At 65.5% G+C, this 57,007-nt stretch carries 53 protein-coding genes and 4 pseudogenes (1 of these 57 cut by a window edge); 24 read left to right on the top strand and 33 right to left on the bottom strand.

Translation table 11 applies throughout. The features are described 5' to 3' along the window. The 9 genes in view from AC3EO7_RS26245 to AC3EO7_RS26205 are tightly spaced (each overlapping or abutting the next) and all read right to left on the bottom strand, a layout consistent with a single transcriptional unit that may run on beyond the window. On the bottom strand, positions 1–86 hold the 5' end (the start) of the coding sequence (locus AC3EO7_RS26245) for a FecCD family ABC transporter permease (RefSeq protein WP_435592649.1). It extends 970 nt beyond the left edge of the window; 86 of the gene's 1,056 nt are visible here — the first part of the coding sequence; it begins with the start codon at positions 84–86; its stop codon lies off the left edge, out of view. Continuing rightward, positions 83–871 (bottom strand): ABC transporter ATP-binding protein, encoded by a 789-nt coding sequence (locus tag AC3EO7_RS26240; protein WP_435592648.1) that lies wholly within the window; start codon positions 869–871, stop codon positions 83–85. Before AC3EO7_RS26240 ends, AC3EO7_RS26245 begins: the two co-directional genes overlap by 4 nt. Further along, the gene (locus AC3EO7_RS26235) at positions 868–1,791 is read right to left on the bottom strand and encodes a GHMP family kinase ATP-binding protein (protein ID WP_435592647.1); all 924 of its coding nucleotides are present in this window, start codon (positions 1,789–1,791) and stop codon (positions 868–870) included. Before AC3EO7_RS26235 ends, AC3EO7_RS26240 begins: the two co-directional genes overlap by 4 nt. After that, on the bottom strand, positions 1,788–2,621 hold the full coding sequence (locus tag AC3EO7_RS26230) for a class I SAM-dependent methyltransferase (protein ID WP_435592646.1): 834 nt from the start codon (positions 2,619–2,621) through the stop codon (positions 1,788–1,790). The genes AC3EO7_RS26235 and AC3EO7_RS26230 overlap by 4 nt, the downstream gene beginning before the upstream one ends. Continuing rightward, entirely contained in the window at positions 2,618–3,913 is a 1,296-nt protein-coding gene (locus tag AC3EO7_RS26225; RefSeq protein WP_435592645.1) for an MFS transporter, read from the bottom strand. Before AC3EO7_RS26225 ends, AC3EO7_RS26230 begins: the two co-directional genes overlap by 4 nt. After that, positions 3,910–4,950 carry a mandelate racemase/muconate lactonizing enzyme family protein gene (locus AC3EO7_RS26220; RefSeq protein ID WP_431966117.1) on the bottom strand — a complete coding sequence of 347 codons (1,041 nt, stop codon included), beginning with the start codon at positions 4,948–4,950 and terminating at the stop codon, positions 3,910–3,912. The genes AC3EO7_RS26225 and AC3EO7_RS26220 overlap by 4 nt, the downstream gene beginning before the upstream one ends. Beyond that, on the bottom strand, positions 4,947–5,987 hold the full coding sequence (locus AC3EO7_RS26215; protein ID WP_435592644.1) for a PLP-dependent cysteine synthase family protein: 1,041 nt from the start codon (positions 5,985–5,987) through the stop codon (positions 4,947–4,949). The genes AC3EO7_RS26220 and AC3EO7_RS26215 overlap by 4 nt, the downstream gene beginning before the upstream one ends. After that, positions 5,984–6,820, bottom strand: coding sequence for a hypothetical protein (locus AC3EO7_RS26210; protein WP_435592643.1), 837 nt, complete (start codon positions 6,818–6,820; stop codon positions 5,984–5,986). Before AC3EO7_RS26210 ends, AC3EO7_RS26215 begins: the two co-directional genes overlap by 4 nt. Continuing rightward, entirely contained in the window at positions 6,817–8,064 is a 1,248-nt protein-coding gene (locus AC3EO7_RS26205; RefSeq protein ID WP_435592642.1) for an ATP-grasp domain-containing protein, read from the bottom strand. Before AC3EO7_RS26205 ends, AC3EO7_RS26210 begins: the two co-directional genes overlap by 4 nt. 186 nt (positions 8,065–8,250) lie before the next feature. Between AC3EO7_RS26205 and AC3EO7_RS26200 the strand changes: the two genes are divergently transcribed. Further along, complete coding sequence (locus AC3EO7_RS26200; RefSeq protein WP_435592641.1) at positions 8,251–8,940, top strand: DUF8020 domain-containing protein; 690 nt, start codon at positions 8,251–8,253, stop codon at positions 8,938–8,940. Positions 8,941–9,129: 189 nt separating this feature from the next. On the opposite strand, the gene AC3EO7_RS26195 is transcribed toward AC3EO7_RS26200, so the two are convergent. Together AC3EO7_RS26195 and AC3EO7_RS26190 are read right to left on the bottom strand one after the other, a co-directional pair. Continuing rightward, positions 9,130–9,858, bottom strand: a complete 729-nt coding sequence (locus AC3EO7_RS26195; RefSeq protein ID WP_435592640.1) for a hypothetical protein — start codon at positions 9,856–9,858, stop codon at positions 9,130–9,132. Between the two features lie 515 nt (positions 9,859–10,373). Next, positions 10,374–10,721 carry a transglycosylase family protein gene (locus AC3EO7_RS26190; protein WP_431966129.1) on the bottom strand — a complete coding sequence of 116 codons (348 nt, stop codon included), beginning with the start codon at positions 10,719–10,721 and terminating at the stop codon, positions 10,374–10,376. Between the two features lie 491 nt (positions 10,722–11,212). On the opposite strand from AC3EO7_RS26190, the gene AC3EO7_RS26185 reads away from it, so the two are divergent. Together AC3EO7_RS26185 and AC3EO7_RS26180 are read left to right on the top strand one after the other, a co-directional pair. After that, positions 11,213–11,650: an STAS domain-containing protein gene (locus tag AC3EO7_RS26185; protein WP_435592639.1), complete on the top strand. Its 438-nt coding sequence runs from the start codon at positions 11,213–11,215 to the stop codon at positions 11,648–11,650. A gap of 295 nt (positions 11,651–11,945) precedes the next feature. Further along, the gene (locus AC3EO7_RS26180; protein ID WP_431966133.1) at positions 11,946–12,311 is read left to right on the top strand and encodes a cupin domain-containing protein; all 366 of its coding nucleotides are present in this window, start codon (positions 11,946–11,948) and stop codon (positions 12,309–12,311) included. Positions 12,312–12,556: 245 nt separating this feature from the next. Here the strand turns inward: AC3EO7_RS26180 and AC3EO7_RS26175 are convergent, their stop codons facing one another. Beyond that, entirely contained in the window at positions 12,557–13,735 is a 1,179-nt protein-coding gene (locus AC3EO7_RS26175; protein ID WP_435592638.1) for an MFS transporter, read from the bottom strand. Between the two features lie 101 nt (positions 13,736–13,836). Next, a complete protein-coding gene (locus AC3EO7_RS26170) occupies positions 13,837–15,330 on the bottom strand; it encodes a serine hydrolase domain-containing protein (RefSeq protein WP_435592637.1) in 1,494 nt (497 codons plus the stop codon). A 191-nt stretch (positions 15,331–15,521) separates the two neighbouring features. On the opposite strand from AC3EO7_RS26170, the gene AC3EO7_RS26165 reads away from it, so the two are divergent. Continuing rightward, positions 15,522–16,016 carry a hypothetical protein gene (locus tag AC3EO7_RS26165; RefSeq protein ID WP_435592636.1) on the top strand — a complete coding sequence of 165 codons (495 nt, stop codon included), beginning with the start codon at positions 15,522–15,524 and terminating at the stop codon, positions 16,014–16,016. A 231-nt stretch (positions 16,017–16,247) separates the two neighbouring features. Next, positions 16,248–16,562 (top strand): hypothetical protein, encoded by a 315-nt coding sequence (locus tag AC3EO7_RS26160; RefSeq protein WP_435592635.1) that lies wholly within the window; start codon positions 16,248–16,250, stop codon positions 16,560–16,562. A gap of 72 nt (positions 16,563–16,634) precedes the next feature. Here the strand turns inward: AC3EO7_RS26160 and sigJ are convergent, their stop codons facing one another. Continuing rightward, positions 16,635–17,525: an RNA polymerase sigma factor SigJ gene (gene sigJ, locus AC3EO7_RS26155; protein WP_431966143.1), complete on the bottom strand. Its 891-nt coding sequence runs from the start codon at positions 17,523–17,525 to the stop codon at positions 16,635–16,637. 181 nt (positions 17,526–17,706) lie between these two features. Between sigJ and AC3EO7_RS26150 the strand changes: the two genes are divergently transcribed. Both AC3EO7_RS26150 and AC3EO7_RS26145 read left to right on the top strand, forming a co-directional pair. Next, positions 17,707–18,291 carry an NADPH-dependent FMN reductase gene (locus AC3EO7_RS26150; protein WP_431966145.1) on the top strand — a complete coding sequence of 195 codons (585 nt, stop codon included), beginning with the start codon at positions 17,707–17,709 and terminating at the stop codon, positions 18,289–18,291. A gap of 10 nt (positions 18,292–18,301) precedes the next feature. Next, positions 18,302–18,769, top strand: a complete 468-nt coding sequence (locus AC3EO7_RS26145) for a YybH family protein (RefSeq protein ID WP_431966147.1) — start codon at positions 18,302–18,304, stop codon at positions 18,767–18,769. A gap of 752 nt (positions 18,770–19,521) precedes the next feature. Here AC3EO7_RS26145 and AC3EO7_RS26140 read toward each other — a convergent pair. Beyond that, positions 19,522–20,148 (bottom strand): hypothetical protein, encoded by a 627-nt coding sequence (locus tag AC3EO7_RS26140; protein WP_431966149.1) that lies wholly within the window; start codon positions 20,146–20,148, stop codon positions 19,522–19,524. A gap of 266 nt (positions 20,149–20,414) precedes the next feature. Next, positions 20,415–20,909, bottom strand: coding sequence for an ATP dependent DNA ligase (locus AC3EO7_RS26135; protein WP_435592634.1), 495 nt, complete (start codon positions 20,907–20,909; stop codon positions 20,415–20,417). Between the two features lie 33 nt (positions 20,910–20,942). Between AC3EO7_RS26135 and AC3EO7_RS26130 the strand changes: the two genes are divergently transcribed. Next, positions 20,943–21,503, top strand: coding sequence for a hypothetical protein (locus AC3EO7_RS26130; RefSeq protein ID WP_435592633.1), 561 nt, complete (start codon positions 20,943–20,945; stop codon positions 21,501–21,503). 254 nt (positions 21,504–21,757) lie between these two features. Next, positions 21,758–22,186, top strand: a complete 429-nt coding sequence (locus tag AC3EO7_RS26125; RefSeq protein WP_431966155.1) for a hypothetical protein — start codon at positions 21,758–21,760, stop codon at positions 22,184–22,186. 62 nt (positions 22,187–22,248) lie between these two features. Here the strand turns inward: AC3EO7_RS26125 and AC3EO7_RS26120 are convergent, their stop codons facing one another. From AC3EO7_RS26120 to AC3EO7_RS26100, 5 genes and pseudogenes are all read right to left on the bottom strand, one after another. Beyond that, a complete protein-coding gene (locus AC3EO7_RS26120) occupies positions 22,249–23,046 on the bottom strand; it encodes a class I SAM-dependent methyltransferase (protein WP_435592632.1) in 798 nt (265 codons plus the stop codon). A gap of 89 nt (positions 23,047–23,135) precedes the next feature. Further along, entirely contained in the window at positions 23,136–24,599 is a 1,464-nt protein-coding gene (locus AC3EO7_RS26115; protein ID WP_431972610.1) for a wax ester/triacylglycerol synthase family O-acyltransferase, read from the bottom strand. Positions 24,600–24,623: 24 nt separating this feature from the next. Beyond that, positions 24,624–24,998 (bottom strand): hypothetical protein, encoded by a 375-nt coding sequence (locus tag AC3EO7_RS26110; RefSeq protein WP_431958610.1) that lies wholly within the window; start codon positions 24,996–24,998, stop codon positions 24,624–24,626. 449 nt (positions 24,999–25,447) lie between these two features. Next, positions 25,448–27,116, bottom strand: a pseudogene (locus tag AC3EO7_RS26105) (long-chain-fatty-acid--CoA ligase). Between the two features lie 191 nt (positions 27,117–27,307). Then, positions 27,308–29,247 (bottom strand): annotated as a pseudogene (locus AC3EO7_RS26100) (fumarylacetoacetate hydrolase family protein). Between the two features lie 110 nt (positions 29,248–29,357). Here AC3EO7_RS26100 and AC3EO7_RS26095 point away from each other — a divergent pair. Continuing rightward, entirely contained in the window at positions 29,358–29,906 is a 549-nt protein-coding gene (locus AC3EO7_RS26095; RefSeq protein ID WP_435592631.1) for a helix-turn-helix domain-containing protein, read from the top strand. On the opposite strand, the gene AC3EO7_RS26090 is transcribed toward AC3EO7_RS26095, so the two are convergent. Next, positions 29,791–31,326 carry a class I adenylate-forming enzyme family protein gene (locus AC3EO7_RS26090; RefSeq protein WP_435592630.1) on the bottom strand — a complete coding sequence of 512 codons (1,536 nt, stop codon included), beginning with the start codon at positions 31,324–31,326 and terminating at the stop codon, positions 29,791–29,793. The genes AC3EO7_RS26095 and AC3EO7_RS26090 overlap by 116 nt on opposite strands. 217 nt (positions 31,327–31,543) lie before the next feature. On the opposite strand from AC3EO7_RS26090, the gene AC3EO7_RS26085 reads away from it, so the two are divergent. Further along, complete coding sequence (locus AC3EO7_RS26085) at positions 31,544–32,128, top strand: TetR/AcrR family transcriptional regulator (protein WP_431972612.1); 585 nt, start codon at positions 31,544–31,546, stop codon at positions 32,126–32,128. A gap of 230 nt (positions 32,129–32,358) precedes the next feature. Here AC3EO7_RS26085 and AC3EO7_RS26080 read toward each other — a convergent pair whose 3' ends face one another. From AC3EO7_RS26080 to AC3EO7_RS26070, 3 genes and pseudogenes are all read right to left on the bottom strand, one after another. Then, positions 32,359–33,372, bottom strand: a complete 1,014-nt coding sequence (locus AC3EO7_RS26080; RefSeq protein ID WP_435592629.1) for an MBL fold metallo-hydrolase — start codon at positions 33,370–33,372, stop codon at positions 32,359–32,361. An 85-nt stretch (positions 33,373–33,457) separates the two neighbouring features. Continuing rightward, entirely contained in the window at positions 33,458–34,414 is a 957-nt protein-coding gene (locus AC3EO7_RS26075; protein ID WP_431972605.1) for a fumarylacetoacetate hydrolase family protein, read from the bottom strand. A gap of 473 nt (positions 34,415–34,887) precedes the next feature. Continuing rightward, positions 34,888–35,375, bottom strand: a pseudogene (locus AC3EO7_RS26070) (SDR family NAD(P)-dependent oxidoreductase); the annotation flags it as partial. Between AC3EO7_RS26070 and AC3EO7_RS26065 the strand changes: the two are divergent. Further along, a complete protein-coding gene (locus AC3EO7_RS26065; protein ID WP_435592628.1) occupies positions 35,365–35,544 on the top strand; it encodes a helix-turn-helix domain-containing protein in 180 nt (59 codons plus the stop codon). The pseudogene AC3EO7_RS26070 and the gene AC3EO7_RS26065 overlap by 11 nt on opposite strands. A gap of 106 nt (positions 35,545–35,650) precedes the next feature. Here the strand turns inward: AC3EO7_RS26065 and AC3EO7_RS26060 are convergent, their stop codons facing one another. The 3 genes from AC3EO7_RS26060 to AC3EO7_RS26050 form a co-directional block, all read right to left on the bottom strand. Further along, complete coding sequence (locus AC3EO7_RS26060; protein ID WP_431972598.1) at positions 35,651–36,268, bottom strand: hypothetical protein; 618 nt, start codon at positions 36,266–36,268, stop codon at positions 35,651–35,653. A gap of 533 nt (positions 36,269–36,801) precedes the next feature. Beyond that, a complete protein-coding gene (locus AC3EO7_RS26055; RefSeq protein ID WP_488186287.1) occupies positions 36,802–37,077 on the bottom strand; it encodes a recombinase family protein in 276 nt (91 codons plus the stop codon). A 258-nt stretch (positions 37,078–37,335) separates the two neighbouring features. Continuing rightward, positions 37,336–38,175, bottom strand: coding sequence for a LysR family transcriptional regulator (locus AC3EO7_RS26050; protein ID WP_431972596.1), 840 nt, complete (start codon positions 38,173–38,175; stop codon positions 37,336–37,338). A gap of 105 nt (positions 38,176–38,280) precedes the next feature. Between AC3EO7_RS26050 and AC3EO7_RS26045 the strand changes: the two genes are divergently transcribed. The 3 genes from AC3EO7_RS26045 to AC3EO7_RS26035 all read left to right on the top strand — a co-directional run bounded on the left by AC3EO7_RS26045 (position 38,281) and on the right by AC3EO7_RS26035 (position 40,391). Beyond that, positions 38,281–39,006 (top strand): SDR family NAD(P)-dependent oxidoreductase, encoded by a 726-nt coding sequence (locus AC3EO7_RS26045; RefSeq protein WP_431972595.1) that lies wholly within the window; start codon positions 38,281–38,283, stop codon positions 39,004–39,006. A 73-nt stretch (positions 39,007–39,079) separates the two neighbouring features. Then, positions 39,080–40,003, top strand: a complete 924-nt coding sequence (locus AC3EO7_RS26040) for an NADP-dependent oxidoreductase (protein WP_435592627.1) — start codon at positions 39,080–39,082, stop codon at positions 40,001–40,003. 43 nt (positions 40,004–40,046) lie between these two features. Further along, the gene (locus AC3EO7_RS26035) at positions 40,047–40,391 is read left to right on the top strand and encodes a transposase (protein WP_435592626.1); all 345 of its coding nucleotides are present in this window, start codon (positions 40,047–40,049) and stop codon (positions 40,389–40,391) included. Between the two features lie 118 nt (positions 40,392–40,509). Here AC3EO7_RS26035 and AC3EO7_RS26030 read toward each other — a convergent pair whose 3' ends face one another. From AC3EO7_RS26030 to AC3EO7_RS26020, 3 genes and pseudogenes are all read right to left on the bottom strand, one after another. Beyond that, positions 40,510–43,857, bottom strand: a complete 3,348-nt coding sequence (locus tag AC3EO7_RS26030; RefSeq protein WP_435592625.1) for a DUF4185 domain-containing protein — start codon at positions 43,855–43,857, stop codon at positions 40,510–40,512. Positions 43,858–44,712: 855 nt separating this feature from the next. Further along, positions 44,713–44,833, bottom strand: a pseudogene (locus tag AC3EO7_RS26025) (transposase); the annotation flags it as partial. A 73-nt stretch (positions 44,834–44,906) separates the two neighbouring features. Beyond that, positions 44,907–46,211: an ATP-binding protein gene (locus AC3EO7_RS26020; protein ID WP_431972657.1), complete on the bottom strand. Its 1,305-nt coding sequence runs from the start codon at positions 46,209–46,211 to the stop codon at positions 44,907–44,909. Between the two features lie 281 nt (positions 46,212–46,492). Between AC3EO7_RS26020 and AC3EO7_RS26015 the strand changes: the two genes are divergently transcribed. From AC3EO7_RS26015 to AC3EO7_RS25990, 6 genes are all read left to right on the top strand, one after another. Next, positions 46,493–47,194, top strand: a complete 702-nt coding sequence (locus AC3EO7_RS26015) for an SDR family oxidoreductase (RefSeq protein ID WP_435592623.1) — start codon at positions 46,493–46,495, stop codon at positions 47,192–47,194. A gap of 28 nt (positions 47,195–47,222) precedes the next feature. Beyond that, the gene (locus AC3EO7_RS26010; RefSeq protein WP_431972638.1) at positions 47,223–47,645 is read left to right on the top strand and encodes a tautomerase family protein; all 423 of its coding nucleotides are present in this window, start codon (positions 47,223–47,225) and stop codon (positions 47,643–47,645) included. Positions 47,646–47,994: 349 nt separating this feature from the next. Next, positions 47,995–48,222 (top strand): hypothetical protein, encoded by a 228-nt coding sequence (locus AC3EO7_RS26005; RefSeq protein WP_435592622.1) that lies wholly within the window; start codon positions 47,995–47,997, stop codon positions 48,220–48,222. A gap of 286 nt (positions 48,223–48,508) precedes the next feature. Beyond that, on the top strand, positions 48,509–48,871 hold the full coding sequence (locus AC3EO7_RS26000; protein ID WP_435592621.1) for a recombinase family protein: 363 nt from the start codon (positions 48,509–48,511) through the stop codon (positions 48,869–48,871). A 789-nt stretch (positions 48,872–49,660) separates the two neighbouring features. Continuing rightward, positions 49,661–51,493, top strand: a complete 1,833-nt coding sequence (locus AC3EO7_RS25995; protein ID WP_435592620.1) for an ABC transporter permease family protein — start codon at positions 49,661–49,663, stop codon at positions 51,491–51,493. A 40-nt stretch (positions 51,494–51,533) separates the two neighbouring features. Continuing rightward, positions 51,534–51,929 carry a hypothetical protein gene (locus AC3EO7_RS25990; RefSeq protein ID WP_435592619.1) on the top strand — a complete coding sequence of 132 codons (396 nt, stop codon included), beginning with the start codon at positions 51,534–51,536 and terminating at the stop codon, positions 51,927–51,929. Positions 51,930–52,461: 532 nt separating this feature from the next. Here the strand turns inward: AC3EO7_RS25990 and AC3EO7_RS25985 are convergent. Continuing rightward, positions 52,462–52,743, bottom strand: a complete 282-nt coding sequence (locus AC3EO7_RS25985) for a hypothetical protein (RefSeq protein WP_435592618.1) — start codon at positions 52,741–52,743, stop codon at positions 52,462–52,464. 209 nt (positions 52,744–52,952) lie between these two features. On the opposite strand from AC3EO7_RS25985, the gene AC3EO7_RS25980 reads away from it, so the two are divergent. Continuing rightward, entirely contained in the window at positions 52,953–53,666 is a 714-nt protein-coding gene (locus tag AC3EO7_RS25980; RefSeq protein ID WP_431972645.1) for a cutinase family protein, read from the top strand. A 432-nt stretch (positions 53,667–54,098) separates the two neighbouring features. On the opposite strand, the gene AC3EO7_RS25975 is transcribed toward AC3EO7_RS25980, so the two are convergent. Then, positions 54,099–54,497, bottom strand: coding sequence for a DUF4870 domain-containing protein (locus tag AC3EO7_RS25975; protein ID WP_435592617.1), 399 nt, complete (start codon positions 54,495–54,497; stop codon positions 54,099–54,101). 463 nt (positions 54,498–54,960) lie between these two features. On the opposite strand from AC3EO7_RS25975, the gene AC3EO7_RS25970 reads away from it, so the two are divergent. Together AC3EO7_RS25970 and aat are read left to right on the top strand one after the other, a co-directional pair. Next, positions 54,961–55,137, top strand: coding sequence for a DUF3500 domain-containing protein (locus AC3EO7_RS25970; RefSeq protein WP_435592704.1), 177 nt, complete (start codon positions 54,961–54,963; stop codon positions 55,135–55,137). 939 nt (positions 55,138–56,076) lie between these two features. Next, positions 56,077–56,814 carry a leucyl/phenylalanyl-tRNA--protein transferase gene (aat, locus tag AC3EO7_RS25965; protein ID WP_435592616.1) on the top strand — a complete coding sequence of 246 codons (738 nt, stop codon included), beginning with the start codon at positions 56,077–56,079 and terminating at the stop codon, positions 56,812–56,814. Positions 56,815–57,007: the final 193 nt, after the last annotated feature.

Below are 57,007 nucleotides of genomic sequence, written 5' to 3'. Positions count from 1 at the left end.
ACGAGCAGCAGCAGAGCGGTGAGGCCGCCGACCCACAGCAGGATGTGCCTGCGGTGGCGGTCGTGGCCGAGATCATCGACGCTCATCGCGCCGCCACCTTCTCCTCGGTGCCTGCACGCGGACCGAACAGCAGTTGCGGCGCGCCGAACGCGTCGGCCCGCTGCACTGCGACGCCATAGACGGGTTCGAGGACCTCGGGGAGGAGTACCTCGTCCACCGTGCCCGCCGCGCGGACCCGTCCGTGGTGCAGCAGGATCAGGCGGTCGCAGTAGCGAGCGGCCAGGTTCAGATCGTGCAGCACCACAATCGTCGTGGTGCCTGGCAGATCCCGGACCAGGCCGAGAAGTTCGTGCTGGTAGCCGATGTCGAGGTGGTTGGTGGGTTCGTCGAGCAGCAGGTGATCGGCCTGCTGGGCCAGGGCGCGGGCGATCAGCACCCGCTGGCGTTCACCGCCGGACAGCTGCGCGAACGGCCGCGCGGCCAGGTGCCGGGCGCCGACGCGTTCCAGCGCGGCCGCCGCGGTGATCCGGTCGGCCCGCGAAATGCCCTGCACCGCACTGGCCCACGGCGCCCGACCGAGCAGGACCGATTCGGTGACGGTCATGGGCGTATCCGACGGGGACTCCTGGGTGACCACCGCGAGGCGTTCGGCCAGCGCCCGGCCGCGCAGTGCGGTGACGGAGGTGTCGCCGATAATGATCACCCCGGCGGTCGGCCGCAACGCGCGGTAGATCAACCGCAGCAACGTGGACTTGCCCGACCCGTTGGGGCCGATGAGCCCGACGGTGTCACCGGACTCGGCGAGGAGCCCGACGCCGTCGAGTACGACCGTCCCGCCGTAGGAGAAACCGATGTCGTGCAGGGTGATCACCGCGCCACCGCCGCGGACAGCGCCGGATCCGCGCCGTCGGGCGGGCCCGGCCGCCACGAGCGATGGACATCGACCGACACCGCAAACTGTGCACAAATCTGTTGTGCCGCAGTTATTTTCGCCGACATTTGCGGGTCGTGTTCGTCGAGCAGAATGCCGGTGGTGGTTCCGCTGTGGGCGACGACCACGCCGAGGGCGCCGATGCGTTCGGCGGCGGTGATGGTGGCTTCCAGGTGTGGGCGCTCACGCAGGGGTGTACTGAGGCGGGCGCTACGGGTGGCGACCGCGCCGATGGTGGCGGCGTCGCCGCGGCTGATGGCGTCGCTGAGTGTAGCCAGCAGGGAGCTGTATTCGCGTGCGACGGCTGTTGAAACGGTCGGCCGGTGCCGGTCGAAGACGACGGTGTCGATACAGCCGCCCTCGTCACCGGTGACGACGGTCAGCGGCGGCAGCGCGCCGAGTGCGGCCAGCAGGCGGACCTCGCGATGGTAGTAGGCCACCGCCCCCGGATACATGATGCCGTCGGAGGGTTCGATGCCGCGCAAGACGGCCTCGATCTCGGTAGCGGCCAGGGTCCTGTTCTCCGCGTCGGCGACGGCGCGTGCGGTCGCGACCAAGTCGGCGGTGGAGCTGGCCAGGCCCTTACCCTCGGGCAGGTCGCCGAGCACGGTGAGCACGCCGCCGCGCAGCGCCGCGGATCCGGCGAGCACGGCGGCCGCGACAGCACGCGACTTGGTCTTGTGGGCGGGCACGACGGTCACGTCGTCGCGGCTGGGGTCGGGTTCGAACACGGCCACCGAGCCGCGGGTGATCGGCAGGGTGACCAGGAAATCGCGCCCGTTCTCGGCGGTGACGCCCTGGAGGAGTTCACCACAGCTGCCGAAGGCGGCGCCGACGCCGACGCGGATCGGGACGCTCATCGCGCCTCCTCGCCGCGGGCCCGGCGAGCGACCACGTGCAATCGGTCGCCGTCGAGACGGTCGCCGAGTGCTCCGTCACCGGGCCACGCCGGTGTGGTCAGCGGTCCCGGCTGGTCGAACAGGGCCAGCACCTCGAATCCGGCACTGCCGAGCAGGTGACGCAGTTCCTGCGGGAAGAGCAGCCGCCAGGCGGTGTGCTGCGCGACAGGCTCCGCGCAGCCCGGCCAGGTCCACACTCGTTCTCGGCGCAGCAGCTGGGCGGGCAGGTCGACGGTGAGGCGGGTGCGCGAGGTGTATGTCAGACCCTCCCATTCGATGTGCCGCTGCGGCTGGTCGTCGAGAAGTTCGCGACGGCCTCGGTCGGTCAGCAGGAAGGCGCCGTTGCGCATCTCGAGGACGAGCAGGCCGCCAGGCCGCAGGCAGGCGGCGAAACGGTGCAGGGCGGTGAGCACGTCGGCGGTGTCGTGCAGGTGCAGCAGGGTGCTGCCCAGGCAGGTGAGCACGTCCACCGGGGCCGGGGTGTCGAGGGCGCGCAGGTCGCCGACCACGAATTCGACGGCGGGGCAACGGGTCCGGGCGTAGCGGACCATCTGTTCGGACAGGTCGACGCCGCGCACCCGATAGCCGAGTTCGGCCAGGCGGGCGGCGTCGCGGCCGGTGCCCGAGCCCGCGTCGAGCAGGCTGAGCCGCGGGCCGGTGCCGAAGCGGTCCACCAGGTCGGCGACGAATCGCGCGTTGTCCGCACCGGTGCCGGGGAAGGTGCGCTCGTAGATGGCGGGGTTGTCGGTGAGCAGGTTCTCGCTGAAGAGAACCGGGCCTGCGGGGGTCATCGGTTGCCTTTCGCGGGGCGCAGCGGCTGCGCCGGGGAAGTCGATACTTCGGGGCCGGGCAGGAGCCGCGCGCGGTGCAGGGCCAGCACCGCGGCGGCCGAGCCGAATCCGAGCGCGGCGCACACCAGAGCGGGCGGCCACCCCAGCGGCCCGCCGCCGTGGTCGACGACCGCGCCGACCAGAGCACCCACGACCAACGTGAGCAGACCCGAAGCCAAATAGAAAGCGCCGTAATAGGTTCCGGTGAGCGCGGTACCGGAGAAGCGTGGGATGGCCTCGTTCACGAACGGCTGCGCCACCGTCACCCCCAGTGCCAGCACCACAGCGCCGAGCAGGACGGGAGCGATGCGCACGGCGACATCGGTGACGCCGGTCCCGGTGGGAAGATCTCCTGCCGCCGCCAGAGGCACGGGCAGGAACGCCGCGCCGAGCAAGGCCATTCCGGCCGCGATCATCGGGCCGCGCTCGCCGCGGCGGCCCAGCACTCTGGTCACCGGAACCTGCAAGACCACCACCGCGACGGTCTCCACGACGAAGAGAGCGGCGACGGCGGCCGGACCCGCGGCGGCTCCGGCCAGGTCGCGTGCCTGCAGGGTGAACAGCAGGTACAGCTGGCTCTGCAGCGCGAACAATCCGGCCAGCGCCAGCGAGAACGCCCAGAACCGGCGGTCGGTGAACACGGTGGTGAAGTCCGCGCGCAAGGTTGTGCCGCTCGGCGGTACGGGCCGGTTCGGCAGGAGCAGTAGCTGCGCCACGGTCAATCCGGCGAACACCGCTGCCGCCGTCAGCGCGGTGATCCGGAAACCCACTCCCACCAGCACGGTCCCGATCACCGGACCGAGCGCGCATCCGGCATTGCCGAACACGTTGAACCACGCGAATGCCTGCGCCGCGCGGTCTTCGCTGTCGCGGGCGATGTAGGCACGCACGGCCGGGTTGAACAGGGCGCCTGCGAATCCGGTGAGCACCGACCCGGCCAGTACCACCGGCAGGGACCCACCGATCGCGAACAGCACGAAACCGATCGCGCGGATGCCAGCGCCCACGATGATCACCCCGCGCGCGCCGAGCCGGTCCGCGGCCGACCCACCGACCAGGAACAAGCCTTGCTGGCTGAGATTGCGTACGCCGAGGACGATGCCGACGACCGTCACCGACAGCGCCAAATCCGTGCGCAGGTAGTCGGCCAGAAACGGCACGAGCATGAAGAACCCGATATTGCCAAGGCACTGATTGGCCAGCAGCAACCGCACCGACCGCGGGAGACTCCGCAGCTCCATCAAGGCGCTCACCGCGCGGCCACCGCGGTGGTGACGCCAAGACCAGGCCCGGCCGGTGTGCTCAGGACGCCGTCGGCGGCTCCGAGACCGGTCCATGGGTCCTCGGCCAGCAGCAGGTGCCCGTCGAGGTCGACCCAGCGTGCGGCGCCGAGCAGATGCACCGCCGGGGCGATGCCGAGCGAGCTGGCGGCCTGACAGCCGAGCATCACGTCCAGGCCGCGGTCGCGGGCGTGGCCGATCATGGCGAGCGCGGCATCGAGCCCTCCGCATTCGGCGAGTTTGATGTTGATGCCGCCGATCCCGTCCGGTAGCCGGTCCAGGTCGGCCACAGTGCCTGCGTCCTCGTCGGCGATCACCGGCATCGGCGCACGGGCGGCGACCTCGGCCAGCCACGCGGGCCGAGCGGCGGGCACCGGCTGCTCGACGGCGGCGATATCGAGCTCGGCCAATGTCCGCAGCACGGTCACTGCGGTAGTGGCGTCCCAGGCGCCGTTGGGGTCGAGCAGCAAGGTCGCCGAGGGGGCGACGGCACGCACCGTGCGGACGCGGGCGATGTCGTCGGCAGGGTCGGGCGCGCCGAGTTTCATCTTCACGACGGAGAACCCGGCGGCGGTCAGTTCGGCGGCGCGGTCACCGGCCTCGGCGACGCTCGTCAGGCTGATCGTGCAGGCGGTCGGTACCCGAACACGATGAGGCAGGCCGAGATACGTCGCGACGGAGACGCTTGCGCGGCGGGCCAGCAGGTCGTGCACCGCGCTGTCGACGGCGCAGACCACCGGCAGCGGGAAGGCGGCGCGCAGGCCGGGCAGGTTCGCGCGAAGTTGTTCGGGCGCACCGCAGGCCTCGATCCGGGCGGCCAGTTCGGTGAGCGCGATGGTGATGCGCGCGGTGTCGAGTCCCAGCCGGGGGCTGGTGACCACTTCACCCCAGCCGTAGTCTTCCCCGTCGCTCAGGCGCACCCACACTGCGTCGCGTCCGGACATGCTCGCGCGGGAGATGCGAAGGGGGCGAGCAAGTTCCAAGCGGGTGCTCTGCCAGGTGATCCTCATGCGCCCACCTGCTCGCGACGGGGATCACGCACCACCGCGCACCGGGCCCAGCCGTGGACCTCGACGGCATCCGGGGCGGCGAGCTCGTCTGGTTCGGTGGCCGGTATCGCGGTGAGGCCGTGCCGGTGGCACCAGTCGTCGTCGTAGATCGAGCGCAGGTAGCGGTGCGGTCCGTCCGGAAACACCGTGAGGACGCGGGAATCGGGTTCGCGCCGTGCCAGCCAGTCCGCGACCAGGGCGGCCGCCCCGGTGCTCCAGCCACCGGCGACGCCGATCCGCGCGGCGAGCTCGTGGCAGGAGGCCACCGCTTCGGCCGCACCAACCCAGTGCACCTCGTCGAAGTCGTCGTAGGCCACATTGCGCGGCAGGATGCTGCTGCCGAGGCCGCGCATCAGGCGCGGCCGGTCGGGTTGGCCGAAGATCCGCGACCCGGCCGCGTCCACGCCGACGACCCGCAGATCCGGCCAGCGGGTGCGCAGCACCTTCGTCAGGCCCGCGCAGTGCCCACCCGACCCGATCGCGGCGACCAGGACATCGACTCGGTCGACCTGGTCCAGTATTTCCTGGCCCATGGCGGTGTATCCGGCCGCGTTGTCGGGGTTGTCGTACTGGTCGGGCCAGTAGGCGCCCGGTGTCGCGGCTACGAGGGCGGCGAGCCGGTCGAGGCGGGCCTGCTGCCAACCGCCGTCGGGGTGTGGTTCGGTGACGATGTCGAGTCCGACGCCGAAGGCGGTGAACAGGGAGCGCATCTCCGGTTCGAGACCGGCGTCGACCACGAGGGTCACCGGATGGCCGAGCGCTTTGCCCGCTAGGGCGAGGCCCAGTCCCAGCGTGCCGCTTGTGGATTCGATCACCGGCGCACCGGCCGCGAGCTCGCCGCGGGCGCGGGCGGCGGTCAGCATGGAGACCGCGGCGCGCGCTTTCATTCCCGCGATACTCGCCGCCTCCAGTTTGGCCAGATAGTGGGTGGCACCGGCAGGGACCGGGATCACGGGAGTACCGCCGACCAATGCCAGCAGATCCGGTTGGGGTTTCACGCGTCCACCCCGCTGCGGTAGTGGAACAGCGTGCTCGGTCCGCCGTCGAGAGAGAAGAACGGATACGGTTCGGCCGACACGGCGTACACACCGGCGTCGAGGAACCACGGCAGCACCGCACTGCCGCTCTGGGCGTAGGCGACGAGCGGGAGCGAGCGGTCTCGAGCCTCGGCCACCAAATCGTCGAAGGAACCGTTGCCCAGGGTCATCCCGGTCACCAGCATGGCGTCGTAGTCACGGGCGACTCCATCGAGGTCGCGGCGGACTGGTTCACCCCACTCGGTGGTGCCGCCAGCGAAATCGCAAGGGATATACGTTATTCCGCGTTCACGCAGCGCGGCGAGCAGCGATCCGACCACGCCGACGACCAGCACGCGGCGGGTGCGCTCGGGCAGCAGCGCCACCACCGCCCGCGCCCGCTGCCGCGATTTCGCCAGGCTGTCGCCGGGCTCGATCGTCACCGCACGAGCCATCGTGCCGACTGCCGCCGGATGCGGGCGCAGGTGCATCAGATAGGCGTCCAAGGCGGCGATGCGCACCGGGAGCAGCGAGTGCCGCAGGAGATCGGCCACACGGACGCCGACACAGTCGTCGAGCAGTTCGTCGTTGTCCGCAGTGGGCTCGATACTGCACGAGCCGACCGAGGCTCCGGTGCGCAGGCCGAGCACGGCATTGCGGTAGCCGCTGCGGCTGCCCCGGTGGCGGGTGTCGTATCGGGTGAGGAAGGCGTTGGAGATCGTTAGGGTCGCCGGGTCGGGGCCGAGGCGTCCGTCCGTGGCCCGGGCCAGGAGTTCGGCGACCGAATACGGGGCGGTGGTCTGCACGGGACTCATCGAGCGACCTCGACCGACAGTTTTTCGATCAGCGATCGAGCGAGATCTCCTGCGGCGTCAGAGGATTCGACGCCAACCATGACGTGGCCGAGATAGGTGTTGTTGTTCGTCGCGGCCTGCACGGTCGTGCCGGGTTCGGCGAGGGTGTGCTCGACGATCCGCGGGTCGAGCGGCCAGTCCTGCGCACCCGTCAGCGCGGTCAAGGTGCCTACCTCCTGTGGCACCACGAAAGCGATGGCGGCACTGCCGATTCCGGTGGGCCGCACCGTCAGATCGGGCGTCTGCCCCGCGGCGACCTGCGCGTGGACAGCGGCCAGATCGATGCCGGTGACCCGGCGGACGAGTTCGGTGATGCGGTTGCCCGCCGGGCGCGGGTTCACCTCGATCAAACGCGGACCTTCCGCGGTGAGCATGATCTCGATGTGGGCGACGGTGTCGTCGAGACCGAGCGCGGAGATCGCGGCGCGGGCCGTGCCGGTGAGGGCGTCGCGTTCGGCCGGGGAGAGCGCGGCGGGGAACATGTGGCCCGCCTCGATGAACGCCGGGGCGCCGGTGAGACGCTTGTCGGTGACGCCGACCACCGTGGTGATGCCGCGGGCGGTCACGGTCTCGACGCTGAATTCCGGTCCGTGCAGGAGCTTTTCGACGAGTACCTGAGGTGAGCGCTCCTGGCCGCGGGCATTGCGCGGGAATCCGCCGAGCCTGTCGAGCGCCTCGCGCAGTTGCGCGTCGTCGTCGGCGCGGGTGACGAACATGCCGCCGCACAAGTCGACCGGTTTGACCACCACCGGGTATCCGATGCCCCGCGCCGCCTCGACGGCCTCCTCGGCACCCGTCACCACCGCGAACGCCGGACCCGAAACGCCTGCGGCACCGCACAGTTCCCTAGTGCGGTGCTTCTGGCAGGCCGCGGCGACCGCGTCGCGGCCGGGGCCGGGCAGACCCAAGTCGGCGGCGATCGCCGCCACGGTGGGCAGGTAGTAGTCGCATGACGACAGCACCCCGTCGAAGCCGAGCACCTCGTGCAGGCGCCGCACGTACGGCAGCAGCGTGTCCTCGTCGTTGGTCTCGGCGGTGAGCACATTGGCCGCGCCGAGCAGCGGATGCGTACCCGGCTTCCCGCGCAGGTAGTGCCCCAGATCGCGAGTCAGGAAGCTGAACGTGTGCCCGCTGTCCCCAATTCCAGCAGGCAGCAGTGTGCTCATCGATCCGACCCAGCTCTCCACCATCAACAGGTGTCCCAACAGAAGCCTCCAAACGTCGCGCAGACGCTAATGATAACCATTATCTTTAATCGCGCGACAAGTCGGCGGTGCGACGACCTTGCGGCACAGCGTGTTTCGTTGGCCGATTTGCGCTAACGATAATCATTATCAATAGTAAGACAGCCGACGCACCGCTCGGCACTGTTCGACAACGAGGAAATCTCCATGCTGATGAGGACCCTGGCTCTGCCCGCGCTGGCTCTGGCCGCGCTGACCACCGCTACCGCTACCGCGCACGCCACACCGGAATCGCCGGTGTCCTTCACCGCGCAGGCCACCGACACCGCCTCGATCGTCGAGATCGATTCCGGTGCGCTGAGGGTCGAGGACGGAGCGCTGAAGGTGAAGTCGCCGAGCGGGACCGTGATCGCCGCGACGCCGCTGACCTTCAACATCGACGACTTCCAGTTCCCGATCCGCGCCGACATCAACGGCCGCACCGCCACCCTCACCCCGGAACTGTCCATGGACAAGGCCGTTTACAAGCCGGTCGCACTGCCCTTCGAGGACAAGGCGCCGTGGAAGACCGAATACGAACGGGAGCAGGCAGCCTGGTCCCGGATGACCAGCACCATCAGCATGGGCGCCACCATCGGCACCCTGGTCGGCGGACTCGGCGGCGGCGCCGTCGGCTGCGTGCTCGGCGGCATCGTCGGGGCTACGGTTGCCTCGGCCACCATCGTCGGCCTCTTCGGGCCCTTCATCCCCGCCGCCGCCGTCGGCTGCATCGGCGGCATTCTCGCAGTCGGCGCCCTCGGCACGCTCGCCGGCCAGATCCTGGTCACCGCCCCGGTCGCCGCAGGCGCGGCCATCCAGTACTTCACCACGATCAACTCGCCGTTCCCGGCGAAGTGAGTGTTTCCGGTTGGCCCGTCATACGACGGGCCAACCGGTCGGATGACCTTGTCAGTAAACGACATTCAGTCCGTCGCCAGACGGGGGCGACGAGGCCGAGCCGTTTCACCCTCACCGAAACCACTGCCACGTGCTCCAGTGAGATGTTTGCGGCGATGGGTCCGGCTTGCCCGAGGAACGGGATGTGAGTCAGCGGAGCACAGGCAGACCCTGGATGAGCGCTGTGCGTAGCCGGAACATGTCGAGTTCGCCACTCTCGCCGAAGTATTCGGGGCGTACGGTCTCGGACCGGTTTTCGATCGGGTGGTCGGCACCGAGGTAGGAATTGCCGGAAGCGCCGATCCGTCTGGGCACCTGGATGTCATCGAAGTAGATCGCGCCTCGGTCACAGTCGTCCAGCCACGCCTGAGCGAAGACCGTCTTCTTGACGACCAGATGGCCGGCGTCGGTCAACGCTGTCGCGAGTAGCTGGTCTATGTGCAGAGAGCCGCCGATGAACAGGCAACTGTCCCACAGGCAGATCAGATCACGCGCCTTCAGCGAACCGGTGACATAGAGCGAGGTGTAGATGTCCATGTTGAGGAAGCTGACCGGGCCGTTGACAGTCAGGTCGCCGTCGACGACGTAGACGGTGTCCTCATCTTCGCCGGGCCCGTTACCCAGCACGAGCGGGCCATCGGCCTCGAGGTCGCCGGTATGTACGTAGAAGTGCTGGGGTTCGTCGCCGAACAGGTCCTCCAGGTACACACTGTCGTCGCTCGCCTCGGCGATGTCGTAGCGTTGTGTCGCCTGTGCCAACGGCATCGGCTTCCAGTCGCCGGGCATCCCATCGAAAAACATTCTCAGGCCAATCCAGATCGGGCAGTCAGTAAAACCTTTGGCGCGCAATCTACTCCAGAGGCACGACTTGCCCTCCAACGCACTCGTCGCACCGTGTCAGGCGCCTCGTCGTCTGCAAGGCAGTCGCCATCTCAATACCCTCGGATCACCGCCTGCCCGGTAGGCGGCGTCCTGATCGGAACCAATCCGGTCGGCATGCAAGCCGACAGACCGCGATCGCCTCGATCGGATTGCGCGCCTGGAACAAGAGGTTCTGCGACCGAGAGACTTATCCCCGCGATCCTCACCCGGTTCGACATCTGGCAGTTCCGTCAGATGCACCGAATGCACCCTTGTGCCGCGAGCCGCGTGGTTCGAAACGGCCACGCGGCTCGGTGGAAGATCAACGCGCCGAGATCATCTGAGGCAGCTGACACTCGACCGAACATCCTGGAGTGCCGACTATCACTCGCAAGGGTTGGTGCTGTTCCCACTGACCGGCGTCGCTGCGGCTACCACCCCGCGAGATGTTCACCGCAGCGGGCGGCGTTCATGAGGACCGGGACGATGACAGGGTCATGGCTCGGTCGTACCCGCTGGACATCTCGGCCGTCTCAGCGGAAAGGGTCGAGCGCTGCCGAACAACCTGCCCAAGGACCCCAGCCCTCAGCGGCAAGTACCTGCTCGGCGACGGCGATCTGCTGCTCACGGGTGGCTTTGTCGGCAGTCCGCCCATACGCGGCACCGCCATATGCAGCCCATGTGCCCGGCGAGAACTGCAGGCCGCCGTGAAACCCGTTGCCGGTGTTGCTACTCCAATTACCACCCGACTCACACGCGGCGAGGCTGTCCCATTCCTGATCGGTAACGGCGGAAGCTTGGCCGACGTTTACCATGCCGGCGCCGCCGATGATCGCGCTGATGGCGACGATCTTCTTGAGTGGGGTGCCCAGAGCGCTCATGTCACAGTTCCTTTCGAGTCAGCAACCTGAACAGGTGTCCAAACATGAAAGGTGATCACTTGATCTTTGAGCCCGTTCGAGTGTGTGCTGGGCGCGGTGACCTCGAGCAATGGTCCTCGATATCGTGTCCACATCGAAATACAGACCCATATCGTGCGTGAACCGCGCTCGCGCGCGGCGATGCGCCGTTGAATAACGTCGTCGCGAGCCCCCTCATCCCGGTCGGCCGGGGGGCGGCACAAACGGTGTCTGCGCGCGCCGAACCGGTCCTTGGACGGGCGGCCGGTCGAGTGGCAATTCCGCGCATCGTGGCGGCCTCGGGCGTGCCGCTCAGGCAGGACGGGGCGGCCGCGGTTCGCATTCTGGCCGGTCGCGGTTCGTTTCCGGTACTAGACACCACCGCGGGCCTGCGGTCTGATGGACGAACCCCCCGCACCCTCGTCACACAAATGCGCGCGGGTGTCCGCCCTCGATCGCTGAGGTGACACCTCATGAACGACCAGCACGATATTTCGCCGAGCACCGATATCGCGGACGACTTCGTCACCCCGGGCTCGTATCTCTCAGTGGTGACGCGCCGATCCGGTGACCGGTGCGAAGTCGTCTGCCGCGGCGAAATCGACTATGGCACCGGTGGACAGTTCTACGACGCCGTCGGCACGGCGGTCACCGATCCCGCCGTCGACCACATCGAGATCGACCTGGCCGACGTGAGTTTCTTCAGCGCGGCGACGATCGATACGCTCTGGCTCCTCCGCACCGCGGCACGAGAACGAGGCACGACTCTCACCCTGCGCAAGCCCTCCCCACCCGTCCACCGGCTGCTCACCCTCACCGGCCTGAATCACCTGTGCGGCGAGAATTCCACCCATCCGCCCCGACCTGGGCGCCTCGACCGGCCCGACGAGACAATCGCCGCCACCGACTGAGCAGGGCCCGCCGTGCGGCCCGAATAGAAGCGGTACCACTTCGGTCTCTCTCGATCCGAAGGCCACGTGCCCACTTCAGCGGTCCTTGCCCGGGACCGGGGCTCTCCATGTTCGGTCGTGCTGGTGGCCGTGCGCCGCGTAGCTGTCGGCATGTGCGCGTGATGTTTGCCGTCGGCCGCGGATGCTATTCGGTAACTGCGATTTGCCGAGCATTACCGGAGCGGTCCGTCGCGCTGATCGATCGCGGGCCGCAACCTACCCACCATCGGGGGCTGGATGTCGAAGGAGAACCGCCATGTCCGGTCTGGTGCGCCAGAATTTCGAATCACCCGAAGAGACCCGGCCTTTCGAGCAGGACAAAGGCAGAGTCGATGTCGTCAACCTCGATCGAGGGCCGGTCGGCAGGGCGGTTTTCGAACCCGGCTGGCGGTGGTCGGAGCATGTCAAGCCGATTGCTCAGACCGACAGCTGTCAGTCCGCCCACGTCGGCTACTGCATTTCGGGTCGGATGGTGGTAGCCATGGACGACGGCGAGCAACAGGAATACGGACCCGGCGACTTCATGATCGTCCCACCCGGCCACGACGCGTGGACCGTGGGAGACGAACCCTGCGTGATGCTCGACTGGCAGGGCTTCGCCGATTACGCGAAGCGCTCGTAATCGCTGCCAGAACCTCGGGCGCGGCCAGTCCGGTGCCGGTGAACCATTGCCCGATATCGCATCCTTCGCGCGCGCCGATCTCGACGATCCCGCTCAGGACCGCGGGCGGAATTGTCGGGAGGTCCAGCCTCGCGCTTACGGTGCCGCGATTTGCGGCGCGGTCGCCCACCATCTGATCACACGTCCAATCCAGTTCTGCGGCAATGGTTTCGCGCGGCCGTGTTCGTTCCTCGGCGACACCCGGTTCAGTTCTGACCGGGAATCGTCGCGGTCGCACCGCTGTGGCGCAGCCTCTGCGAAAAGATTCGCGCCAGGCCGAACAGGGCGAGCGCGAACAGCAGGGGAATCGCGAATCCGGCCCGCAGGTTCGCGGCGGTCGCGACGGACCCGACCACCACGCCTCCGACCAGGGTGCCCGCGTAGTTGAACAGGTTGAGCCGTGCGATCAGCGCATCGAGCCCCCGACCGCCGGTCCGGCGGCCCAATTCGCTGAAACACAGTGGCGCGATCAGCGGTAGCCCGATACCGGCGACCAGGAAGCCGATGATCGCGATCGCAGACGTGGGCGCGACCACGACGATCGCGAGGCCGACCGATCCGATCGCGGCCGCGCACCGGCTGACGGTGCGGGAGCCCCAGCGCCGCACCCCGGTGTCCCCGGCCAGCCGCCCGGCCAGTGAGGCACCCTGATAAGCGGCCAGCGCCAGCGCCGATGCCGCCGCCGAAGCATGCAGTTCCTCACTGAGATACAGCGCCGACCAGTTGCCCACGGCGAGATCGATCGCGAAAGCCAGCGCCAGCGTCACCCCGAACATCAGGAACGTGCCGACCGGGACCGGTCGCGCGGGGTCGTGTTCGTCGGGCCCGGACTCTGCGTCGGCCGCGCCGAGCAATCGCGGTCCCAGGGTTTGCCCGGCCAGCAGCACCGCGACCGCCGCTACCCCGATCGCGACGCTGACGGACAGGTCCAGCGCCGCGCATGCCGCGACGAACAACGCGCCGGCAATCGCCCCGGCGCTCCAGGCCGCGTAGAACGAGGACAAAATGAACCGCCCCTGGCCGTGCTGGATGAGAACCGCCTGCATGTTCGTCCCGGCGTCGACGGCGCCGAGCCCGATGCCGTAGATCGCCAAGGCGACGAACAGCGCGGCGGGCACCGGCGAGCAGGCGATCGCGAGCCCCGAGATCGCGACCAGGCACAGGCCCAGACGCAATGCTGTTCTACTGGACCATCGCACTGCCACGCGCTCGGCGGCCACGCTCCCAAGAGCGGCGATCAGCGAAATACCGGCTACAGCGCCGACGAGCGCGGCTTCGCTCAAATCGAATTTGTCCTTCAGCTGTGGCAATTCGGTCAGCACAACGGCCAGGAACAAACCCTGTCCGGCGAAGGCGATCGAGTTCGCCTGCCGCGCCGAACGCAAGACGGAGCGCCTTTCGGTGGATGAGGAATTCGTGGCGGATGAGTCGATCATTTCGGGCCAATCGGTTACTGAAGTGGGAAGGGCGTGAAGACTGATCGGCGCTAGCGGCATCCGCCGAGCCGGTCCAGCACCGCTCGATAGAGCGTCTGCCACTCCGCGTTTCCCTGACCGGCGAAGGTCAGGTCCGTGCTCAGTTGCAGCGTGTGTGCCAACCGCACTCCGGTCAAGCATGCGGTCGGGGCGACCGTGATGTACTGCCCTTGGAATCCGTTGGCCTGGAATCCATCCGGTGTCGCACCGCTCCACCATTGGAAGCCGTAGCCGCCGTCGGTGGTGTCGCCGGTGTCTCTGGCCGGTTTCATGTTGGTGGTCGCCGCGGAGATCCAGTGTGCGGACACGATCCGGCGACCATCCGGGGTACGGCCATTATTTCGCATGAGTTCGCCGAAGCGGACGAAATCGCGTGGTCGCGCGAAGAGGGCCTGCGAAGCGATGGCGACGCCGGTGCGGTCGGTCATGATGTCGGCGGAGGCTTCCATGCCCGCCGGTCGCCACAACTGGTCGGAGAGTATCGCATTGAACGGCTGGTGGTAGATGCTCTCCAGCATCCAGGCCAGGACCTGCGTATTGGCGCTGTTGTAGTTGAAGTGGACGCCCTGCGGTTCGACTCGGGGAAGCGATTGCAGGAACTCGTTTCTGGTCTTTCCCGCCTGCCCCTCGGTGTAGTAGTCCAGTGCCATGTCGATCCACTGCATGACCTGGGTGTTCTGAGCGAGATCTTCGGCGTGCTCGTCCCAGTGGACCCCCGATCGCATCTCGAGCAGGTTCCTGATCGTGACGCCGTGCCATGCTGTGCCTGCCAAGTCGTGGACATATCGTTCGATCGGATCGTCCAGCGAGGCGATCAGCTGCTGGTCGAGGGCGATGCCGACCAGTGTGGAGACGAAAGACTTGGTCGTCGACCACGCCTGGTGGGCGACCTCGGCTGACCAGCCGTTGGCGAAGTACTGTGCGACCAACGCGCCATTGTGTGCGAACTCGAGCACGTCGGTCCCGGTGTCGTTGAGGAACTCGCCGACGGTCTTCCTCCGGTCCGCCCACTCGTAGGTCACCCCGAGTAGATCGACGGGCGCGTAGGGCAGCGCCGTCACCTCGACGCCCGCCTCGACCGGGGCGTGGGGCAGCACCACATCGGGTTTGACGACGTCGATCGGAATGGGCAGCAGGATCGAGTTTTTGGTCAACACCTCGTGCACGTAGTTCGTCCAGAACTCGGCGGAGGACAGACCGGCGCCTGCGCCCTCGATGACTGCAGGCAGCGGCGGCACCCCCAGCAGCCGGCCGCCCTGAATCGCCGCGAGAAACTCTGCCGCGCCGGAAATCGCCACTGATCCGGCAACGGGTTCCTCAGCGCTCGAGAGGGGCTGCGCCCCGCCAATTGCAATCAAAGTAATTGCAGCCGCAGTAACCGTGCGCCGAATCGATTGGCGGCCACGAACATTGCGGCGAAATGATCTGAGCATGCGGACAGGGTAGCTCGCACCATGGGATGCCCGTGTTACATTCTGGTCAATTGACCAGATCAATGGCAGCAATTTATTGGCGAGCTTCTCGCAGACCGGGCAGCGGAACCGAGTGGCCGAGTTGCCGGTTGGTGGTCGTACGCACTCGATAGCGGTTATCGGCTTCGAGCGGCGGGGTCGTAGTACTCACCTGCGAGCCGCGCCTCGATCGCACCGAGTACTCGCCCAAAGCCCCTGTCGTAGCTGTTGGATAGGCTGCTGCCGTGCTTTTCGAGAATGCCCGGTTCGGGGTGGGGCGGCGCGGCGGGGTCCGGGTGTTGATGGTCCGGCTGGGTATGGGCGTGGCTCCTATGCTGATCGCCGCGGCGGCGGGGCCTGCCGCGCTGGCCCATGAACGGACGACGGAGCCGAATCATGCGGTGGCGGTTTCGGTTTCGGCATTCGATGAGATCCGGCTGATGTCAGCTCAGACGATTGTCGCGGTGGACGGCAAATCGCAGGTGACCGTGCCCGACGGTTGGGGGATGTCCCCCCAGAACGTCTGGAGTAAAGGGGAGACTCTGCAGGTCGCGGACTCTGGGGGCGACGGTAACCTGATGATCGCGCCGCAGCCGAACCGCGGAGACTTCGCCACCTTCGCACAGAATGTCCGCGCAAACCTGGTCAGCGGCAGGGTATTCCGCACCAGTCACGTCTCGGAGGACGGCCCCCTTCCGGCGCCTCGAGCCGAGTGCTGGCCGAGTTCATCCGTGAACTGATCGCCCAAAGCACCCACGAAGGCCTCGACGCCGCCCCGCGTCCGTGGACAACGCCTCGGCTGGCCAGCTGCCGGACGATATAGCACGGCCATGAGTGGATTCACCTCTGCCATGCGGTAGCCAGCAACATCGCGGCGTTTGTGAAATATCGGCGCTCAACTTCATTCTCCGCATCGCGTAAGATTCACAGCAAATGCTGAGCCAATCCAACAATTAGAGAGATCAGGGATTATGGCTACAGAGCAGTACCGTGCCCGGCTCATCGGTTCCGAAGGTGCTGAAGGTGCTGAAGGCGAGGTGAAGGTCACTCGCCTGACCGGGGCGGATCTTGACCAGACGTTCGTCGGCAAGTTTCTCGGGCGGTCCGATGGGGGCTACAACCGCCTCGGCAAGATCATGCAATTGGTTCCCGTCGTCACCGACCCGAATGGCCTGTGGCTCGCCACGATCCGGTGGGGTGAGACTCCCGAGAAGCCTGCCGAGACCGAGCGGCGCCGGATCACTTTCAGCCAACAGATCGAGGTCGTAGAACTGTCCGAGGGCTGATAGCGCGATTGCTGCCGGAATCCTGAGCAGGTTGTGGTGCCGCTGGAACTGCTTGCGGATCCGCTGTTCGGTTCAGCGGGCCGTCCAGGGCCTCAGTTTCTCCGGGTTCCGGATCACCCAGATGCGAGTGATCCGGCCGTCGGCGATGTCGAAGGCGTAGACCGAGACGATGGTGTCGTCGAGCTGTGCTACCAGGCCGGGTTGGCCGTTCACCGTACGCTCCAGCAGGGTTACCGCGGGGCCGTGGGCGGCGATTTCCATCCAGGCCCGAGTGATCTGCTCGCCGCCGTTGATCGGGTCGAGGAAGGATGGTGCCAGGCCGCCGCCGTCGGCCGTGGCGATCGCCTGCGGGTCGAGCAGGCCGATCAAGGCCTCGATATCTTTTGTCTCCCAAGCCCGTTTGAAATCTCGGACCACCTCGGCGCGCTCGGGGCCAGACGGCTCCTTCGAGGTCTGGATGCGGCGGCGGGCGCTGGAGGCGAGCTGGCGGCAGGCCGCGGGGGTGCGCCCGACGATGTCGGCGACCTCAGCGAAGGAGTAGCGGAAGACGTCGTGCAGGACGAACGCCACCCGCTCGGCCGGCGTCATGGAATCCAGCACGACGAGGAAGGCCATGCTGATCGACTCGTCGAGGGTGACCCGGTCGGCGGGATCGACGGAGGCGGAGCCGTCGAGCCATTCGGACCGGCTGGGTACCGGCTCCGGAATCCATTCGCCCACATAGCGTTCCCGCCTGGCGCGCGCCGAGCCGAGCAGATCGAGGCAGATCCGGCTGGCGACCGTCGTCAACCACGCGCCGGGCGCCGCCACTTCCTCCCGCTGCCGCTCGGACAGCGCGTACCAGCGCGCGTAAGTCTCCTGCACCACATCCTCGGCCTCGGCCAGCGAGCCGAGCAGCCGGTAGGCCAGATTGATCAGTTGACGGCGTTCACCGATCACCCCGGGCAGGTGCGGGTCGGTCATGGTCGGCTCCTTCGGTTTGTGCGTACCTCACAGAAATCGACGAATCAGCGACCAGAAATGTGAGCGACGCGAAGCGTCTCGATGAGGGGTGGTGGTGACGGGCGGGCGAGGCGGCCTGACATTCCGGACGGCTGTGTCGTCGGAAGGTCGCGACACTTTCAGCGAATCAGGAGTTCTGGAAATGATCAGAATCGGCATCATCCTCGGCAGTACCCGGCCCAACCGCAACGGCCCGCAGGTCGCCCAGTGGGTTGTGGACTCGGCATCGCGGCGCGGCGACGCCGAGTTCGAACTGATCGATCTGCGCGACCACCCGCTGCCGCATCTGGACGAGGCCGTGGCGCCGATGTTCGGCCCGTCGGTGCATGCGCACACCCGTGCCTGGGCGGAGCGGATCGCCCCGTTCGACGGCTTCGTGGTGGTGACCCCGGAGTACAACGGCGGCGTTCCCGGGGTGCTGAAGAACGCCATCGACCACCTGTGCGCGGAATGGACCGACAAGGCGGTGGGATTCGTCTCCTACGGCGTGAGCGGCGGCGCTCGCGCGGTGGCGCAGCTGCGGGTGGTCTGCAGCACGCTGGGCATGGCCGACGTGAGCCGTCCGGTCGAGATCTCGTTGCTCACCGATTTCGAGAACCACAGCACCTTCACACCGAGCGACCGCCACGCCACGGCGCTGAACACGTTGCTGGATCAGCTCATCGCATGGAGCACCGCGCTCGCGCCGCTGCGAGCCGCCGCCGAAACCACTTTCGTCAATTCCTGAGGAGCCGATCATGACCACACCCAACGACTTTCAGACACGCACTGACCGTATCGAGGTAGCCGAAGTCGAGCTTCGCCGGCACATCGACAAGGTGGTCGAAGGACTGCGAGCCAAGGACCTCGACGCCCTGAAACAGCTGTACACAACCGACGTCGTGTCCTTCGATGTCGAGCCGCCGCTCCAGCATGTCGGGATAGCGGCGAAACTCGAGAACTGGGCGAAAGTCTTCATGCTCTTCGAGAGTGTGGCCTATGAGGTTCGCGACCTGACGTTCACCGTAGGCGACGATGTGGCATTCGGGCACGCCTTCGCTCGTCTCAGCGGCACGCTGAAGAACGGGGCCACAACCGGCGGCATGTGGGTCCGGGTCACATACGGCATGCGGAAGATCGACGACACCTGGTTGATCGCGCACGATCAGGTGTCGGTGCCGCTCGACATCGCGAGCGGCAAAGGTGTGGTCGACCTCGAGCCCTGACAGGTCGGCAGCCGTCCTGCCTCGGCGGGTGTGGGTCCGCATCACCTCGGAGGTGTACCCACATCCCGCCTTCCGGTCGGCGTCGTTACTCGACATCAGGCGTACAGACCACTGGTGGTTCGCGCAGTTGCGAGCAGAATCGAGCGATCTCGGGAGGGTGAGTGCCGCTGGCACACAGGCACGGACGAAATCGCACGCGCGGTTGAGCATGGACTCGCACGCAGCGCTCGGGCCACCGCGTGGGACGAATACGGATGTTTCTGTGGCGATAGCCCGAGCTAGGTCTGGCTAACGAAGATCCTTCCGTCCCGCTTCGACGAACTCGACATTCAGGTCGTCCAATCTTTGCGCTACCGCTAGGACAGCCCTCTGTCGCCTCGGATGCCGATGTCCATTGCGGCGGTGTGACGATCTACTCCGCGCTTCTCCGCTTCTCCGCGAGCCGATTTCGGCCGCAGGATTTGCTGGCTCGCGGTCGATCCGGTACCGGTCCTCCGGACTGGTGCTCATGCATCGGACGGATGTAGAGAGTGTGGCAACTTATGGCACAGCCACGAACCGGTGGTTGAGTTTGCCCTGGTCAGCGCTGGAGAACGCCTCTGGTTGACGCTTGGTCCGGGCACCGAGTTCATCGACTTTATGAATCCGGGCCGATATGGAACAGCAGAGGCCAAGGGGCGCCAGAGATCGAGGCGAGCACCTGACCGCCTGGAACCGCCGAAAACAATTGAGCCTCAGCATGTTCCGAGAGTCTAGAACTTGTCCGGGAACTGGGCGACGATGCCCTGACTGAGGATGTCGGCGACATCCATCATGTGTGCCTTGGCCTTGTCGAACTTGGCGGTCGCGTCGCTGTACCTGCCGTCGATGACGGCGGCTGCGTAAGCGACGGTCTGGTCGATGTGCATGCTCATCGCCTCACGCATGTCCTGCCGCGACCAGTTGGGGTTGATCGCAGCGAAGAAGTCGGCGATATCTCGAGCGTTGGCATGCCAGGCCGCGACTGCCGTGTCGAGTGCCGGTTTGTAGCCGATCTGGGCGGCGGTGAGGACTGGCACGGCCTGCAAGATGTGGATAGTCAACAGGCCGGTGAGCCGCCCGGCGACTTCCTGGCCGTAGTACGGCGCGAACGCGTTACCGATGTCGACCTGGTTGCGCAGCAGTCGGCCCAGACTGGGCAGCAGTGCGAGGGGGTCGTCGGCGAACGCGACCACGGTCGCCCAGGTCCCGTCCATGTGCTCACCCCATAGCGTCCGCATCTCGGTGTAGAGCTCGGTTTGCGCTGTCGCGGCGGGCGAGGCGTGGAACACCTGCGCCGACGCGATTGCCGCAGAATTGAACGCGGGGAGAACGCCGCTGGACAATGCGAGGGCTGCCATCGTCGCCGCAGTGATCGCGCGGTACCGGGCAGTGTGCTGGACGGGCATAATGGCGCCTTTCTGAAAGAATTCACGGTTGTCGGGCCCTGATGCGCTGCCGACCCGGAACTGGTTCTACGTGATAGTGACTGGCTCGACCTGATAGCCGAAGTTTTGCCCGCAATGCACACTATAAATCGCGTTGTACCGCACCCTCCGTCGACTACGAGCCGCGTGTCGCCGACCTTCCGCGCGACGCCGGGTCAACAACACACCCGCCAACGCGATCAAGGCGACCACGGGGGCAGTGGCGTAAGCGTGCGGGATCCGGCGCTAAGCCTGTGTCGCCTCGCCGCGCTACGCGCCGCCCGGCTTCGGCGGCCGCCGCTGAGCGAGTTCGCGGTCGGGCCGTACCGGGTGAGACCGGCTCGCACCGAGGAGGAACTGCGCGGGTTCGAAGGGTCGGCGTCGATGGCGGGTGCGGCGGGCCGAAGGTCGCGGAGAATTTGGTCCGCGCGCACGCTGACGGGTCTGCGTGCAGCCCTCGCCAACTCGGGTGACGCCGTTGCGTCAACGTATTCCCTGCACTCGACGGTGCCCACCAGCGCTGGAGTCACCCACCGCACCACACGCGGCAACCGGGCTGGCGCGCTATCGAACGGCGGATCCTGACGCTCGAGCTCGGCGAGCGGTGTGCGCAGCACGTGCCGCATCGCGAAAGAGAAGCCGATGTACCGTAGACGCCGCAGGCACAGCCCGATTCGGCCGAACAGGCCACGCATCCGATGCAATTCCTCGCAGAAGATCATCCGGCGATGATCACGTTGGCACTTCGCCGCAGCGGGGTCTTCCGCCACAGACGCTATCGCGTCCCCCGGGCGGTAACCGGAATTATTGAGTGGGACGACCACCTCAATGCCGTCATGGGACCTCAACACGGTGGCCTGCTGGTGCTGAGAATCGATGCCGAGAACTTCTGGCAGCTTGTGGAATTCGACCACGATGAACGTTACGGAGAAGAATTCGTCCCCACTGCTGTCGTGTGGCATTCCCAGGGCGTGCTGGCACGGCTCAACAACGGCCAGCTGCAAGGCCGGACTCTGCGCCGGCCCCGTGTCCTGGACTCTGGGCATCCGCAAGGTCTGCAGTACTGCGACGACCACGAACTCATACGGCTGGAGTTCGAAGCCTGCGGCGCGTGGGAGACCCTTGCCCTGTCCGAGGACGGGGTAGTACTCACCGCCAGCAACCAAGCAGGATCTGTTCGCTTCGACCTCGACAACAACCGAATCTCGTCTGACGGTAAACCCTGGCAGGAGCCGGCTTCGACCAGCCTCGATCGGTTGTACTGGTACGTCGCCGATTCCGAGGCTTGACCCAGGCTTGCCGATATCCCGTCATCGGCTACTTAACACTGGTGCCAGGGCCTGATCCCGGCCGGGATCGGGTCCAGGTGCCCGGTGAGAAGCTCCCTAATCGGCTGCCCACCAGTGTCATTGGTGTGGCTCTCAAATGGCTTGCCTCTCACCGGTCACCGTTCCATTTGCGCGCGTTCGTGAATGCGCGATGTGCGGAAGACGCGGACGCTCTTGTCGACCATTGCGGGAAGCTGGATCTAGGATTCAGCACGATGGACACAGTGGTTGAATCCGCGCCCTACATGACCAACTGCATCGAGTGCGGGTCGCTGATCGAAGCCACAGTCATCGAGGCACTCTCGGGAGTGAAACACCAATGGGACCTGGAAGGCAACTGCCCGAAGTGTGAATGTGTCTGGTACGAACGCGGCTGTGAAGCACCGCCAGCGCGGATGCGCTCGGCGATCCTGGCCGCTAACGGTCCGACCCTGCTTCAACTCACCGGCGACAACGCAACGCCGGCGGCAGTGATGCGGGCGCTACGGGCTGTCAAAGCGCTGTCGCTCATCGAGGCGCGTTCGATGGCCGACCAGCTCCGCGCCGGAGGCATCGAAGGAACCCGAGTCGAAATGGAGGCTCTAGCGGTTTCACTCCGCGCATCCGGAGCAGTGATCAGTATCCAGTCAGCCAACACCGCATGAGCACTCGCACATCGGCAGACGCGGAGGTTCTCGACAGCGCCGTATGCGGCAGTAGCGGAAGTTCATCCGCGACCCAGCCACCTGCGTGGAACGTCCGGAAATGCCGGGAAGCGCGTATCCAACCGGATGCGCGCTTCTGCCGATGAGCGGATATACCGGCCCGAGTACGCACCATGCGGGCGTCGGGCTACGAAGACATATTCTCGACTGTCCTCGGTGAACGGTTCGCCAGCGAACCCACCGTGGAGTGCCTCGAGTTCCAGGTCTGCCACGTCGAGAAGTCCGAGCCACTCGTTCTTCGTCGCCCACCACAAGGAGCTCACCGCGCCGTCGTCACGGACCAGGTCAATCCGGTTGTCGCCCACCGCGTATCGGATTGTGTGCGGGACCGGTCCGAGCTGGCGAGTGCCGTCCAGGTCTGCTGCGGTGTGGTGATCGAAGACGAACGCGTTCCAGGCGAATCGTCCGCCGGGCTGCAGGGAGGCGGCTACACGCTCGAAGACACGGCGGCGGTCAGCCCAGGTATTCAGGTGCAGCAGCGCACGGAACGGGCAGTAGATCAGCGCCGCCGGCTGATCGAGGCGCAGCTCGCGCATGTCGGCCTCGCGCAATTCGAGCCGCACGCCAGCCGCCGCCGCCCGGATCATGGCCTGCTCGAGCATTCGAGGAGAGGTATCGACGCCGATTACGGGTTGCCCGGTGGCTTGGGCAACCGGGATCGCCACCCGGCCATTGCCGATTGCGAGTTCGACCAACGGCCCATCGGCACGACTGGCAAGCTCGACATAGAAAGCAATATCCGCCGTCATACCGGCCGACCATTCGTCATAATGGTCCGCGAATGCCTCGTTCCAGCTCATACAACCAAGACTGCCCGTGCACCCAAGGAAACCCAATCGATTTCGGGCAGCAACTCGGCGACACCAGTATCCGCACATGCCGGGATCGATCACCGCGGTGACGGGCGCGGCGTAGTCGGCGCGTTGGGCGTCGGTACCGACTCCATGGCGCCGGCCCGACCGCCTTTCTCAGACCCCAGGACCGGTTGCACGAGGTCGTCGAGGGCACTGCGCAACCCGCGGGCGAAGACCTCCACGTCCGGGCAACTGTCCTGATCGGCGGCGGCAGTGAAATTGAGCTGGCCGGCGTACGACAGGGCTGCGACGACGAGTGTCAGGTTGCCCATGGGCGGCAGTAGGGGGAACACCTCCAGCAGCGGCGCGCCGGCGAGATAAAGCCGCGTCCGCGGACCCGGGACGTTGCTCACGACCAGGTTCACCGACCGCTGCCGCGGAAACAGCCGGTACCAGATGCGCTGGCAGGCGACGAATCTGAAGATCCCGCTGCCCGCCTCGGGGCGAGCCTTGCCCTTCCGTGCGCTCGTCTCTGCGGCGATCACCGTGAGCCGGCACACCGGGTCCGGCTCACCGACCGGCAGCGGCACCATCATCCATCCGGGCGTGTTGCCTTGCGCTTCCCCGGGCCGCGCTTCGTGGTGGGAGATGGTCACCATCGCGCGCTGGACAAGCCCTCGGACATCCTCGCCGCGGCTTGCCAGCAGCTGGCGCAGGCCGCCGGCAACCGCGGCCAGCACCACGTCGTTGACCGTGGCCTGATGGACATGAGCGACATGTTCGATGGGGTCGAGACGGCCGCGGACGATGGTCAGTCGGCGCTCGGAGCCTACGGGGTGGTTGAGACTGGTTCGTGGGGCAGGCTTTTCGGTGAGCACCTCCCGCCAGGCCGGCAACGCGCGGCGCGCCTGGCGCAATGTTCTACTCGGATGGACAAGGCCCGACCACCCGAGCCGTAGTTCCTGTCGGCGGCGTCGCAGGTTGTCGCCGAGCAGTTCACCGGTGGACGGGATAGGTGTCGGCGTCCACGGCGGTGCACCCTCGACCGGCGCGTCGGCGGTCCGGTCGAGCAGCGCCCCGAAGGCGGCCATCGCGGCGGGGCCGTCGGCGAGGACGTGATGCAGCTTCAAGAACGCGCCGACCCGTTGGTCCGGCAGGCCGGGCAGCAGCCACAGCTCCCACAGTGGCCGGGCGGGGTCGAACGGCCGCCGGGCCAGCTGCTGACATGTCCGCAGCAGCTGGTCCTGGTCGCCGGGCGCGGCAACCGCATGGACGTGGAGGTGCTCAGCGAGGTCGAAGGAGGGCGCGTCGATCCACAGCGGCCACCCCAGCCCGAGGCGAGGCCGGTACAGCAGCTGCCTGAAACGAGGCACCAACCGCATTCTCGGCTCGAGGTGTCGCCGGACCGCGTCGAGTCGGACGCTGCCGTCCTCGTCGAGCAGGTTTGTGCCGTCGAGGATGGCGAGCCCGCCGATGTCGGTGGACCAGCCGTAGTCGTCCCAGAGCAGCAGGAACAGGTCCGAAGCGGTCACCCGCTCCAGGAGACGGGTCTCGGCCATGACCTCACGTCCCTTCCTCGGGGCCTAGACAGCCGCCGCGGTTCCGAGGCCTTGGAGGAACGAGTAAACAGCGATTCCTCCGGCGTGCTTGTCTGCGAGTTCCCTGAGCTCCTGGGAGACCTCGCCGAAGGCGGTCATCCGGTGGTCGTATGCGTACTTCTCGAAGAGGATCGCCCGCGCGTCCATGACGTGTGAATTGTGCTCGATCAGACCTTGCCCGCTCGGGTACGCCTCGTGGACCTCGCACTCGGTTCCGTCCTCGCTGATGAACCAGTCGTAGCGAAGGGTCTGCGTGTCCTTCTCTCGGGTCAGCCGCATGATCTCGGCCGCTTGCGCCTTGAACCCTTCCAGTTGACCTGGACGGATCTTCAAGTGTGCGTGCAGTTCCAGATGTCCCATGACTCCTCCCGGCATCGACTTCGGGTGCGGTCGTGCTGACCGCGGCGTCGGCACTCCTCCTCCACTCCGTTCTTGCGGCTCAGCCTCGATGCCCGGCTCATGGCCGGACCGCCTCTTTTTCTTCACATCGTCGTCTTCGAGACCGCCTCGCGGCAGGGCCGAAGGTCCACCCCTCACCGGGCCGACCGGCCTGACTGCCAGGGTCCGATGCGCGCCCCGTTGATCGGTACCGCGCCGAGCATCCACCACGAGCCGTGAGGATCTGGTCGCGGGTCTCGCGGGGTTTGTTTTCCGGCGGCGCGGACCGAACCACGGGAGCCGCTTCGAGCAGGTCGGTACCCACCGATGCGAAGCGCTGTTCGAAGGCTGTCTGGTCGGCGGGTACCGGTTGCATGCTCACGCCAGCGGCGCTGTTCGCCCCTGTGACGTGCGTTCAGCACAGTCGTTGTTCACTGAGCGTCCTCGTAGAGATCGGAGTACTGGGTGCGCATGATCTTCTTGTCGAGCTTCCCGACGCTGGTACGCGGCAGCTCCTCGACGAACAGGACCGTTTCCGGCAGTTGCCATTTGGCGAATCCGCCCCTCGAGCAACTCGTGGATCTCGATGAGCGGCATTTCGTTTCCATCCACCGTGACCACGAGCGCGACCAGGCGCTCCTGCCACTTCGGGTGCGGCACACCGATCACCGCGGCCTCGGCCACCATCGGATGCCCGGCGATGGCGTTCTCCATATCGATCGAGGAGATCCACTCGCCACCGCTCTTGATCACGTCCTTGATCCGGTCGGTCAGCTCGAGGTACCCGTTTTCGTCGATGCGGCCCACATCCCCACTGCGCCAATAGCCTTCGTGGAATCGGTCGCCGTCGTCGGGCAGCTGGTGATACCGCTCGATGATCCACGGGCCGCGCACCAGGACCTCGCCCTGCGCGACACCGTCGTGCGGCAGATCATTGCCTTCCGCGTCCACGATCCGAATATCGACACCGACGGCCGTAATGCCCTGGGAGCGTTTGAGATCCCACTGCTCGTCCTCGGTGAGAGTGTCGCGCAGCGCGGGTTTCAGCGCGCCGTTCGCGGCGACGATGGGCGTCGTCTCGGTAGCCCCGTAGCCGTGCACGATGTCCGCGCCGGTCAATTCGTAGAAGCCGCGCATCATCGACAACGGCGGTTCGGTCGCGCCCGAGAGCAATCTGGCACGGCTGAAGTCCGGCTTGACGTCGAGGGTTCGGATGTAGTCGAGCATGGGCCCGAAGATCGCGGGTGCGCCATTGGCTATGGTGACGTTCTCGGCGATCATCTCATCCACCAGGACCGAGGTGTCCTGCGCCAGATTACGCCCGGGGAGGACGATCTTGGCCGCGCTGTACACACCGGACTGCGGCAGTCCCCACGACTGTCCATGGAACATGGGGGTAATGAGCATGATCGCGTCGTCGGCGGTAATGCTCAAGGCCGCGGCCTGCGCCACAGCGTGCAGATACATTCCGCGATGCGAGTAGTAGACGCCCTTGGGGCGGCCGGTGGTCCCGGTGGTGTAACAGGCACTGTAGGTGGAGGTTTCGTCGATCATCGGCCACTCGATCTCGGTGTCGGCGGTGGCCATCAGGTCCTCGAAATGGTGCACGTTCGACAGGGTGGTCGAGATCTCGGCCATCGGCCGGTCGGACATGATCACCCAGCCTTCGACGCCGACTCCTTGGGCGGCAAGGGATTCCGCTACCGGTAGCAAGGTCTCGTCGACCAACACGAAGCGGGCCGCACTGTGCTCGACCACGTACCCGAGGTCCTCGGGGGACAATCGCAGATTCATTTGCAGCATCGCCGCCGCGAGCCCCGGGATCGCCCAGTACAGCTCGAAATGCCGCCTGCTGTTCCAGTCCAGGACCCCGACCATGTCGGCGGGTCCGATACCGAGTCCGCGAAGGACGTTGGCGGCCTTGCGAATCCGAACGTACGCATCGCGGTAGGTGTAGCGATCCCAGCCGCCGTCTGCGGTCCGGAAGACGATCTCCTGTTCGGGGTACGTGCGGGCGGCGTGCCGAATGAGTGTCGTGGTGTTGAGCTGGTAGTGGTCGCCGTGCGTCGACGGTAGGCCCTTGACGATCTCGTATGTCATTGCGTACTCCTGGAAATTCGTTCGATAATGGTGGCGTTCGCGGCGCCCGTCGCCTCGCAGATCGTCTGCGGACTCGCATCACCTGGAATCACAGCGATTCCGGCGCTGGCGAACTGCGCGGCGAAGGCGGGCAGAGCCTGGTCGTGAACTGCTGACAAACCATGCGCCATCTTGTTGCGCGGATGAGTGATCTAGCTGCGGTGCTTGGCGTCCCAGTCGGCCTGCATGGTCAGCAGGGCCACGATAGGCAGTTCGGGTGTGTCGGGGTCCAGTTCCCGGTAACGGACGTAGACGTTGTTGACGATGCGCTCGGCATCCAACCAGTCCTTGAATGGGCCCAGGTCGATCTGGTGGACCGCCTCGGCCACCGGCAGCCCGGCGTGGAAGGCGACATCGGACTGTTCGATCACCATTTCCCAGTATTCCTTTACCGCGCGTATGGCCTCGACGCCGACAACCGGGCCATGCCCGGGAATTACGACCGAGGGTCCGAGGTCGATCATGCGTTCGCAGGCAGCGACCCAGTTCGAGATCGGCCCCGCCCACACGATCGGTGAACTGCCAGCGAAAACCAGATCGCCTGTGAACAGCACACCGGCGTCGGGAACGAACGCGACCGTGTCGGCGGTAGTGTGGGCGGGACCGAGATCGTGGAGTTCGACTGTGCGGCTACCTACCTCGACGGTCAGCGACGTGTCGAAGGTCTGATCGGCATTGCGCACCGCGATGCTGCCCCAATCATGACCACCGAACCGTTCCCGCAGCCAGGGGCTGGCAACCGGGCCGAGATCCATGGAGGCGACGAAAGCCATCATCTGTGGATTCATCTCGTGCGCGAGCTCCTCAGCACTGCCGGCCGCCGCGAGGATGTTCACCGACTCGTCGAGCAGTTGATTGCCGTAACAGTGATCGCCATTGGCATGAGTGAACAGCGCCGTGGTGATGGGACGTGCCGACGTGATCGGCACCATTGCATCGAGCATCGCTCGAGTCAGCTGCAAATCGTAGAGCGTATCGATGAGCATCGACGCGTTGTCTCCGGCGATCAGTCCCGCATTGCTGAGGCCGTATCCACCGTCGGGTTGAATCCACGCCCACACATCGCGGCCGACTTCATGCAGTCCATGGGTGAACGGCAGCAGCGGTTTCAGCGGGTTGGGGCGCCGCACGACGACGGGGACATCGGGATTCACCCGTGCCGGTAGCGGTTCGGGGCAGTGGGATGCGCGCACGTCTGGCGGGTCTGACCGAGACCTTCGACGGTCAAGGTGACCACATCGCCGTCTCGCAGCCATCCGCGCCAGTTGTCGATGTCATCGAGCCGGAAATGCTCCAGCAGCGTGCACAGCGGCACCGTGCCCGACCCGAATACCTCTCCGGCGACGATCGGAACACCTCGCGACGCGAATGAGATCACCTCTGCGAAACTCCAGTCCATCGGCGCGGTCGACCGCGTGCCGATCACCGTGTCGTTGATCATGGCCGTCACGGTCAGATCCAACTGTCCGTCGCGCATGTACGGCTCCAGATCATCGGGGGTGACCAGATATGGGCCCAGGGTGATGCCGCTGTCCTTTCCCTTTGCCTGCCCGATGGCCATCTGTGCGTCAAGGGCCTGCAGATCTCGCGCCGACCAGTCGTTGACGATCGTGTAGCCGATGATGGCGTCCTGCGCCTGCGAAACGGTGAGATCCTTGCCGCCGACGCCGACGATGGCACCGATCTCCAGTTCGAAATCCTGCCAGGCGGTTCCGGGCGCCATCGGCGCGTCGTCGAAGGGCCCGAGAATGGTGGTCGGGCACCGGAACGCGAAAGCGGGTATCCGGTAGAAGACGTCTTTGAGGACGCGGCCCTGCCCGACCGCTTCCTGATAGTTGCGTACGTGGTCGAGATAGCACAGTGCATCGCGAAACACAGGTGGTCGCTCGATGGGCGCCAACAGATGGGCCTGCGCCAGACTCACCACCTCCGCCGGAGACTGCCGGGCAGCCTGCCCGAGCTCATGCAGCACTTCGGCGCCTCGGCCGATCACGTCGATCAAGGCCAGTCCTGTCGGCAGGGCGTGAATCGCGTCGCCGACCACGACTCCGGCACGGTCCCCTTCGTCGGACCGGTACATCACATAGCGCATCGAACACCTTTCGCCTGTGTTGGCTAACACAGAATAGGCTATCAAGCATTGCAAAGGTCTTCCAACATAGGACAGAGGAGCTTCTCCAGTGGCGCGGAAGGACGACAGCGATGAGCGACACCCATCCTCGGCGAAACGCCGGTATCGGCACGATCGTGCAGGTGGCGTTGGACCTGTTCATCCACAACGGTTATCGCGCCACCACTCTCGAGGCGATCGAGCGACGTTCGGGCATCAGCAGTTGCGCTATCGCGTGGCACTTCGGGAGCAAGCGCGGCTTGCCGCTGGCCGTACGCACGCCGCGGCCCTTTCCGACCTTCATGCCACCCCTCCCGTGGCGCGCTGCGCGGCCGACGTGCGCGCATGCTAGGCGGAGTGGCTCAGCCACATCCGATCGCGGTTTCCGATCTGATCGAAGACCACATGCTTCGAGCCTCTTCGCCCCCGATCCTCGCGCGTGGTCCGAAAACCCGATCCGCTGCGATGCTGATCGCTTTCCCGACAGAGGCTTTGCGAGTCACGGGAGATGCAGCACCGCCGCTGTTACGGCGCGGCCTTACGTACCCCTGAAGACGCGGCCCCGAGTCGGTGCTTTTGCACTTTGCCCACCGCGGTGTGCGGCAGGGAGCCAACGATGTCGACGACGCTCGGGACTTTGAAGTCGGCGAGATGCCGGGTGCAGTAGGCGATGATGTCTTCGCCGGTGACATCGCCGTGTCCTGGCTCGAGCACCACGAACGCTCTGATCCGCTCGTCGCGCACCGGATCGGGTTCGCCCACCACGGCGCACTCGAACACACCGGGATGCAAATTGACCACACGTTCGACCTCGGCGGCGGCAACATTCTCGCCGGCGCGTTTGATCATGTTCTTCTTCCGGTCGACTATCGAGAAGTAGCCGTGTTCATCGATGGTGACCAGATCGCCCGTGCGCAGCCAACCATCGAGAAAAGCCTCGGCGGTTGCCGTCTCGTCATGCAGGTAGCCAGCCATCAGTGTCGATCCGGGGCTGCCCGCGACGAGAAGCTCGCCGATCTCACCGATCTCGGCATCGCGCCCGTCGGCGGTCAGCACGCGCACTGCGCCCGTGCGCACGGGCAGACCGACGGTCATGTTGTCCCGGCGATCGTGAAGCGGATTCATCAGCACCGGCGCGATGGTCTCGGTCATGCCATAGATCTGCACCAACGCCGTGTCGAAGCGGTGCTGAAATTCCTCGAGCTGGCCCGGTGTGAGGTTTTGGGCAAAGATGGTGGCGCGCAACGACGTAGGCGTGTCGGGTCCTTGCTGTGCCAGGATCATTCTCATCGGTGCGGCGAACAGGCTGGCCAAGGTGGCTGCGCTGCGACGGATCTGAGCGGGCCAGCGGGTAGCCGAGAATCGTGGGGCGACGGCCACAGAGGCGCCGGTTACCAGTGCCGACATCACGCAGTAATACTGGGCGTTGGCATGGAACAACGGCAAGCAGACCATCCAGCGGTCATCGGGACGCATCCGCAGATGATTGGCCACCACCGTCCCGGCTTCCACGTAGTTGGCATGGGTGACCACGACGCCTTTCGGCCGGCCGGTGGTTCCCGAGGTGTACATCACCGCCAGCGGCCACTCGGGACCCACCGTCGCGTTGGGGGGCGAGGATCCCTGCGAGTGGGCCTCGAAGTCGGCCCCGCAGGTGATGACCGGCACCCCCAGGTCGGCAGGTAGCTCAGCGCCGCGCTCTTGCCCGCATATCAGCAAGCGACATTGCGCATGACCGATGATGAAGGCGATCTCGTCGACGCTGCTGCGCGGACTGATCGGAACGATCACCGCGCCGAGAAGAGCAGCCCCGAACCAGCAGGCGAAGAATTCGCGGCAGTTGTCAGTCATGACCGCGAATGTCGCTCCGGCACCCACGCCGGCATTGGCGAGCAGCCGCGCTCCCGACTGCGCCATCTCCCATGCCTGGGCGTAGCTGAGGTCGTCGCTGTCGTTGTCGTGCAGGAAGCTCGAGAACACGGCATCAGGCTCATGGTCTGCCCGGTAGGACAGCAGCCGTGACACAGTGCGGGCGCCAGACGGGTAGGACGTGTTCATCATTGCGGCGCGGCGACCTCCTTCGAATCTCGTGACGACAAAGAGCGTCGTAGATCAATCAACATATCCTATGTCAGCCGACATAGGTAGCGGTAACTCGACCTCCTCGTCACATATCGGGCCGCGAGCACTACCTATGTCATCCATCGCAGCACATGTCGAGTAGCATGGAATAGGCATGGCGATCGGTAACTGTGACAGAAGGAGGTCGGTCGTGGCGATGAGCCGTCGTGAGGCGACCAGCCAAGAAAGCCGTCAGATCCTGCTGCGGGCGGCTGCCGAATTGTTCGCCGAGAACGGTTACCGCGCAACGACCTTCGAACACATCGCCGAACGTTCTGGCATCAGCCGCGGCTCGATTCCATGGCACTTCGGCAATAAGGAGGGGCTACTCAAGGCGGTCATCGATGACATCCGCACCACGGGAATCGGAGCCGCAGGAGCCGTCACCTCGTTCGAGGATGCTCTCGACCAGCTGTTCGAGCACATCCGGCAGCCCACTAGCAGGCTGGCCATCACGCTGCTGGCCGAGGCTATCGAGCCTGATTCACCGCTTACTGCGGTGTGCGCTGACCTTCAGGCCACTCTGCGAAAGTGGCTGGCCGACAGTCTCGGCGGGGTCACGCTGCCATCAGGGATGAACGAAGATACCTTTATCACCGTAGTACACGGCTCCATCATCGGAGTCCATCAGCAGTGGCGGGTTGCACCCGAGGCGATCGACCTGGACACGGCGTGCGCTGCGATCAAGACGCTCTTCGTGGCCAGCACCAAGCCGCGCCGCAAGCAATCCGAGCGCAGTTGATTCCTGCGTGGGGCAGCGCGGGCTGACGCAGCGCATGCCATCATCAGATCCATGTCGTCGTCATCCCGGCTCGCTGGGCGGAGCCCCGAGCAAGCGATCTCGGAAGCTCAGCGGCACACCGGAGATCACGCGGAACCTTGTATCGCGCAAAGTGAGTCTTGACATAGCTTCTGGTGACGACGACACAGCTGCGACCCAGTCGTGCCCGCAGATACGGCGCACGCATCGCTTCACCGCCCCTGAGAGAACTCGAGCTGAAGCCGGCGGGTATCGCTGAAGGCCGCCACCCGCTGACGCAACGTCGGCGTCGACAGCTCGCGCCCCAGCCATTCCCGCCAAGCGGTGTGCAGTGTGATCGCGATCCGCTCGGGGTGGAGCCATGACGCCCACCTGTTGCGTCCGTCAGGGGACGCCAACAGCCGCCGCCCAGCTTCCAATGGCGTGAGCCCAGCGTCGAAGCAGGCGCGCCCGTCGGTCGTGATCCACTGCCAGTACGCGGCCAGTTCCCCCACATCCCGTTTCGTCGCAAGCGGACCGTGCCCGGGCACATACGTGTCAGCTTCCAGAGCCATCATGCGCTCCAACGCACCGATCCAGTTGCTCAGCGGACCATGCCATGCCACCGGCGTGGACCCCAAGAACAGCAGATCGCCGCCGAACACTACGCCGACGTCGGGGGCATAGACGATGACGTCACCGGCGGTGTGGGCCGGGCCTTCCTCACGCAGTTGCAACGCCCGTCCGCCCATACTCAGAACCCTCTTGCCGGTGAACGTCACACTAGGAACACGCTTTTCGGGCGACGGCTGCACACCGGCGAGGGCCTCACCGATGATGCAAAACGGATGCGCGATGCGCCGAACGGGGACACGGGACAGCACGCGTGACGCCGACACCACCAACGATGCCTGCCTGGGCGGGTTGTCGTGCTTGATCTCCTCTAATGTCGCCTCACTGGAAATGATGTCGGCATGAGACGGCAGACAGTCGCTACCCCACCAATGGTCGGCATCGCCGTGAGTGATCACCGCAGACTCGATCGGCGCGCGCCGGACGTGAGGTTCGAACAGCCGCATCATCTCCTGCCCGCGCCGTTCGTCCCACGGCGTGTCTATGACGACCGAAGCGTCTGCACCGGCGATGAGGCCGGTATTGGTCTGGCCCCACGATCCAGGTAACCGCAACAACGCCCAGGTGCCTTGCCCGATCTGCACGAGTTCGGCGGGCGCATCGGATGGCGCCATGAGCAGTCTCCCTTCTGTATTGATCGACAGACGCTCGCGGGCGTCGAGCGACGAGCGCCTCGCCCCAGGCGAACTGCTGCCGCGTTCAGACCTGTGGTTTGGTCAGCGTCCGCAGGGGATGCGGGTCAGCGCTGCCAACGACCTTCTGTCGAGTTTCGCCGAGATGATCGACGCGCAACGTCACTAGGTCGCCCTCCTGCAACCAGCGGAAGGCCGTGGGATCGGTGTCGCCCAGGTGCTCGACCAAGGTGCACGTTGGGACCGTGCCAGAGCCGAAGACCTCACCAGCCCGCAACGGCACACCACGTGAGGCGAACGAGATCATTTCGGCAAGAGTCCAATCCGCTGACGACAGCGAGCCCGATCCGATCACCTCATCATTGACCAACGCGGTCACGGAAAGATTCAACCGGCCATCAGCGAAGTACTCCTCGAGTTCATCGGGCGTGACCAAGAACGGGCCCAGCGTCGTGCCGCAATCCTTGCCCTTGGCCTGCCCCAGTCCCAACTGCTGATCGGCGAGTTGATGGTCACGGCCCGTCCAGTCGTTGAACAGCGTGTAGCCAACGATGGCGCGCTGGGCCTCCTCAACTGTCAGATTCGGCCCTGTTCCATACACCACGGCCGCAATTTCGAGTTCGAAGTCGGCTGCCATCGTGCCGGGAGCCTTCGGCGCATCGTCGAAGGGGCCGAGAATCGTCGAGTTGCAGCCGATGTAGAACGCCGGGCGCTGATACCACGTGTCGTTGAGATCCCGGTTGCCGGCCAGAACCAGCTGACAGTTGCGCATGTGGTCCAAGAAGCACAGGCAATCACGCAGCGCCGGCGGATTGGAAATGGGCGCACCCAGTGTGACATCGGCCAGAGCCGCCACGTGCGCCGGTGACGTGGCGGCCTGCTCGGCAGCCTGAGCGAGCGCGACAGGTCCGGCACCGATCAGGTCCAGCAGAGTCGCGCGTCCCGGCGCGGCGTGAACGTTGTCCCCCACAACCACACCGGCATAGCTTTTCCCCTCGTGCTGATAGGAAGCCCATTTCGCCATCTAGATCACCTCTCGCTGCTTGTATGACATGCGCTATGTTAGCGAACATAGGAAATGTTAGTCAACACGTGCGCGAGGATGCGCCGCCTCCGGTAGGACCGCTGACATGGTCAGATGCGCATAGCGACATAGATGCATGTCACAGCCTCTGGGGCACCTCCATTTGGCTGCCGTTGACGATTTCATAGCCCCTAGCCCCCGGCCTCGGTGTCGCTCAGCAGGGCGCACTACAACCGACAACAGAACGGCTGCCGTCCGCCGAGCCGCAGAAGCTTCCCACTCCCCGCTGCCTCAGCCAACTTCCACGAACCGTGCACGCGCTGTACAGCTACACCTGACGCTTGGTTCAACCAGGACAACCACGGAAAGATCCATCGATGAGATGGCACGTCGCGGCTCCACTCAGGGGTCCGAATGCGCAATTCAGATGCGACTTTCGCCCGATAACATCACGTCAGCCGCATCCAAACCTGCTTGCCGAGTTCGAGCGCCAGCGTCTTGGTGAACCCCTGCAAGCCGGCCTTGGCCGCCCCGTAGTTGACCTGTCCGCGGTTGCCCGGCGCCGAGGTGCTCGACGGGTTCACGATCCGGCCGAAACCCGCTGCGGTCATGCACTTCTGGGTCGCCCGGCCCATCAGGAAGGAGCCGCACAGGTGCACGTTCATCACGGTGTCCCAGTCGTCGGTGGCCATCCGGAACTGGAGGTTGTCGTGGATGACGCCCGCGTTGTTGACCTTGACGGTGGGCGTGCGAGTTCGGCGACGAGGCGTTCGACCGCGGCCTCGACGGAGACGTCCGCGCCGGCGTCGAGGGCACGGCCGCCCGCACTTTCGATCTCCTCGACGACCGGCTTGCAAGCTGCCTCGTCGAGGTCGATCACGACCACGGCCAGGCGGCAGGCGACGGCAGCCGCCAGGCCCGCGCGATACTTCACCCGCCCCGATGCATCGGTGTCCTCGATCGCTCGCCTGCTCGGGGTGTCCCGGTCGACGCTCTACAAGTACGTGCCCGAACTCGGCAAGCAGCTGGCGGCCGGTGAGGACCGCCAGATGCCGGACGGCGCCACGGACGACGAGCCACTGCCGTCGCACCGCGCGACGGGGCATGAGCAACATCCGCGCGGAAAGTAACGCAAGGCCGTTCCCGCAGATAAGTGCGGGCCCCCGCTCTCATGAGCGGGGGCCCACCCTCTGTGCATCAGCGCAGTCCATGGCCGGTGAGGGCCCTATCGACTGCTCAATTCCATCCGTTGGGCAGGCTACCGCCGAAGTTGCTCCGGACCCAGGTGGCGATGTTTTGTGTCTGGGCTGGCCAGTCGGTGTGCCACACCTGGTTGCCGTTGATCAGCGCGGCGTTCTTCGTGCTCCACGGCAGTTGCATGGCCGCATCGACCTTGTCCCAGGAGGGGAAGTGGCCGGTGAAGTTGCGCCCGACCCATTCCCCGATCTCGACCGTGTGGCCTGGCCAGTCGGTGTGCCACACCTGATCGCCGTTGAACAGCGCCGCGTTCTTCTCGTCCCAGGGGAGCTTGCAGGAAGCATCGATCTTGGTCCAGTCCGGCAGCTTCCCCGTGAAGTTGCGGGAGGCCCAGTCCGCGATGCTCAGCGTCTGACCCGACCAGTCGGTGTGCCATACCTGATCGCCGTTGAACAGCGCGGCGTTCTTCGTGCTCCACGGCAGTTGCATGGCCGCATCGACCGACTTCCAGGAGGGAAGGTTACCGGTGAAGTTGCGCCCGACCCATTCCGCGATGCTCAGCGTCTGACCCGACCAGTCGGTGTGCCACACCTCATCGCCCTTGATCAACGCCGCGTTCTTCACGTCCCACGGGAGCTTGCAGGATGCACTGATCATCTCTCTTCCTCCTCTGAATCTGCCGGGTCATCGGTCCGATGACCGCTGGGACCGCACAGTAGAAAGGCTGAGCTGGATGCTCCTTGACCGATTCGATCCTTGACGAATTTCGCGTCGACTTCCGCGGCCGACCGAGACCGCGCACCGCCCAGGCCGATCACCTTCATGATCGACCGTCCCGTTCCCAAAGTGGCCGGTCAGGACAAGTCCGACATCCGTGTCGATATCAAAGCCAATATACGACGTACGACCTGCAGGTGTTCGACGGTTGACGTGACCGACAAGGCAAGCGGAAAGCCGCCACCGAATCCGGAGTACTACACCGCCGCTGAGAGACAGAGTTGCTTCATAAGCTGGTCTGACCTCGAAGCAAGTATGTACCGATAAGGACCCGAATCATCTCCTTTCAGCTGAAATACCACTTTGACCAGGAAACGGACGGTGCATGCCTCGTTCAGTCGGTGGTCGGCTCGCAGGTAGCTGTAGACGGTTTCGCGGCGGATGCCGAACTCGTTGGGCAGCACGGACTTTCGTTACCCGGCTGCGGCCCGTTCCCGCCGCTGCTGTGCCTGTTCGGTGGTGAGGGCGGGTTTGCGGCCGGTGTAGGTACCGCGGGCCTTGGCGGCGGCGATGCCCTCGCGTTGGCGTTCCAGGATCAGGGCATGTTCGAACTCGGCGAAGGCACCCATCACCGACAAGGGCAGCTCCTGCTCGTAAGTGAGATCGGTCTGGAAGTCCCAGTCCGGTAACGCAATCAACTGGACCATGGCCCACCAGGTGAAGCTGCTCTCACCAACGTGGTTGGCCATCAACCACTCTCGGAAACCGTTGAGGCCCTGCCCGCCGTGTCGACGTGCGGCTTGGTCATAGCCATCGAGGTAGCACGTCACCCCTCGCAGGGATGTGTAGCCGATGTACATACCGGCCTCAGCCACGCTCACCAGCCGGGAAGTGGGCAACTCGGCCGAGATCGCATGGTTCTTCCGGCCAGCCGTGTACGCGGCGATCGAGTGCTGTGCTGGCCGGTTCGGTCAGCGCGCTATGCGGGCATTTGCGGACGTCGTCGGCTAGAGGCGTATCGCCGTACGGACGAGGTCGGCGACGGCTTTGGATCTGCTGTGTGGTGGCCAGGCGATGACGGTCGTGACGGCCGGTGCGTCCGGCACCGGCACGATGGCGTGACCGTCGCGTAGCTGGGCTCGGAGCGACTCGGGCATGACCGCACAGGCCCGTCCGAGCATGATCAGCTGGGTCAACTGGGTATGGTCGCGAACCTGTGGGCCAGGGCCGTCCGGATAACTTCCATCCCGTCGAGGCCAGCGCGGCAGGGGCAGGTCCGTCAGGGCATTGACCTCGGCCATCGACATGTGGGGTCGATTGGCGAGGGGGTGCCCCGCGGGCAGGACCACGACCTGCTGTTCGGTGTGCAGGTCCTCGGTGTCGAATCCGGCCGTCGTGTCGTAGGGCCGGTGGAGCAGAGCAACATCGGCGCGCCCGTCGCGTAGCAGGCTTTCCGGTTCGCCGGGCCCGCACAGCACCACCTCGACTGCGACAGCGCAGGGGTCGGCGGCGTAGGCGTCCAGCAGCTTCGACAACAGTTCGCTGGACGCTCCTGCCTTGGTGGCCAGCACCACACCGGGCCGGTCGGCAGCGGCGCGGCGGGTGCGGCGCTCGGCCGCTTCGACCGCTTCGAGGGCGAGCCGGGCCTCCCGCAGCAGCACCGACCCGGCCTTGGTCAACGTGATTGCGCGAGCAGTGCGGTGCAGCAGAACGACTCCGAGCCGCCGTTCTAGCTGCTGGATCGCCCGCGACAGCGGTGGTTGCGCCATCGCGAGCCGTTGTGCCGCCCGCCCGAAGTGCAACTCCTCGGCGACAGCGACGAAGTATCGCAACTCCCGAGTCTCCACCACGTCATCGTATCCGGCGCTCACCACGACCAATACCCGTGCGGTATCGCCGCCCACCCAATCGGTCTTGGACGCCCCACCCGAGTCCGCAACATGATCAACGGCATGAGTGAACGGACGATCGCGCTGGTGACCGGCGCGAACAAAGGAATCGGATACGAGATCGCGGCGGGCCTGGGCGCCCTTGGCTGGCGAATTGGTGTGGGCGCGAGGGATCAACAACGCCGCGAGACTGCGGTGGAGAAGCTGCGCGCGGCCGGGACCGATGCGTTCGGCGTGCCGCTCGACGTGGACGACGACGCGAGTGTCGCTGCCGCGGCCGAGCTGATCGCCGACTATGCCGGAGGCCTCGACGTCCTGGTCAACAATGCCGCGATCACCGGCGGTATGCCACAGACACCCACCACGGTCGATCCCGCGACCATGCGAGCTGTCGTGGAAACCAACGTGATCGGCGTCATCCGGGTCACCAACATGATGCTGCCCATGCTGCGCGGCTCGGCATCACCGCGAATCGTCAACATGTCCAGCAGCGTGGGCTCGCTCGCCCTGCAGACCACGCCCGGCATCGACATGGGGCCGATTCCCACCGCGTACTTGGCGTCGAAGACCTTCCTCAACGCCGTCACCATCCAATACGTCAGGGAACTGAGCGACACCAACATCCTGATCAACTCCGGCTGCCCCGGTTTCACCGCCACCGACCTCAACGGCTTCCGAGGCGTCCGCACACCGCAACAGGGAGCGGCGATCGCGATTCACCTCGCGACCCTGCCCGACGACGGACCGACCGGCGGATTCTTCGACGACGCCGGAACAGTGCCCTGGTGACGGCCACACCGGTGCGAACCATTCCCGTTCTCGAAGTCAGCCGCGCATCGCACGCCGGAGGAGAAGCAAGACAATGACAAAAGCAGTCAGGTACGACGAATTCGGCGGAATCGACGTCCTGCGTATCGACGAGGTCGATCGCCCGGTGCCCGCGGCCAGGCAGGTCCTCGTGCAGGTAAGAGCGGCAGGCATCAACCCCGGTGAGGCGGCCATACGCACCGGCGCGATGGCGGACATCTTTCCCTCGACCTTCCCGTCCGGGCAGGGCAGCGATCTCGCCGGAGTTGTCGCCGAGATCGGCGCCGGAGCCGACCGATTCTCGCCCGGCGACGAGGTGATCGGATTCTCCGAGCTGCGGGCCGCCCAGGCCGAGCTGGTCCTGGTCGACGTCGACAACCTCACACCCAAACCGAAGAACGTCTCATGGGAGGTGGCGGGCGGCCTATACGTCGCCGGCGTGACCGCATGGGGGGCAGTGCATTCCGTACAGCTCGAGAAGGGCGAGAGCGTCGTCATCTCCGGAGCAGCCGGAGGAGTCGGCTCGATCGCCGTTCAGCTCGCGCGCCGTACCGGAGCCTCGGTCATCGGCCTGGCGAGCGACAGCAACCACGAGTGGCTGCAAAGCCACAGCGTGATCCCCGTCGCATACGGTGACGGCGTCACGGACCGGATCAAGGCCGCCGCACCCAACGGCATCCATGCCTTCATCGACACCTACGGCGACGGGTACGTCGAACTTGCCCTCGCTCTCGGCGTCGCAATCGAACGGATCGACACCATCGCCGATTTCGCAGCAGCCGCAAAGTATGGGGTCAAGACTGAACCCGGGACCAAGGCCAGGCCGGGCGCCGAGGTGCTCGCCGAATTGGCCGGCCTGATTGCCGACGGACACCTCGAAGTCCCGATCGCGAACGTCTACCCGTTGACGCAGGTTCGTCAGGCCTACACCGAACTCGAACGCAGACACACCCACGGAAAAATCGTGCTGAGGCCCTAGTGTCTCCCAATCGGTATTTCCGGTTCACGGCCGGTAGGTTGTCGTGTCGGGCATCATGTCCGCCGTGGCGGCGACTGTCGGTGATCGGTATCAGGTTCTGACGGACAACCAGTGGGAACTGCTCGAGCTGCTCTTACCGAAATCCGATGGCCGCGTGGGCCGTAACTTCTCCGACAACCGCTTGGTCGTGGAGGGGATGTTGTTCCGGTTGCGGACCGGGATGCCGTGGCGGGACCTGCCCGAGGCATTCGGTCCGTGGCAGACGGTATGGAAACGTCACCGTCGCTACGCACGCTCCCTGCTCACCGAGCTCGCTTGCCCGTCAACAATTCTTCCCGACTCGGGCCGGCAACTGGCCGTGACGGGCAGCCGGATCCACTCGAGATAGCCCTGGCACTTGATATAGCCGGACTCCTGGCGGTAACGGCTACGGCAATACCGCAACCTCCTTCCGCGACATGCTGGACTTAGCACACTCATATGACCTGAGGACGCTCCCCAGACTTCTATCCGACGGGGATCTTGAAGTGCATTGCGCGGTAGGGCCATCCGTCGGCTGTCTTCCATTGCGACACCAGCAGGTGCAGTCCAGCGTCGAGGGTGGATCCGGGGATGATGCTCGGACCGTACAGTTGCGCGATCTTGTCGCCGCCCTGTTCACTCCATGACGAACCCCGCAGCGGTGTGGTCTTGGGCACCAGGTACAGGTTGTCGGTGGGAGTGTCGAGGATGCGCAGGTCGATGTCGTAGCCCCCTATCGTCGAGGCGTCGAAGTTCACCAGAGCCCACTTGTTCTCGATCTTGCGGAGGCACATCTCCCCGAACTTTTCCGCGGAGGGCTCGCGTTCGAGAACCGGTGTCGGCGGATTCCCCCAATTCCATTGTCCGTCACGCCAACCCCAACCGACATAGGCGCCGGGATCGGTGATCTGGTCCTCACGGACGCGGCGCAGGATGACGCCCTTGTCGCGTTGGAAGCCCGTCGAGAAGACGTAGACCCACCCGTCGTCGTCGCGTGCCCACGTCCATAGTTGCGCGAAGCCGCCGTGGAGGCCGGCGTCGAACTGTGCACCGGAGTGCTGCCAGGACTTGCCGTCGTCGGACGACGTCCAGATCTCGGTGCGCACCACGTTGCCGAGGCCTTGGTTGATCATGACGTGCAGGAAGATGTCCTGTCCGATGGTGATGACATCGGAGGGCAGCGCGGTGGTCCCGCCCGCGTGGTCGTAGGGCCACAGCTGGCGGGCGTAGTGCGGATCCGGTCCTGCGGCTTCGTGCCACTCGATGCCGTCGTCCAGGTTCGTCGTCTCCGAGAGCAGCGCCACGGGCGAACGCCAGTCCGCGCTGCCGACCTCGGGGTCGCGGAAGGTGTCACCGAAAACGGCGAGAATCCTCCCCGAGGGTGTCCGGGTCATCACCCCGAGATCGGTCGCGGCCATTCCGAATCGGTCGGTGTGACCGGGTCCGGTCGCATCTTTGATCTTGCGCGCGCCGGTGGCGAGCATTGCCGGCTGCGGGGTCGGCAGTCGCCAGCCGTCCTTGATGACGCCGTACCATTCCCCGGCGTACACATGGCCGGTAATCGGCCAGCCCTTGGCCTGCTGCATCGTCTTCGCGGCGTCCCGAGTGGCGCCGTCGTAAACGCTCGTCTGCGGAATATCGAGCGCTGCCTGCCAACGCTTCAGCCCGTCCTTCGACGATTGCGGCTCGTTTCCGAACAGGTTCGACCACGACTCTTCCGGTCCTTCCAGTGGCCCCCAGTAGTGTCCGTCCGGGAGTGGAAAGCGGTCGGGGTCGTCGGGGACGCTTGCGTACTGCTTGGCCGCGGCGAGGACGACGTCGTAGGGGAAGGTGTCGGGAACATCCCAGTGGGTGCCGTCCTGGAAGCCCTTCAGTTTCACCGACCCGTACGTGTAGTTGTTGTGGCTGGAGACGCCGTGCAGGTCGTTGCCGACACCGGCGATATCGACTCTCTCGATGGGAATGTTGTGGTCCTTCGACACCTTGGCGATGGTGTAGGCCACCATGTCGAGCATCTTGTCGTGCTCGAGCCACGCCTGGCGTTGCTTCGGGTTCGATTCGACGTTGGGCGACGAGCCGGTCCACCGCGGAATCGCGCCGGAGGTGCCGACCAAGGCTATCTGGACCGAAACATGGTTGTCGTCGTCCAGTCCCCGCACCGGCACGCCCCACGCTGCGTTCTTGGTGGAGACGGTCTGAATGATGTGATTGTCGTCGACCATGTAGTGGTACGACCCGTTCTGTTGCCGGGCCTGCCAGTCGGCGACGTTTTCCGCGCGAGTGATCCAGTCTTGATTCTCTGTCGTATGGAGATAGATCCGCTTGTACGGGCCGTGCCCGGAGCGGTGTCCGGGACCGTCGTGCCAAGCGATGTCGTAGCCCTCAGGTGCACGAACGACGATCGGCTCGACGGCGACCGGTACCGGGACGGGAAGCTGGGCGACGTAGTGCCATTGCCCGAAATCCTCTGTGAGCGTGTCGTTGACATCGACGTTGATCCCGGCGACCTTGATGTCGTCGCGCGGGTGGATGAGCCGCTGAAACAGGCAGGCGTGCTCGGAGATCGTCCCCAGCGGCCGACTGCCCAGCCACGTATTCGGCTGCCACAAGTAGCGTTTACCGCTCCCGTCACGGCAGGTGCCGACGACGTCGTCCTCGACCGCCCAGTCGCACGCCAGATACTTGCAATATGCGCCGACGCGCTGCTTGCCCAGCACCGACGCGGCGCCGCGCAGATAATGGCTGGCCATGCTGTTCCACTCCGACAGCGACAGATCGTCGTCGATCGAGAAGAAGATCGGGGCCTCGGGCGGGCCGCCGCAGTGCTTGTGCCACGCGTCGGCTGCCTTGGCATCGGCGACGCCGCCGTCGAAGCCCCGGCGCCAATCCGCGGTCTCGTGCTTGCCCTTCTGCCAGTTGCTGACCAGCGGCATATCGAGCTCGAGATATCCGGCGGCCTCCTCGGGCGTGAGCTTTTTGTTGACCAGGCCGCGTTCGGGCGAGTCCACCAGATAGCGAACCGCCCCGTGATATCCGTCGGCCTTCACCGCGCGAGCCCCCGGCCGTGCCGCCGCGTGATCGACAAGCTGCAGCCGCTCGGTTGGTCGCGTCCCGGGGCCCGTGATTCCCGCGCGCCACGTCGCGGGGTCGATCAGCCCGTCCGGCGTCAACCCGTTGGCGAGTTGAACAGCACGCGCCGCGTCGGCGGTGGCCTTGTCGTAGACGCCGGTCTGTGGCACTCCCTGCGCTCGCTGCCACCGCTGCAGCCCCGCGATCCACTCAGGGCGTTCGCTGCCGTGGCGGCCGGAAATGGACGAATCGGGGCCTTCGAGCGGACCGTAGAAGAACCCGCGCGGGAGCGGGAAATCATCGGAAGCGCCCCCGTCCGTTCCGGGGCCAGGCTGCGTACCGGGGTCGACGGCGTCCTGAAGGAAATCCTGCGGATTCCTGGGGTCTCCGCCGAGACGTCCGGGTGGTCCCCACACCTCGAAATGCAGGTGCGGACCAGTGGATTCGCCCTCCGATCCCACGCTCGCGATCTGCTCGCCTTCCCGGACACGATCGCCCCGCTTCACCAGAATGCTCGCGTGGCGCATGTGTCCGAAGACCAGATCGACGCCATGGGTGTCTTGAGCATCGAGCCACACCCAGTTGCCGAATCCCGACACCGATCCTGGCGGCCGATCCGCACCTTCGATGACCATGCCGTCGATAGGGGCAAAAATGGGCGTGCCGAACGGTGCCGCGAAGTCGATGCCGTCGTGATCGGGCCGCTCCGGAGTCCGGAAACCCGACGAAATCGAGAATGTGCTGTGAACTGGCCTGGTGGTCATGGAAGTCTCCTCAAATGTGGCTTTCGGTGTCGGATTCGGCCAACGCCGAGACACGGGCAGCGGCCTACCCGAAGGCGGCGGTGACGACTACTACGGACCTGCCTGCGGTCCACGCTCGAACCTTCGACTGCACGAAAGAACCTCGCGTAGCCGTATCTGCGCCATCGCGCATCGGAGAAGGACCACAACCCACCCCGCCGACAGCTGATCTTTCGATCCCGTGAGAGAGACTGGCTCATCAAGTCGATGGAATCCCGGAAAACACGCAGCGCATGCAAGTGGCTCACCTGTCGGCCGATGCAATCGGTCAAGCCCTTTTGAGTCCCGCGAGTGACCGGTCGATCCTCGTGCGCGTAGGAGACGAAGAGGTCGTATTCGAACGGCTCCTCGCGTCCCTGGGTCGGCGACTCCAGAACATCAGGAGTACGCGCACACATGGTCCTCTCCTCGCTCCCACGGTGAGCGCATAGAACGATATGAACGGATGCTCCGAGTCTGACCGGACCGGGGACGAAAGTCGCACGTAGTGCACTACTCGGCTTTCGCCATACGCCCGGCTAAAGGAAGAGACATTTGCCGCAATACCGCACGTACATGACGACCCGCTTGCACCGCATCCGAGGTAATTGCGCCGCATGGTGAGTTCAATTCCGAGACTGATACCGCGGCGCTCCCCATTTGCGATGGAGTAGGGGCTGAGTGAGGCGAACTTCGCGACATCACGGCCTTCTCACCGCGCATGCATCGCCGCCGCAACGTCGTTGAACGCTGCTTCAACCGGCGATCCTGCGTTGCACCGACCTCGACCGTGTTACACCGATAACCGTCAGGCGCCGAGATCTCCCCCGGTGATCAGCCCTTTCGCGGTCGCGACACCATGATCTCGTCCACCCCGGTCAGTCGCCGCTGCCGCTTACGCACGGTCTTCGGCCGAACGAGGAGTTCCTATCGCGCGCGGCACGTCGATCTGGACGGGAATCCGCAGGTCACGAAGTAACTGAATGAGCAGGTTCAGCCGCGTGGCGCTAGCGTGGCGGGACGAGCGCGTCTCACAGTCGGGTGTAGTTTGTCTGGTCTTGCTCGAACGCTGTCAAAATCTCCGGTGTCAGTGTCAGGCGGGTGTTGGCGACGGCGGCAAGGTAGTCCTCGAGGTCGGCGGGTTCGCTCGTTTCCTCGCGCATCGCGCGTTCGAACGCCGACTGGGCCCCAGCGCGGGCGGCGTACTCTATGTCCGCGGGGGTGAAGTGAATGGTTGCGTGCACCAGGTGGTCGAGGTCGATGGTCTCGGCTGCGGGGCCCAGGTAGCGCCGCCAGATCGCTTTGCGCGCAGGCTCGTCGGGCGGACCAACCGGAATTACGTAGTCGAAGCGGCCTGGCCGCAGGAACGCCGAATCCAGGGAACGCACCGAATTGGTCGCACAGATCAGCAACCGGCCGTAGTCCTCTCGGAATACCGGAATCAGTTTGAGCAACTCGTTCGTCACGCCATGCGCCGGACTGGTCGCGGTCCCTTCGCGCGCACCGGCGATCTCCTCGACCTCATCAATGAACAACAGCAGTTCGTCGAGGTCGCTCAAGTCCGCGAACACCTCACGCAAAGATGCTGCGAGACCACCACTGGCCGCTGCGGCCAACCGAGACGGGAACAACTCCACGAACGGCCAGCCCAGCCGTGATGCGACCGCTTTCGCGAAACTGGTCTTCCCGGTACCCGGCGGCCCGAACAAGATCACGCTCTTGGGTGGCCGAACCCGATAACGTTCGGCGACATCCGGGTTCGCCAACGGCAACACGATCCGCCGTTCGATGATCTCTTTCTCCCGGTCCATCCCCGCCATCGACTGCCACAATCCGGGTGGCAACAGCCGGCCGCCCAGTTCGGTCAGCAAACTGGACTGCGCCGGTGCCAGCGGCTCGACCAGTTCGTAGTAGACGAGACCGGTCCTGCGCAGATAGCCGGAATTCTCGAACGCGACCGACCCAGTCGCGCCCTCGGGAACGAGCGTGCAGATCCGCCGCACCCCATTCGAGCGCAGCCGCCTCTCCAACTCGGTCAGCAATGCACTGCCGATACCGCGCCGACGCCACTGCGCGCCCAGCGCCACCAGCAAGACCCACGCACGCTCACCCTGGATCTGCGCGACCGCCATGCCCACCATCTCTTCGCCGACCTCGGCCACCACCGCCGGCGGTCCCGCCCGCGCAGACGCCAGCACCTCCGCCAACGCGAACACCGGCTCATCCGCAGTGGCCATACGGCTCTGCTCCCAGACCTGAATCGCCTGGTCCAGGTCATCATCGCGAAACTCGCGAAGTCGCCATACCGGCATACACACCTCGAACCGCCGTTGCAGAGTGGACGAACCGCTCCCTGCCAGTAAACACCTAGCAGCACCCGTGAGTAGGCCATTCCTAAGCTCCGGCGCAGGGCGGATCGGCGATGTCGACAACTGCTTCTTCGAGCTGGGCTCGAACCAACGCTGAGATCTGCCCGCGGACTGCCTCCGGCGGGCGATCGTGCGTTGGCGGGCGGCGAATGCACTTCATCTGCCGCCGTGCCCCCTGTCACCGCGTCGAAGTATTGGCTATAGTTCTATATAGTCAGCTATGAGGTGGACGAACAAGGAAGGCAGACATGACCAGAATCGAAGGCGCTATCGCCCTGGTGACCGGCGGGCAGCGGGGCCTCGGCCGCGCGTTCACCGAGGAATTTCTGGGACGCGGCGCGGCCAAGATCTACGTCACAGCCCGCAAGCCCGGCGCGGCCGATGACTCCCGCATCGTCCCGCTCGAATTGGAGGTTACCGACCCGGATTCGGTTGCGGCCGTCGCGGCTCGGGCCACTGATGTGAACATCGTCGTCAACAACGCGGGCGTACTGCGCCCGGCGCCGCTGCTGCAGGCCGAAATGGCCGATGTCGTCGAAACATTCGAGACCAACGTCTTCGGACCACTGCGCATCGCCCAGGCTTTCGCTCCCATCCTCGCCGCGAATGGTGGTGGCGCCCTAGTGGATATGCACTCTGTGCTGTCCTGGAGTTCCGGGGCCGCGGCCTACGGTGCGTCGAAGGCCGCCCTGTGGTCTCTGACCAACTCCTTGCGCATCGAACTGGCTGCGCAGGGCACCCAGGTCGTCGGTGTCCACCTCGGCTTCGCCGAGACCGACATGGTCAAGGCCATCGATACCGTGAAGCTCAGTCCCGCTACGGTTGCCGCCGCACTCGCCGATGGCCTGGAACAGGGTGCGAACGAAGTCCTCGTCGATGAGTTCACTCGGCAGGTGAAGGCCACCCTGTCCGGTCCCGTCGAAAACCTCGTCCTTCCCCTCCGCCGCTGAGACACCGGTTCGCCCAAAGGAATTCACTATGCCGCTCTGGCACATCTACCACCCCGCGAACACCTACACCCCCGAGGACAAGCAGAACTTCGCCCAGGACATCGCCGCCTACTACACCCGTGTCGGCCTCCCGGAGTTCTACGCCATAGCCCTCTTCCACGAACTGCCCGCCGACTCCTTCTATGTCGGCGGCAAACCCACCGCCGCCTCGGTGCGCATCACCATCGACCACCTCGCCCGTCAACTCGACGACCCGGAAATGCGAAAACGCATGACCCGCGGCCTCGACACCCTTATGGCCCCCTATACGCACGATCGCGGCCTGTACCTCGAATTCAATATCAACGAGGTCGCGCGCGACACCTGGATGATCGCCGGGCTCTTCCCGCCACCGATCGGTAGCGATATCGAGCAGGTCTGGGCCAAGGAGAACAAGCCCATCCCGTACTGAAGCCGGCGGACGGCACCTGCCTCCCGCGCCTGCCAGCAGCATCGAGCTGACGCACGACAACCAACTGTCGAAGCGGCGTCCTGCTGGTCGCTGCGGCATAGTGCTCGCCGCACTGAGGTCGGATGCACTCACTGATGCGAATCCTGCTCGCGACCCTCGCCGGGCTACTGCTCGCCACCGCGTGTTCGTCGCCTGATGTCGGTGCGCCCGAGCCCGGTCCGGCGACCTCGGCCGAAATATCGGATTCAGCGGGCGCACTGGGCTTTCCGGCTGCAGCGGTGGCCGACTACCTGCTCTGCGGCCCGTACCCGCCACCCGAGGCACAAAGATCGTGCTGCGAGACAGCACGATGGCACCCGCCCCCGGCTTCTACAACATCTTCTATGTCAACGGTTTCCAGACGCAGCCCGGCGAGCATGACCTATGGCTGCGTCAGCGACGCGATCTCATCCTCCTCGGAAGCGACAGCCGTCCCCTGATCGACGAGAACCGGCCCGACGAGCTGATCGTCGACACCTCGACAGCGGCGAAGCCGACCCCGTTCGCCTGTGTCATCGGCGAGACGGTCAGCATTTGAGCCACAAAGGGACCGACCCTGGGCACTGGACTGGACCTGAGTTCTAGTAGCAATGCCGCGCAGTTACAGATCAGTTCAGAATGAGTCGGTGTGTCGGTTTGCTCTGCGACACAACGTTTCCGACCCTATCGGGTGGTTGACGAGGTGGTGACCGATGCGTTGTGGTCACGGTTGGAGCCGTCGACCCCGGTGCGGCAGCGCCGTTTCCGTCATCCGGGTCGACAGTGACTGCGCTCGTTTCAGCGAGCGCAGTCAACAGCGCGTGGCCAACCGTCGTCCGATCGGTGTGAGTTCCCTGCAAGACCTGATCTCCATCGTGGCCGGACTCCGCAAGCGCGGCATCGGCTTCCGCTCCCTACACGAAGTCCGCGACACCACCACCCCCGGCGGGCGCCTGGTCTTCCACGTCTTCGCCGCCCTGGCGGAATTCATCCGCGAACTGATCGTCCAAGGCACCCACGAAGGCCTCGACGCCGCCCGCGCCCGCGGCCAACGCCTCGGCCGCCCGCCGGCCATGACCGCCGAACAGATCCGCCAGGCCCGCGCCATCCTCACCCGCCCCGAGGAGACCGTCTCATCAGTGGCCCGGCTCCTCGGGGTCTCACGCTCCACGGTCTACAAATACCTGCCCGAACTGACGCACTCATGAAGGCCTGGACGCCGCCAGAGCCCGCGGGCAGCGCCTCGGCCGCGCGCCAGGAGGGAACGGCCAGGCGGATCAGGTTGGCTGCCCACACAGCGTTCCGATATACGGACCGACGCGTTGTTCCCGGCCCTGACAAGCGAAATGATCAGTGAGTAATCAGTTGACCCCTCCATCGGATGGGGCTACCGGGCATCGTCCTCGGTGACTATCGAGGTCGGCCGAAACGTGAATATCACCATCGAGGCCGAATGACCCCAGTGCCGATGGCGGGGCTCCTACGGCCGAGGCTTGAACAGCGGTGGACGGTCATGCGCCCAGCGGGTCCGGCGCACCCGTGTCGGGGTCGGCTCAGGCTACAGCTGCACAGGACGACGCCTGTGGGCGTTCGTCGAGAATAGGGGAAGAAGCGATGACACCGATGAGCACCCTAAAAAGTAGCGGTGGTCCAGATGGCGCAGGCGTGCGATCGTCGACGAGCTGCTCGTACGTCGTAGAGGCGCCGGTGCTTGCGTGAGCCTGGATCCACGTGTGTCACGAACGTTGCCGCACGTATGAGAACCTCGGCGATCAGGTGGGCTCGCCGCTGATTCGGCGGGCGCTCGAGCTTGGCGACCTGCACGCGACGCTATCGACCGGCCGGCTGAATCCGGCTCGGCGTCCTGGGGACTTCGACGAGACCGTGCTGCGCACTTGGAGGCGTCTCGATCACTTGACACCCGGTCGGCGCCCCGGACCGATACCGGTCGAATTCCGCTCTTCGCGGCGACGACTTTCAACCATGAGGGGGCATCCGTGGTCACCGATAATATCGGCCACACGGCTACCAGCACGCCGACAGTCAATCCGGACGACGAGGCCACTCGCCTTCTCGCCTCCGCGGCCCACCTCGATCCCGAACTGGCCGACGCCATGGTCGAGGAGTGCTTGGCCGAACCATATCGAGTCGTCCTGCCGTCCCCCGGGGTCCGGGCCCACATCGTGCTGCGGGAGGCGGTCGCAGCGCGGACAGCGCGACGGATCGGCAGCGCGGTGCTGGTCGCCCTGCTGGTGCCCTTCACCATCGCCAGCGGCGGGCTCGTCGTCCTCTGGCTCGCGTCCGGCTCGGCTTGGAAGATCAGCTCATGGGCCGTGCGAGCCGCGCGACGGTCACGCACACCGGCAGTCGGGCGCGAACAGCACGGCGAGCGAGAACAGCGCGGTGAGCGCGGATCATGGTGGCCGACCGCGTTGCTGTGGCTGCCGCTGTCCTTGATCTTTACGTCGCTGTTCGCAATTCCTGCGGCCGTGCTGTCTCTGCTGACCGCTGCGCTATTCGGAGGCCTCGGCAACGAATCCGGCGATGGTTTCTACTCCGAGCAGCCCGGGGGCATCTCGGCGGTCTCCGCCATCGGCATCGGCACCGGCCTGCTGATCACGACGGTAGGGATGTTCTGCGTACTGTTCGTGCAGCGCTATCGGCCATGGGTTTTGGCCGATCGATACTTCCGTTTCGGCCACTTCCAGCCGGATAGGCCACCGCGCGAATTCGTGAGCTGGGCCTGTCGTCCGTTCGCCACCCGATTGCAGCGCATCATCGACCAGGAACAGCGCGATAATCGCCCTACTCCCCGCAATCTGATCATCTACCGCGGCCATCGGCCGTTCGTCGGCGCCGGGACGCGGGTGCGGTCCTGGTCGCAGGCATTCGAGTTACGTCCGAACGATCCCGCCGGGTACTCGGACGCGCCGATGGCGGAGTTCGCCGCGGCAGAACTGCAGAACTTCGTGGCTCGCGACGTCGACGCCATGCGTAAGACACCGAACATCACACCGGGCTGGCGGTTCGCGGGCCTCGAGATCAGCGATACCGCTTTTCTGTCGGCCGGGCACGTCCTGAACTACCGCGAGGCTGAATTCTTCGCACGGGAATTGGAACAGGGCCGCAATCCTCAACTCGCCGAATCGTATTGGCAGGAATTGCTCGACAGCGCACCGGAGTGGCTGCGCTTCTATCGCTGCTTCCGGCTCGAAGGTTGGGCGCGGCAGTTGGGTGTCGCCGGATACCTGCACATCGGGTACGAGCGACAGATCCTTTTCGTCGAGTGGAATGGGTTCGTGCTGCCGCCCGTGGCGCCGACGTACCATTTCGCCGATTTCCCGCCCCGCTCGCCTGCGCTGCTGGCACTGTGGCAGGCACTCGGGGAACTCGCGCTGCTACCGACCACGATTCCCGCTCGTGTGATCGATATGGCGCGATGGATGCGGGATGCGCATGGAGTCGGTCGCGGCCGTACCAACACCCCTGATCGAGCCGCCAATGCGTTCGGTGCGCTGGCCACCGTACGCGAAATCGGAGCGGGCACAATCTTCCCGCAATTCTTCCAGGAGTCCGACAGCGACCAGTATTTGAAGATCCTGGAGCGCCGGGTGCTCGACGCGATCCACCGCTTCCTGTCGAGCAAAGGTATCGCCACCGACGCCTTCGACACGATGATCACCCAGATCAACAACGCCACCGTCATGGAGGGCTGCACTGTGGTCGCGGGCAATATCGGCGGCGCGGACAATATCGGCACCGTCGGAACCGGGACCATCGGCGGTTCGTCCTCCGCCGCAGCGACCGCCGCGCCCTTGGCCACGAAATGATCTGAGTGGCAATCGAATTCGACTAGAGGAGCATCCAGCCATGCCTGGGGATACGCACGACAGCAACGTCCATATCAGCGGCGGGCAGGTGGTCGCGGGAAATATTAGCGGCAAAGACAACACGGGTGTCGTGTCCGGCCCCGTGTCCATCAACAGTGCGACCGAACAATCCGCGCTGATTGCTGCGGTGGCCGAACTGCGTGCCGAATTGACCGCGTTGCGAACACATCTCACCGCTACCGGCGGCGCCGGTGCCGAACCCGCCGACGTCGACGACGTTCTCGATGCACTGAACGACCCGGAACCCGATCTGGGGCGGGCCGAGAGTCGATGGTGCCGCCTGCGCCGCCGCATCCCGGAGGGTCTGCTGAATCTCGACACGCTGACGAAAATCGCCAACCTGTTCGAGAAGATACAGGGCCTCACTAGCTCATAGCCGGGGGTCATTCGCCGGAATTCCGCGTGGGTCTTCTTCGGGCCGCCGATCACATTTCGACACGCCGACCAGCTACACCACGCGTCCCAGATCAACCCCTCGAATCAGGCCGGGAGGCAGTGCGGGGATGAAATCTCCCAGAGGCAACTTCGCGTCTGGGAGAACCCAGGGCGAGCCGTACGCCCTACCGGTCGCCTCGTGCTCGCGACGCGGGCCGAGATCGAAGCGTCCGCCGAGCTCGGGCACCCAGACCTCGACCTTGTGGGCTTGAATGCGGAGACATGACCCACTCGATCATGATTAGCATGCTCGGCGGCCTCGTCATACCCCTGTCGAGTCAGACCGTGAACGGAGACCAGGCGGTGGACATATCGCGAGCAAGTCAGCCACATCGGCGACAGGCAGTTGACGAGCCACCCCGCCCAGTCACCTGCGGGACGCTACGGGGTAGCTATCCCCGACCACGAACCACTGCGCATAGATAAGTCGACAGTTGAATACACGGTCTTACCAGTCCGGGACCCGACCTACATCAGGCCCGGCGCATGAAGGCCAGCATGTAGTAGACGTTCTCGATGTTCCGTTCGACCACGCTGACCAGCTCCCAACTCTGGGATTCGAGCAGCTCGATGCCGTTGACCAGGTGGACGACCGGCTCGAAGATCGCACGTTGATAGCCGGCCGAGCCGAACACGAAACCTCCGGTCTGAGGCGAGCTCAAGACCAGGTTCCGACGCGGATAGGACCGCAGGTCCACCACGCCGTTCAACACGGCAATCACATCGAAAACAGGCCCGGGCGCAGGAGCATTCATGTCCCTATCGTTGTGCATACCCGCGGACTCGCACACTTGCGGTCGCACCGACTCAGACTCGATCGTCGGCACGCCACCGGCGACTGCCTCTCTGCGAGCATGTCCCCATGATCGACCGACGGCTACGGAGCCGACCCGCGCATCGGAAGCGTCGATGATTCGTATCAACCAGCTGGCGCCGTGGCCACTGCGCGCAATACATTGGGCGCATGCGTGAACGATCTCGAATCCTGCTGTGCGCTACCACGACCGTCGCCGCGGCGATGGCGCTGCCGGTTCTCCCGATCGCATCCGCTGAGCCCTCCCCCAGTCCCACCGCCTGCGCCCAGGTCCGCGTCGTCACCGTCCGTGGCACGCTCGAACCGCAGAGCGGCAGCCTGCTGCTGACCCCGCTGGCCGGGCGGATCGCCCAGGAATCCGGCCGCAGCACCACAGTGACCGAACTCGAGTATCCCGCCTCGATGGCCCCGGACAGCCCCGTGCGCGGCGTCGAGAACCTGACGGCACTGGTCAACACCGCCGCAGCCGAATGCCCGAATCAGCAGCTCGTCCTCCTCGGCTACTCACAGGGCACCCGCGTCATCGGCAACACCCTCCGCACGCGAACCGCGTTGACCGACCAGGCCGCCACGCAGATCGACGCAATCGCCCTGTTCGGCAGTCCGCTGTTCAACGGCGCCGACCCCTTCAACCGCGGCAACTACGATCCCACCCTGTCGGGCACCGCCGCGCTGCCCGTCGGCGCCCTCGGAGAATTCACCGACCGCGTGCGCTCCTACTGCCATGCCGCCGACCGCGTCTGCCAGGGCGGCGATCCGGCCGCCGGGTTCGGAAATGCCTTGAGTCCTGGGCATTTCGCATACTTCGTCAACGACTACCGGGACCAGGCGGCGGCATTCGTCCGCGAGCAGCTCGGCTCGTAGTCGTCCCCTCCTGCGGTCCGGGCTGGTACGCGCCCGACCGATCACCGCGATACGCGCGGTAATCGACGAGCTAGACCTGTCCCTGCGGGTGCCTCGTTGCGGTCGGTTGGTAGCGACCGGTGAGAGTGCGGTGCCGTATCAGCTGTTGGGTTGCTGATGGGGTCAAGGACAAGCTCACTCAGATCGAAACCTCGCTTCAACGAACCGCAGTAACAACTGGCCTCGGAATGCCTACGTTCGGGTCTATTTCTGGAAGAACCTCCACCTGATGAGAATCAGGTTCGTAGGCTGCATCCGCCCGATACGCGGCAATATCGGACGTTCCGCGCGGACGCCGACGGCCCGAGATAGCCTCGGGCCGTCGGTCTTCGGGCTGTCGCATCTGGTTACCGGCAGGGTTGCGGAATCCCGCTGCGGACTTCGAATATGCCGCTACTTGACCGAGTTGGCCAACTGATCGGCATACGGGGCGGTGAATTTTCCGACAAGGGGAAGCGCTGCGCGGACACCGCCGGTGTTGCTCGCCTGGACCATGGCCAAGACCCAGACGACGACCGCGAAGACCCCGACTACGAGTCCGGCGAGGCTGAAGATGATCCCCGCGACTCCGAGGAGCGAGCCGACGATGCTCAGAACAATATTGACCACCGAGACCGCCCCGAAGAAGACGATCGATTGCGAGGCATGGAATTTCACGTCGGGGTCGTTCTTGCCAACGAACAGGAAGATGATTCCGGTGAGCCACCCCAGTGCGTAGGACAGGATCGCGCTGGTCTTCTTGTCCAAGCCGGCGGACTGCGGTTGATTCGTGGGAGGTTGAGAAGATGTCATGAGGTAAGTAGACGCTGCGCGCGCCACCTACCGATCCCAAGTTCCGCCCGAACCCCCAGGTCGCGGGCCGGCCGGCGACCGGGATCCTGGACGTGGTTCTCCCTATGAGATGACTGCCGACGACCTCGAAACGCCCCATCGGTCTCCGGGCAGGGCCCGCCGCCCGGTCATCGTCATGCAGCTGTGTGTTCGGTCGGCCTCGAATCGATGCATCCAACGGGTGGTCGCCTGCCCGGCCGGCCGGTTCGGTCAGCGCGGTATGCGGCCATTACAGGTTGTCAGGCGCATTGGGGGTCTTGCTCATTCGTCGGCTGGTGTGGTTTCCGCGTCGGGGGAAGCCGTTTGTGGGGAGGGTAGATCGGATCCGGCTCCATCGTTTCTGCGGTGATGGGCCTGGAGAACGTCCTGGACCAGGTCGAGGGATGGGGTACCACTGGGGTCGCCTGCGCGGGCGTGACCCGGCCTGTACTGGCTTCGGCTCTTCGGCCGCCCTGGACATGACCGTGTCTGGGCCTGGCGGTTCGGCGGCCACCACATCTCCCTGAACTATCTGGTCATCGACGGTCGGCTCGTTGCGGCGACCCCCTGCTTCGGCCTGAACGAGCTGGCCGCACACCGGCAGCGCGCTTTCCCCCGCTGACGTGCGGCAGGACGCTGACCCGCGGCTTGTTCCCCTGCCTAGCCGTGATGCGATGCGCTGCGGTAGCCGTGAAAGTACGGGACCGGTAACGCCCCGGTCGCTGCGGTGCGCGCCGGTCGGCAGCGCCGCGGGATAGGACCTCAGCGATGCCAACTGCTCGCGTACAGACTGGGGATCCTCCTCGCGGGAGATGATCGCCATACGCGCGATCCCGTCCGGCCGGACGGGCCGAGGCCGTGTACCGATACGACAAAAGGCCTGACGGCGGATGGAACGCCTACACCGCCTATTCCTACGAGTCGCAGAACCTCTTGCGACTTTGGCCAGAGTTCGGAACGCACTCATCTGCCGCGTCCCGCGCTGACCGAGACGGTCAGCGTGGGGTGTCGAAACGGCGACTGACCGTGCTCACCCCGCTCGCCTGGTGGTCCCATCACTTCCGCGACGCCGAGCCTTATCCGGATTGATGTAGAGCCGAACACCCTTGTACACCACCGTGTTCGGCACATCGTCGTCGTGATCCGGGTCGCCAGCGCCCCCAGGATCCGGCAGTTCCGCCATCTCCTCGATGACGATCTGTGCCCGCGCCGCACCAGGATCGAACATTTCCTGAAACGGCCCGACGAACGACCCGAGTTCCGTGCGTTACCGAGGTGGCACGAAAGCTAGCCGGCTACACCCGACCTGGTCACCAGCATCTTCTCCAGCCCCCAGGTTGGGTCCAGGATTGGCACGTTCCGCTCCACCCACTCCTCTGACCACCACACCGAGATAGAAGAGCTTCCACGTCCGGGTGCGACCGATTACCGATCGATCGACTGAGTCGCCTGGGCAAGTTCCCGCTCGACGGTTGCCAACTCCGCGGACCGATCCCCGTGTGACGGTTCGTCCCGTCGTCGCAGCCTGCGGCTGTTCGCCCAGGTCGGTAATGTCTGTCCGGTGACCGACGCTACCGACCTGATGCGGATGTATCTGGTCGATCCAGACCAGCCTTTCCCACCTGTCGAGCTCGCGGATCCGACCGGACTGGTCGCATTCGGCGGGGATCTGTCACCAGAGCGGCTGTTGGACGCCTATTCCGCGGGCATCTTTCCCTGGTACAACCCCGGCGAAACGATCCACTGGTACAGCCCGGACCCGCGCAGCATTCTGGTGCCGACCGACCTGCGGGTGACCAAGTCCTATCGCCGATCTGTCGCCCATGCCGACTACGCGGTGACCATGGATCGCGCCTTCGCCGATGTGATGTCGAATTGCGCCGGACCGCGTGACAAGGAGACCGGAACCTGGATCGGCTTTGACATGCTGGCAGCCTACCTGCGGCTGCACCACCTCGGTCATGCGCACTCAGTCGAGGTATGGCGCGACGGCGACCTTGTCGGCGGCCTCTACGGCGTCGCATGCGGCCGCTCCTTCGCCGGCGAGTCCATGTTCTCCCGCGCCCGTGACACCTCCAAGGTCGCGCTGTATTGGCTCTGCGCCCAACTGGCCGCCTGGGATTTCGCGCTCATCGACTGCCAGGTCACCTCCAGCCACCTCACCTCCCTCGGCGCCATCGACCTCTCCCGTGCGGACTACCTGCACCTACACACCCGGGCCGCCGCCCGCCCCGGCCTCTCGGGCCCCTGGCAGTTCGAAATCCCGGTCCCCAACTCCCCCAACCACCTACCGGCGTGAACGATCACCGAAGCGATAGGTCAGCAACGTCGTGAATTGGCGGGCCGGATTCACGACCGCGAATATGAACATCGTTCCGGCTTCGGTGGCCACCCGCGCCAACATCGACGAGCGCAGCGAATTGGCCGACCAACGACAATGCTGAATCGGGGTGCGGAGCCGGCTCGCCGGACGAACCCGCAAACGCACTCTC

Source organism: Nocardia sp. bgisy118 (genome assembly GCF_057708605.1).
Note: the sequence above shows the minus strand (reverse complement) of the source record. Positions and strands in the feature narration are given on the sequence as shown.

Excerpts from the sequence above, each read along its gene's own strand:
- AC3EO7_RS26125 (WP_431966155.1), top strand. The coding sequence starts at position 21,758 with ATGGACACAGTGGTTGAATCCGCGCCCTACATGACCAACTGCATCGAG.
- AC3EO7_RS26180 (WP_431966133.1), top strand. The coding sequence starts at position 11,946 with ATGTCCGGTCTGGTGCGCCAGAATTTCGAATCACCCGAAGAGACCCGG.
- AC3EO7_RS26005 (WP_435592622.1), top strand. The coding sequence starts at position 47,995 with ATGGCACCCGCCCCCGGCTTCTACAACATCTTCTATGTCAACGGTTTC.
- AC3EO7_RS26210 (WP_435592643.1), bottom strand. The coding sequence starts at position 6,820 with ATGAGTCCCGTGCAGACCACCGCCCCGTATTCGGTCGCCGAACTCCTG.
- AC3EO7_RS26015 (WP_435592623.1), top strand. The coding sequence starts at position 46,493 with ATGACCAGAATCGAAGGCGCTATCGCCCTGGTGACCGGCGGGCAGCGG.
- AC3EO7_RS26160 (WP_435592635.1), top strand. The coding sequence starts at position 16,248 with ATGGCTACAGAGCAGTACCGTGCCCGGCTCATCGGTTCCGAAGGTGCT.
- AC3EO7_RS26010 (WP_431972638.1), top strand. The coding sequence starts at position 47,223 with ATGCCGCTCTGGCACATCTACCACCCCGCGAACACCTACACCCCCGAG.
- AC3EO7_RS26090 (WP_435592630.1), bottom strand. The coding sequence starts at position 31,326 with ATGATGAACACGTCCTACCCGTCTGGCGCCCGCACTGTGTCACGGCTG.
- AC3EO7_RS25990 (WP_435592619.1), top strand. The coding sequence starts at position 51,534 with ATGCCTGGGGATACGCACGACAGCAACGTCCATATCAGCGGCGGGCAG.
- AC3EO7_RS26060 (WP_431972598.1), bottom strand. The coding sequence starts at position 36,268 with ATGATCAGTGCATCCTGCAAGCTCCCGTGGGACGTGAAGAACGCGGCG.
- AC3EO7_RS25985 (WP_435592618.1), bottom strand. The coding sequence starts at position 52,743 with ATGAATGCTCCTGCGCCCGGGCCTGTTTTCGATGTGATTGCCGTGTTG.
- AC3EO7_RS26145 (WP_431966147.1), top strand. The coding sequence starts at position 18,302 with ATGACCACACCCAACGACTTTCAGACACGCACTGACCGTATCGAGGTA.
- AC3EO7_RS25980 (WP_431972645.1), top strand. The coding sequence starts at position 52,953 with ATGCGTGAACGATCTCGAATCCTGCTGTGCGCTACCACGACCGTCGCC.
- AC3EO7_RS25975 (WP_435592617.1), bottom strand. The coding sequence starts at position 54,497 with ATGACATCTTCTCAACCTCCCACGAATCAACCGCAGTCCGCCGGCTTG.
- AC3EO7_RS26140 (WP_431966149.1), bottom strand. The coding sequence starts at position 20,148 with ATGGCAGCCCTCGCATTGTCCAGCGGCGTTCTCCCCGCGTTCAATTCT.
- AC3EO7_RS26055 (WP_488186287.1), bottom strand. The coding sequence starts at position 37,077 with ATGGCCAACCACGTTGGTGAGAGCAGCTTCACCTGGTGGGCCATGGTC.
- sigJ (WP_431966143.1), bottom strand. The coding sequence starts at position 17,525 with ATGACCGACCCGCACCTGCCCGGGGTGATCGGTGAACGCCGTCAACTG.
- AC3EO7_RS26095 (WP_435592631.1), top strand. The coding sequence starts at position 29,358 with ATGAGCGACACCCATCCTCGGCGAAACGCCGGTATCGGCACGATCGTG.
- AC3EO7_RS26080 (WP_435592629.1), bottom strand. The coding sequence starts at position 33,372 with ATGGCGCCATCCGATGCGCCCGCCGAACTCGTGCAGATCGGGCAAGGC.
- AC3EO7_RS26120 (WP_435592632.1), bottom strand. The coding sequence starts at position 23,046 with ATGAGCTGGAACGAGGCATTCGCGGACCATTATGACGAATGGTCGGCC.
- AC3EO7_RS26190 (WP_431966129.1), bottom strand. The coding sequence starts at position 10,721 with ATGAGCGCTCTGGGCACCCCACTCAAGAAGATCGTCGCCATCAGCGCG.
- AC3EO7_RS26150 (WP_431966145.1), top strand. The coding sequence starts at position 17,707 with ATGATCAGAATCGGCATCATCCTCGGCAGTACCCGGCCCAACCGCAAC.
- AC3EO7_RS26075 (WP_431972605.1), bottom strand. The coding sequence starts at position 34,414 with ATGGCGAAATGGGCTTCCTATCAGCACGAGGGGAAAAGCTATGCCGGT.
- AC3EO7_RS26230 (WP_435592646.1), bottom strand. The coding sequence starts at position 2,621 with ATGACCCCCGCAGGCCCGGTTCTCTTCAGCGAGAACCTGCTCACCGAC.
- AC3EO7_RS26185 (WP_435592639.1), top strand. The coding sequence starts at position 11,213 with ATGAACGACCAGCACGATATTTCGCCGAGCACCGATATCGCGGACGAC.
- AC3EO7_RS26110 (WP_431958610.1), bottom strand. The coding sequence starts at position 24,998 with ATGGGACATCTGGAACTGCACGCACACTTGAAGATCCGTCCAGGTCAA.
- AC3EO7_RS26115 (WP_431972610.1), bottom strand. The coding sequence starts at position 24,599 with ATGGCCGAGACCCGTCTCCTGGAGCGGGTGACCGCTTCGGACCTGTTC.
- AC3EO7_RS26085 (WP_431972612.1), top strand. The coding sequence starts at position 31,544 with ATGAGCCGTCGTGAGGCGACCAGCCAAGAAAGCCGTCAGATCCTGCTG.
- AC3EO7_RS26135 (WP_435592634.1), bottom strand. The coding sequence starts at position 20,909 with ATGCGTGGCCTGTTCGGCCGAATCGGGCTGTGCCTGCGGCGTCTACGG.
- AC3EO7_RS26235 (WP_435592647.1), bottom strand. The coding sequence starts at position 1,791 with ATGAGCGTCCCGATCCGCGTCGGCGTCGGCGCCGCCTTCGGCAGCTGT.
- AC3EO7_RS26045 (WP_431972595.1), top strand. The coding sequence starts at position 38,281 with ATGAGTGAACGGACGATCGCGCTGGTGACCGGCGCGAACAAAGGAATC.
- AC3EO7_RS26030 (WP_435592625.1), bottom strand. The coding sequence starts at position 43,857 with ATGACCACCAGGCCAGTTCACAGCACATTCTCGATTTCGTCGGGTTTC.
- AC3EO7_RS26220 (WP_431966117.1), bottom strand. The coding sequence starts at position 4,950 with ATGAGGATCACCTGGCAGAGCACCCGCTTGGAACTTGCTCGCCCCCTT.
- AC3EO7_RS26200 (WP_435592641.1), top strand. The coding sequence starts at position 8,251 with ATGCTGATGAGGACCCTGGCTCTGCCCGCGCTGGCTCTGGCCGCGCTG.
- AC3EO7_RS26130 (WP_435592633.1), top strand. The coding sequence starts at position 20,943 with ATGATCACGTTGGCACTTCGCCGCAGCGGGGTCTTCCGCCACAGACGC.
- AC3EO7_RS26040 (WP_435592627.1), top strand. The coding sequence starts at position 39,080 with ATGACAAAAGCAGTCAGGTACGACGAATTCGGCGGAATCGACGTCCTG.